52 protein-coding genes (2 of these 52 cut by a window edge) are annotated in these 57,671 nt (G+C 45.6%); 21 read left to right on the top strand and 31 right to left on the bottom strand.

Annotation, left to right across the window (positions count from 1 at the left end):
• From ileS to AC5WJX_RS07915, 5 genes are all read left to right on the top strand, one after another.
• On the top strand, positions 1 to 3,144 hold the 3' portion of the coding sequence (gene ileS, locus AC5WJX_RS07935) for an isoleucine--tRNA ligase (protein WP_494484087.1). The gene continues 255 nt to the left of window position 1, outside the view; the window shows 3,144 of its 3,399 coding nt (coding positions 256–3,399); its start codon lies beyond the left edge, outside the window; its stop codon occupies positions 3,142 to 3,144.
• Between the two features lie 4 nt (positions 3,145 to 3,148).
• Positions 3,149 to 3,532 (top strand): TraR/DksA family transcriptional regulator, encoded by a 384-nt coding sequence (locus AC5WJX_RS07930; protein WP_494484086.1) that lies wholly within the window; start codon positions 3,149 to 3,151, stop codon positions 3,530 to 3,532.
• Entirely contained in the window at positions 3,532 to 4,134 is a 603-nt protein-coding gene (locus AC5WJX_RS07925) for a lipoprotein signal peptidase (protein WP_440428237.1), read from the top strand. The genes AC5WJX_RS07930 and AC5WJX_RS07925 overlap by 1 nt, the downstream gene beginning before the upstream one ends.
• 60 nt (positions 4,135 to 4,194) lie before the next feature.
• Positions 4,195 to 4,890: an SIMPL domain-containing protein gene (locus AC5WJX_RS07920; RefSeq protein WP_494484085.1), complete on the top strand. Its 696-nt coding sequence runs from the start codon at positions 4,195 to 4,197 to the stop codon at positions 4,888 to 4,890.
• 204 nt (positions 4,891 to 5,094) lie between these two features.
• Positions 5,095 to 5,403 (top strand): hypothetical protein, encoded by a 309-nt coding sequence (locus AC5WJX_RS07915; RefSeq protein ID WP_440428239.1) that lies wholly within the window; start codon positions 5,095 to 5,097, stop codon positions 5,401 to 5,403.
• Positions 5,404 to 5,468: 65 nt separating this feature from the next.
• Here AC5WJX_RS07915 and serS read toward each other — a convergent pair whose 3' ends face one another.
• Positions 5,469 to 6,740, bottom strand: a complete 1,272-nt coding sequence (serS, locus tag AC5WJX_RS07910; RefSeq protein WP_494484084.1) for a serine--tRNA ligase — start codon at positions 6,738 to 6,740, stop codon at positions 5,469 to 5,471.
• 36 nt (positions 6,741 to 6,776) lie between these two features.
• On the opposite strand from serS, the gene rsmI reads away from it, so the two are divergent.
• Genes rsmI through lnt form a run of 3 tightly spaced genes read left to right on the top strand, consistent with a single transcriptional unit; the run spans position 6,777 to position 9,900 of the window.
• The gene (rsmI, locus tag AC5WJX_RS07905) at positions 6,777 to 7,502 is read left to right on the top strand and encodes a 16S rRNA (cytidine(1402)-2'-O)-methyltransferase (RefSeq protein ID WP_440428241.1); all 726 of its coding nucleotides are present in this window, start codon (positions 6,777 to 6,779) and stop codon (positions 7,500 to 7,502) included.
• Positions 7,503 to 7,516: 14 nt separating this feature from the next.
• Positions 7,517 to 8,254, top strand: coding sequence for a PH domain-containing protein (locus tag AC5WJX_RS07900; RefSeq protein WP_494484083.1), 738 nt, complete (start codon positions 7,517 to 7,519; stop codon positions 8,252 to 8,254).
• 5 nt (positions 8,255 to 8,259) lie between these two features.
• Positions 8,260 to 9,900 carry an apolipoprotein N-acyltransferase gene (gene lnt / locus AC5WJX_RS07895; protein ID WP_494484082.1) on the top strand — a complete coding sequence of 547 codons (1,641 nt, stop codon included), beginning with the start codon at positions 8,260 to 8,262 and terminating at the stop codon, positions 9,898 to 9,900.
• A 71-nt stretch (positions 9,901 to 9,971) separates the two neighbouring features.
• On the opposite strand, the gene AC5WJX_RS07890 is transcribed toward lnt, so the two are convergent.
• Entirely contained in the window at positions 9,972 to 11,612 is a 1,641-nt protein-coding gene (locus AC5WJX_RS07890) for an NAD+ synthase (protein ID WP_494484081.1), read from the bottom strand.
• 62 nt (positions 11,613 to 11,674) lie between these two features.
• Complete coding sequence (locus AC5WJX_RS07885; protein ID WP_494484080.1) at positions 11,675 to 12,349, bottom strand: porin family protein; 675 nt, start codon at positions 12,347 to 12,349, stop codon at positions 11,675 to 11,677.
• A 98-nt stretch (positions 12,350 to 12,447) separates the two neighbouring features.
• Here AC5WJX_RS07885 and gldB point away from each other — a divergent pair, with 98 nt between their 5' ends.
• Together gldB and AC5WJX_RS07875 are read left to right on the top strand one after the other, a co-directional pair.
• A complete protein-coding gene (gene gldB / locus AC5WJX_RS07880) occupies positions 12,448 to 13,482 on the top strand; it encodes a gliding motility lipoprotein GldB (protein ID WP_494484079.1) in 1,035 nt (344 codons plus the stop codon).
• A complete protein-coding gene (locus tag AC5WJX_RS07875) occupies positions 13,479 to 14,249 on the top strand; it encodes a patatin-like phospholipase family protein (protein WP_440428247.1) in 771 nt (256 codons plus the stop codon). Before gldB ends, AC5WJX_RS07875 begins: the two co-directional genes overlap by 4 nt.
• A gap of 217 nt (positions 14,250 to 14,466) precedes the next feature.
• Here the strand turns inward: AC5WJX_RS07875 and AC5WJX_RS07870 are convergent, their stop codons facing one another.
• The 7 genes from AC5WJX_RS07870 to AC5WJX_RS07840 form a co-directional block, all read right to left on the bottom strand.
• Complete coding sequence (locus tag AC5WJX_RS07870) at positions 14,467 to 15,186, bottom strand: 2-phosphosulfolactate phosphatase (protein WP_440428248.1); 720 nt, start codon at positions 15,184 to 15,186, stop codon at positions 14,467 to 14,469.
• Positions 15,187 to 15,204: 18 nt separating this feature from the next.
• Entirely contained in the window at positions 15,205 to 16,284 is a 1,080-nt protein-coding gene (gene gcvT / locus AC5WJX_RS07865) for a glycine cleavage system aminomethyltransferase GcvT (protein WP_494484078.1), read from the bottom strand.
• Positions 16,285 to 16,376: 92 nt separating this feature from the next.
• The gene (locus AC5WJX_RS07860) at positions 16,377 to 17,579 is read right to left on the bottom strand and encodes a glycosyltransferase family 4 protein (RefSeq protein WP_494484077.1); all 1,203 of its coding nucleotides are present in this window, start codon (positions 17,577 to 17,579) and stop codon (positions 16,377 to 16,379) included.
• 18 nt (positions 17,580 to 17,597) lie between these two features.
• Positions 17,598 to 18,209 carry a ribonuclease HII gene (gene rnhB, locus AC5WJX_RS07855; protein ID WP_494484076.1) on the bottom strand — a complete coding sequence of 204 codons (612 nt, stop codon included), beginning with the start codon at positions 18,207 to 18,209 and terminating at the stop codon, positions 17,598 to 17,600.
• A gap of 52 nt (positions 18,210 to 18,261) precedes the next feature.
• Positions 18,262 to 19,407 carry an ABC transporter permease gene (locus AC5WJX_RS07850; protein WP_494484075.1) on the bottom strand — a complete coding sequence of 382 codons (1,146 nt, stop codon included), beginning with the start codon at positions 19,405 to 19,407 and terminating at the stop codon, positions 18,262 to 18,264.
• Complete coding sequence (locus tag AC5WJX_RS07845) at positions 19,407 to 20,564, bottom strand: glycosyltransferase family 2 protein (protein ID WP_494484074.1); 1,158 nt, start codon at positions 20,562 to 20,564, stop codon at positions 19,407 to 19,409. Before AC5WJX_RS07845 ends, AC5WJX_RS07850 begins: the two co-directional genes overlap by 1 nt.
• On the bottom strand, positions 20,542 to 21,519 hold the full coding sequence (locus tag AC5WJX_RS07840; protein ID WP_494484102.1) for a hypothetical protein: 978 nt from the start codon (positions 21,517 to 21,519) through the stop codon (positions 20,542 to 20,544). The genes AC5WJX_RS07845 and AC5WJX_RS07840 overlap by 23 nt, the downstream gene beginning before the upstream one ends.
• Before the next feature lie 43 nt (positions 21,520 to 21,562).
• On the opposite strand from AC5WJX_RS07840, the gene ruvC reads away from it, so the two are divergent.
• Complete coding sequence (gene ruvC / locus AC5WJX_RS07835; protein ID WP_440428254.1) at positions 21,563 to 22,126, top strand: crossover junction endodeoxyribonuclease RuvC; 564 nt, start codon at positions 21,563 to 21,565, stop codon at positions 22,124 to 22,126.
• Positions 22,127 to 22,207: 81 nt separating this feature from the next.
• Here ruvC and AC5WJX_RS07830 read toward each other — a convergent pair whose 3' ends face one another.
• The 10 genes from AC5WJX_RS07830 to AC5WJX_RS07785 all read right to left on the bottom strand — a co-directional run bounded on the left by AC5WJX_RS07830 (position 22,208) and on the right by AC5WJX_RS07785 (position 29,171).
• Positions 22,208 to 22,423 carry a hypothetical protein gene (locus tag AC5WJX_RS07830; protein WP_440428255.1) on the bottom strand — a complete coding sequence of 72 codons (216 nt, stop codon included), beginning with the start codon at positions 22,421 to 22,423 and terminating at the stop codon, positions 22,208 to 22,210.
• Positions 22,424 to 22,485: 62 nt separating this feature from the next.
• On the bottom strand, positions 22,486 to 23,295 hold the full coding sequence (locus AC5WJX_RS07825) for a 5'-nucleotidase, lipoprotein e(P4) family (RefSeq protein ID WP_494484073.1): 810 nt from the start codon (positions 23,293 to 23,295) through the stop codon (positions 22,486 to 22,488).
• A 67-nt stretch (positions 23,296 to 23,362) separates the two neighbouring features.
• Positions 23,363 to 24,250 (bottom strand): ATP synthase F1 subunit gamma, encoded by an 888-nt coding sequence (gene atpG, locus AC5WJX_RS07820; protein WP_494484072.1) that lies wholly within the window; start codon positions 24,248 to 24,250, stop codon positions 23,363 to 23,365.
• 26 nt (positions 24,251 to 24,276) lie between these two features.
• Positions 24,277 to 25,851: a F0F1 ATP synthase subunit alpha gene (atpA, locus tag AC5WJX_RS07815; RefSeq protein ID WP_494484071.1), complete on the bottom strand. Its 1,575-nt coding sequence runs from the start codon at positions 25,849 to 25,851 to the stop codon at positions 24,277 to 24,279.
• A gap of 47 nt (positions 25,852 to 25,898) precedes the next feature.
• Positions 25,899 to 26,447, bottom strand: coding sequence for an ATP synthase F1 subunit delta (gene atpH, locus AC5WJX_RS07810; RefSeq protein ID WP_440428259.1), 549 nt, complete (start codon positions 26,445 to 26,447; stop codon positions 25,899 to 25,901).
• A gap of 23 nt (positions 26,448 to 26,470) precedes the next feature.
• Positions 26,471 to 26,965 carry a F0F1 ATP synthase subunit B gene (gene atpF, locus AC5WJX_RS07805; RefSeq protein WP_440428260.1) on the bottom strand — a complete coding sequence of 165 codons (495 nt, stop codon included), beginning with the start codon at positions 26,963 to 26,965 and terminating at the stop codon, positions 26,471 to 26,473.
• Positions 26,966 to 27,067: 102 nt separating this feature from the next.
• Entirely contained in the window at positions 27,068 to 27,283 is a 216-nt protein-coding gene (atpE, locus tag AC5WJX_RS07800) for an ATP synthase F0 subunit C (protein ID WP_188627586.1), read from the bottom strand.
• Positions 27,284 to 27,322: 39 nt separating this feature from the next.
• Complete coding sequence (atpB, locus tag AC5WJX_RS07795) at positions 27,323 to 28,483, bottom strand: F0F1 ATP synthase subunit A (protein WP_494484070.1); 1,161 nt, start codon at positions 28,481 to 28,483, stop codon at positions 27,323 to 27,325.
• Between the two features lie 17 nt (positions 28,484 to 28,500).
• On the bottom strand, positions 28,501 to 28,887 hold the full coding sequence (locus tag AC5WJX_RS07790; protein ID WP_440428263.1) for a hypothetical protein: 387 nt from the start codon (positions 28,885 to 28,887) through the stop codon (positions 28,501 to 28,503).
• A 44-nt stretch (positions 28,888 to 28,931) separates the two neighbouring features.
• Positions 28,932 to 29,171, bottom strand: coding sequence for an AtpZ/AtpI family protein (locus tag AC5WJX_RS07785; protein WP_440428264.1), 240 nt, complete (start codon positions 29,169 to 29,171; stop codon positions 28,932 to 28,934).
• Positions 29,172 to 29,271: 100 nt separating this feature from the next.
• On the opposite strand from AC5WJX_RS07785, the gene porW reads away from it, so the two are divergent.
• From porW to uvrC, 3 genes are read left to right on the top strand one after another with little or no spacing between them, the layout of a single operon-like run.
• Positions 29,272 to 32,103, top strand: a complete 2,832-nt coding sequence (porW, locus tag AC5WJX_RS07780) for a type IX secretion system periplasmic lipoprotein PorW/SprE (RefSeq protein ID WP_494484069.1) — start codon at positions 29,272 to 29,274, stop codon at positions 32,101 to 32,103.
• Between the two features lies 1 nt (position 32,104).
• Complete coding sequence (locus AC5WJX_RS07775) at positions 32,105 to 34,336, top strand: penicillin-binding protein 1A (RefSeq protein ID WP_494484068.1); 2,232 nt, start codon at positions 32,105 to 32,107, stop codon at positions 34,334 to 34,336.
• 3 nt (positions 34,337 to 34,339) lie between these two features.
• Positions 34,340 to 36,142 carry an excinuclease ABC subunit UvrC gene (gene uvrC / locus AC5WJX_RS07770; protein WP_494484067.1) on the top strand — a complete coding sequence of 601 codons (1,803 nt, stop codon included), beginning with the start codon at positions 34,340 to 34,342 and terminating at the stop codon, positions 36,140 to 36,142.
• Positions 36,143 to 36,194: 52 nt separating this feature from the next.
• On the opposite strand, the gene porN is transcribed toward uvrC, so the two are convergent.
• From porN to AC5WJX_RS07735, 7 genes are all read right to left on the bottom strand, one after another.
• Positions 36,195 to 37,067 carry a type IX secretion system ring subunit PorN/GldN gene (porN, locus tag AC5WJX_RS07765; protein WP_440428268.1) on the bottom strand — a complete coding sequence of 291 codons (873 nt, stop codon included), beginning with the start codon at positions 37,065 to 37,067 and terminating at the stop codon, positions 36,195 to 36,197.
• Positions 37,068 to 37,072: 5 nt separating this feature from the next.
• On the bottom strand, positions 37,073 to 38,611 hold the full coding sequence (gene porM, locus AC5WJX_RS07760; protein ID WP_494484066.1) for a type IX secretion system motor protein PorM/GldM: 1,539 nt from the start codon (positions 38,609 to 38,611) through the stop codon (positions 37,073 to 37,075).
• 43 nt (positions 38,612 to 38,654) lie between these two features.
• Entirely contained in the window at positions 38,655 to 39,464 is an 810-nt protein-coding gene (porL, locus tag AC5WJX_RS07755) for a type IX secretion system motor protein PorL/GldL (protein ID WP_440428270.1), read from the bottom strand.
• 44 nt (positions 39,465 to 39,508) lie between these two features.
• On the bottom strand, positions 39,509 to 40,861 hold the full coding sequence (gene porK / locus AC5WJX_RS07750; RefSeq protein WP_494484065.1) for a T9SS ring complex lipoprotein PorK/GldK: 1,353 nt from the start codon (positions 40,859 to 40,861) through the stop codon (positions 39,509 to 39,511).
• Between the two features lie 114 nt (positions 40,862 to 40,975).
• Positions 40,976 to 41,746 (bottom strand): uroporphyrinogen-III synthase, encoded by a 771-nt coding sequence (locus AC5WJX_RS07745; protein WP_440428272.1) that lies wholly within the window; start codon positions 41,744 to 41,746, stop codon positions 40,976 to 40,978.
• A 15-nt stretch (positions 41,747 to 41,761) separates the two neighbouring features.
• Entirely contained in the window at positions 41,762 to 42,775 is a 1,014-nt protein-coding gene (locus AC5WJX_RS07740) for a DUF4271 domain-containing protein (RefSeq protein ID WP_494484064.1), read from the bottom strand.
• 27 nt (positions 42,776 to 42,802) lie between these two features.
• Positions 42,803 to 45,709 (bottom strand): DEAD/DEAH box helicase, encoded by a 2,907-nt coding sequence (locus tag AC5WJX_RS07735; protein WP_494484063.1) that lies wholly within the window; start codon positions 45,707 to 45,709, stop codon positions 42,803 to 42,805.
• 164 nt (positions 45,710 to 45,873) lie between these two features.
• On the opposite strand from AC5WJX_RS07735, the gene AC5WJX_RS07730 reads away from it, so the two are divergent.
• Positions 45,874 to 47,751 (top strand): acyltransferase family protein, encoded by a 1,878-nt coding sequence (locus AC5WJX_RS07730; protein WP_494484062.1) that lies wholly within the window; start codon positions 45,874 to 45,876, stop codon positions 47,749 to 47,751.
• A gap of 30 nt (positions 47,752 to 47,781) precedes the next feature.
• Here the strand turns inward: AC5WJX_RS07730 and AC5WJX_RS07725 are convergent, their stop codons facing one another.
• On the bottom strand, positions 47,782 to 48,684 hold the full coding sequence (locus AC5WJX_RS07725; RefSeq protein ID WP_494484061.1) for an EamA family transporter: 903 nt from the start codon (positions 48,682 to 48,684) through the stop codon (positions 47,782 to 47,784).
• Between the two features lies 1 nt (position 48,685).
• The gene (locus AC5WJX_RS07720) at positions 48,686 to 49,798 is read right to left on the bottom strand and encodes a Fic family protein (protein WP_494484060.1); all 1,113 of its coding nucleotides are present in this window, start codon (positions 49,796 to 49,798) and stop codon (positions 48,686 to 48,688) included.
• A 205-nt stretch (positions 49,799 to 50,003) separates the two neighbouring features.
• Here AC5WJX_RS07720 and hemW point away from each other — a divergent pair, with 205 nt between their 5' ends.
• Positions 50,004 to 51,146, top strand: a complete 1,143-nt coding sequence (gene hemW, locus AC5WJX_RS07715) for a radical SAM family heme chaperone HemW (protein WP_494484059.1) — start codon at positions 50,004 to 50,006, stop codon at positions 51,144 to 51,146.
• Between the two features lie 18 nt (positions 51,147 to 51,164).
• The gene (locus tag AC5WJX_RS07710) at positions 51,165 to 51,950 is read left to right on the top strand and encodes an SDR family oxidoreductase (protein ID WP_494484058.1); all 786 of its coding nucleotides are present in this window, start codon (positions 51,165 to 51,167) and stop codon (positions 51,948 to 51,950) included.
• On the opposite strand, the gene AC5WJX_RS07705 is transcribed toward AC5WJX_RS07710, so the two are convergent.
• Positions 51,947 to 52,339, bottom strand: coding sequence for a DUF5655 domain-containing protein (locus tag AC5WJX_RS07705; protein ID WP_494484057.1), 393 nt, complete (start codon positions 52,337 to 52,339; stop codon positions 51,947 to 51,949). The genes AC5WJX_RS07710 and AC5WJX_RS07705 overlap by 4 nt on opposite strands.
• Before the next feature lie 245 nt (positions 52,340 to 52,584).
• Between AC5WJX_RS07705 and AC5WJX_RS07700 the strand changes: the two genes are divergently transcribed.
• Positions 52,585 to 53,466: a cupin-like domain-containing protein gene (locus AC5WJX_RS07700; RefSeq protein ID WP_440428281.1), complete on the top strand. Its 882-nt coding sequence runs from the start codon at positions 52,585 to 52,587 to the stop codon at positions 53,464 to 53,466.
• Here AC5WJX_RS07700 and AC5WJX_RS07695 read toward each other — a convergent pair.
• A complete protein-coding gene (locus AC5WJX_RS07695; RefSeq protein WP_494484056.1) occupies positions 53,463 to 53,900 on the bottom strand; it encodes a YybH family protein in 438 nt (145 codons plus the stop codon). The two genes, AC5WJX_RS07700 and AC5WJX_RS07695, sit on opposite strands and share 4 nt — an antisense overlap.
• Before the next feature lie 145 nt (positions 53,901 to 54,045).
• On the opposite strand from AC5WJX_RS07695, the gene AC5WJX_RS07690 reads away from it, so the two are divergent.
• The 3 genes in view from AC5WJX_RS07690 to AC5WJX_RS07680 are tightly spaced (at most 12 nt apart) and all read left to right on the top strand, a layout consistent with a single transcriptional unit that may run on beyond the window.
• A complete protein-coding gene (locus AC5WJX_RS07690; RefSeq protein WP_494484055.1) occupies positions 54,046 to 55,143 on the top strand; it encodes a vWA domain-containing protein in 1,098 nt (365 codons plus the stop codon).
• A gap of 12 nt (positions 55,144 to 55,155) precedes the next feature.
• The gene (locus tag AC5WJX_RS07685) at positions 55,156 to 56,646 is read left to right on the top strand and encodes a sigma 54-interacting transcriptional regulator (RefSeq protein WP_494484054.1); all 1,491 of its coding nucleotides are present in this window, start codon (positions 55,156 to 55,158) and stop codon (positions 56,644 to 56,646) included.
• A gap of 1 nt (position 56,647) precedes the next feature.
• A protein-coding gene (locus AC5WJX_RS07680) for a metallophosphoesterase (protein ID WP_494484053.1) crosses the window boundary here: on the top strand, positions 56,648 to 57,671 show its 5' portion. It continues 221 nt past the right edge of the window; only the first 1,024 of its 1,245 coding nucleotides appear in the window; its start codon is at positions 56,648 to 56,650; its stop codon lies off the right edge, out of view.

Below are 57,671 nucleotides of genomic sequence, written 5' to 3'. Positions count from 1 at the left end.
ACCCATGGCTTGCCTATTGAGCTTGCTGTGGAGAAAAAACTCGGCATCACCAAGGAAGATATCGGTAAGAAAATTACCGTAGAGGAATACAATGCTGCCTGTAAGGAAGAGGTTATGAAGTACACCGATGTATGGAATGACCTGACCGAAAAAATGGGCTATTGGGTAGACCTTGAAAATCCGTATATCACTTACCAAAACGAATACATTGAAACCCTTTGGTGGATCTTAAAATCTTTCTACGAGAAAGGTTTGATCTATAAGGGCTACACCATACAACCTTATTCACCTGCTGCTGGTACCGGCCTGAGCTCGCATGAGCTGAATCAGCCTGGCACTTACAAGATGCTTAAGGATACTTCCATCACCGCACAGTTCTTCCTGAAAAAAGATCAGGAACATCCACTGATGCCAGTGCTGTTTGAAGATGATGCGGAAGAAACGGCAATCGTTGCCTGGACAACCACACCTTGGACCTTACCGTCTAACGGTGCTTTAGCGGTTGGCGAAAAGATCAGCTACGTGAAAGTGAAAACGTTCAATCCTTACACCTACCTGCCGGTAAGTGTGGTGGTTGCGAAAGATCTTGTTGGCAAACACTTCAAAAAAGATGCGCAAGGCCTATCCTTCGAAAACTATAAAGGTGGTGATAAGCTAATTCCTTGGCAAATTGCAGCGGAGTTTACCGGCAAGGAGCTTGTTGGTCTGCGTTACCACCAGCTGATGGATTACGTGACTTCGGATGAGCTGAAAGAGAAAGCTTTCCGCGTGATCCCTGCGGATTATGTAACCACGGAAGATGGTACGGGTATCGTACATATCGCTTCTGCCTTTGGTGCAGACGATTTCAGGGTTGCCCGTGAAAGTGGTGTACCTGCAGTGATGGTTAAGGATGCTTACGGCAATGAACTGCCTTTGGTGAATAAACAGGGTAAGTTTGTTGATGAAGTAACGGACTTCGCTGGCCGTTTTGTGAAAGAAGAGTTCTACAGCGATGAAGAACGTCATGCTGCAGATTTCAAATCAACTGATGTACTGATCGCGATCAAGCTTAAAGAGGACAACAAAGCATTTGATGTAAAAAAATATGAACACAGTTATCCGCACTGCTGGAGAACTGATAAACCGGTATTGTATTATCCTTTGGATAGCTGGTTTATCAAAACTACAGCCGTTAAGGAGAAACTTGTTGAACTGAATAAAGGCATAAACTGGAAGCCAGAAGCTACAGGCACCGGTCGTTTCGGTAACTGGCTGGAGAACCTGGTAGACTGGAACCTTTCACGCTCGAGATACTGGGGTACCCCACTTCCGATCTGGCGCACAGAGGACGGTCAGGAAGAGTTATGCATTGGCTCTATTGCTGAACTAAACAGCGAAATCCAGAAATCTGTTGAAGCGGGTTTCATGGACGCGAGTTTTGAGCTTAAGGATATGCACCGCCCGTATGTGGATGATGTGATCCTGGTATCACCTACTGGCCGCAAGATGAGACGGGAAGCCGATCTGATCGACGTATGGTTCGACAGCGGCGCCATGCCTTACGCGCAATGGCATTTCCCATTTGAAAATAAAGAAGCGTTTGAGAACGCCTACCCTGCTGACTTTATCGCAGAAGGTGTGGATCAAACTCGTGGCTGGTTCTTTACCTTACACGCCATCGCGGTGATGTTAAGTGAAACCAGTGAGGAGATTAAAGCCATCAACGAACGTGTTGGCAACCCAGGTGTCGCTTTCAAAAACGTAGTTTCTAACGGACTGGTACTGGATAAAAACGGTAACAAGATGTCGAAACGTCTTGGTAACGGTATCGATCCTTTCAGCACGATTTCTACTTACAGCGCTGATGCCACCCGCTGGTACATGATCAGCAATGCATCCCCATGGGATAACCTGAAGTTCAACATAGACGGCCTGGATGAGGTGCGCCGTAAGTTCTTCGGAACCTTATACAACACGTACTCGTTCTTTGCGTTATATGCAAACATCGACAAGTTTGTGCTGGATAAAGATAACCAGACTCCAGTGGCTGAACGCAGCGAGCTGGACCGCTGGATCCTTTCCTTGTTACAGACCTTGGTTGCCGAGGTAGATGAAAGTTTTAATACTTACGAGCCGACCAGAGCAGCACGGGCAATCCAGACCTTCGTGGATGAGCATTTGAGCAACTGGTACATCCGTTTATCGCGCCGCCGCTTCTGGAAAGGTGAGATGACCGCAGATAAAAAGGCCGCTTACGAGACCTTGTACACCTGCTTGACCAGCATCGCGCAAATGATGTCGCCTATTGCGCCATTCTTCGCCGACTGGTTGTACCAGAACCTGACCGTTTCAGAAGATCAACCTGCGAAATCCGTACACCTGACCTTCTGGAAGGCTGCAGATGAATCGCTGATCGACCTGGAACTGAATGCCCGCATGGAGCTGGCACAGAACATCTCTTCTATGGTCCTTGGACTAAGAAAGAAATCGGCCATCAATGTTCGTCAGCCTTTAGCGAAGATCTTAATCCCGGTATTGGATCAGCAGCTTGCTGCACGTATTGACCTGGTTAAAGATTTGATCCTTTCTGAAACCAATATCAAGGATATCGAGTACATCACCGATACCGTTGGGTTCATCACCAAGAAGATCAAGCCGAACTTCAAGGCTTTAGGTCCTAAAGTTGGAAAGAGCATGAAGCAAGTTGCTGAAGCCATCACCAGCCTGGATCAGGAAAGCATTAACACGCTTGAAGCAAATGGTGAGATCGAAATCAAGGTTCAGGAGCAGAGTTTTATGATCTCTACTGCTGATCTGGAGATCATTGCCGAGGATATTCCGGGATGGCAGGTATCCAACATGGGTAAGCTAACCGTGGCATTGGATGTGACCATCACGCCAGCGCTTAAGCAGGAAGGTTTATCCAGGGAGCTGATCAACAGAATTCAGAACCTGCGCAAGGAACTTGGATTTGAGGTTACCGACAGGATTCGTGTGGAAGTACAAAAACACGATTTGATAGCAACAGCGCTGACGCAAAATAAGGAATACATTTGTTCGGAAATTCTGGCAGATGATCTTATATTAGCAGATAACCTGGTTGATGGAAACAAAACAGTGATAGATGACGTTGAACTACAAATTTTGTTAATTAAAAAATAAAATAATGGAAAAGACTACGAAGACAAGGTATTCAGACAGCGAACTTCAGGAATTCAAAACATTGATCCAGGAGAAGTTACGCATGGCCAGAGAGGAATTCTTGTCATTAAGCAACTCGCTAAGCAGCCCGAACTCAAACGGAACTGAAGATACATCAGGTACTTACAAAACGCTGGAAGATGGTTCAGCAACGCTGGAGAAAGAACAATTAAACCAATTGGCAGCACGCCAGAAGAAATTTATCGATAACCTGGAGAATGCATTGGTGCGTATCGAGAACAAAACTTACGGCATTTGCCGGGAGACGGGTAAATTGATTCAGAAAGAGCGCTTAATGGCTGTGCCACATGCAACACTTAGCATGGAAGCAAAACTGAAGCAGGTGTAATGAAAGGCTATACTAAACCTTTATTAATAATATTTTTAGTATTACTTATTGACCAGGCTTCCAAGATTTGGATCAAGACCAATATGTCTATGGGTCAGGAGTTCAACATCCTTGGAGAATGGTTTATCATTCATTACACTGAAAATAATGGAATGGCCTTTGGGTTGGAATTTGGCGGGGAGTTCGGTAAGCTGGCTTTATCCTTATTCAGAATTGCAGCTGTAGGCGGTATCGGCTATGGGCTGCACTATTTAATCCGACACAAGTACCACAGAGGGCTCATCCTTAATGTAGCCCTCATCTTTGCCGGCGCACTGGGTAATATCATTGATTCGGTATTTTACGGTGTGATCTGGAACTATGCGGGCCTTTTTCATGGCCGTGTAGTCGATATGTTATACTTCCCAATACTGGAAGGTGTATTCCCTGAATGGGTGCCCATTTGGGGCGGAGAAGATTACATCTTTTTCAGGCCAGTATTCAACATTGCAGATGCAGCGATATCTGTCGGTGTTGTGCTGATCATGATCTTTCAAAGCCATTACTTCAAAGAAGAAGTTGTTGAAGAAATCGGCATCAATAACGAGATCGTCGAGGACTAATAAAGCCGGGCATGTAGCATTTTCATATCTTGCTGCGTTTAACAGATAAACACACAACATATGAAAAAGCTATTTGCCCTGGCCTTTGTTGCCCTTTTTTCCCTGAGCGCTGTTGCACAACAAGTAGACCTTCGTAAGAAGATCACCGTGAGCGGCGTTGCCGAATCTGAAGTCACCCCCGACATCATCTACGTAGGTATCTCGCTTAAAGAATACTTCAAGGATAATAACAGTAAGAACAGAATAGAAATAACCACGCTGGAAAATCAACTGTTCCGTGCGGTACAACAAGCTGGTCTTCCTAAAGAAAGCCTTACGGTAAACAGCCTTTCTGCTTACGCCACCCGTGATAAGAAGAAGAACCCGGAATTCTTAGCCAGTAAGCAATACCGCCTGAAGGTGAACGACCTAAACAGGTACAACGACATCATTGCTGCTATTGACCCTAAAGGCATCGCCTACACGAACATTGAGAGCTATGACTACTCTAAGATCGAGAGACTGAAGCTGGAGCTTAAAGTAAAGGCCCTGCAGAATGCGAAGCAGAAAGCAACCTTCCTGGTAGAGTCTTTAGGTGATAAGCTGGGCAGTGCCCTGGATATTCAGGAGATCAATAATGAAGTGTTCCCACAAGCTTATCGGGCAAATACCATGATGATGAAATCTGCCGCAGCAGATATGGAATCCGCTGCAGAGATCGACTTCAAGCAAATTAAACTCAGCTATACCATCAACGCAGTATTTGAGATTAAATAATTGTTTAGTAGACTAGACAATTTAAGCCTGTGGATCAGCTAAACTATTAATCTTTAGGCAATCAAATTATAAAAGGCAGGTCACACTGCCTTTTGCATTTACGACCTTCCGGGCGGTAAAGCGACCACTTCAGCCAGCTATTTTGAGTACATTAATTTTTTGGTAGGTTTTTTGTTCTTAGCGAGTTAATTAAAACGAAATCATATGAAAAAATTAGTTTACGCTTTAGCGCTTGTATTTATCTTAGGATTTAGTGCAAACCCAACCATGGCTGCAGACCGTAAGGACAAAGTTGAGCTTACCGCTGAACAACAGGTGCAGTTGAAAAGAATTACCGACCGTGTGGAAGAGATTAAAAACATGGACAAATCGGACCTTTCTAAATCAGAAAGAAAAGCATTACGTAAAGAACTTAAAGAAATGAAAAACCAAGCCCGTGCAATGGGTGGAGGTGTTTACCTTTCTGTAGGAGCAATTATCATCATCGTTCTGGTACTTATCCTGATCTTATAATCATCTACCTCATAAAAAAGCCCCTGCTGGAACATCCAACAGGGGCTTTTTTTGTTGCAGGACACTTAGTCGATATACTCGAAGCCTGTGTATTTCACTAATGCTTCCGGGATCTTGATCCCTTTATCTGTCTGATTATTTTCAAGAATAGAAGCCACAATCCGAGGCAATGCCAAGGCACTACCATTCAGCGTATGTGCAAGCTGTGTTTTTCCGCTCTGGCCCTTAAAACGCAGCTTCAGACGATTTGCCTGGTAGGTTTCGAAGTTAGACACAGAGGACACCTCCAACCAACGCTGTTGCGCTGCACTCCAAACCTCCATGTCGTAGGTCATTGCAGAAGTAAAGCCCATATCACCTCCACACAGACGTAATACGCGGTAATGCAGACCAAGTTCCTGAAGCAGACTTTGAACATAGCTGCTCATTTCTTCAAGCACTTCGTATGATTTAGATGGGTGAACGATCTGTACCACCTCTACCTTGTCAAACTGGTGCAGTCGGTTCAGGCCACGCACATGTGCACCATAAGAACCCGCTTCGCGGCGGAAACATGGTGTATATGCCGTATGCTTAACAGGTAATTCTTCTTCTTTAAGGATCACATCACGGTAAAGGTTGGTCACCGGAACCTCCGCGGTCGGGATCAGGTACAGGTTGTCCATACCCGCATGGTACATCTGGCCTTCTTTATCCGGCAGCTGCCCGGTTCCGAAGCCTGAAGCCTCGTTCACCATGTGCGGCACCTGTACTTCGCGGTAACCCGCAGCGGTAGCATGGTCCAGGAAGAAGTTGATCAACGCGCGTTGTAAGCGCGCACCTTTACCCTTGTAAACCGGGAAACCAGCACCTGTGATCTTTACCCCCAGTTCGAAGTCGATGATGTCATACTTTGCAGCAAGCTCCCAGTGCGGCAAAGCACCTTCAGGCAATGCAGCAGGCTCACCGTGCAGCGAAACCACTTCATTGTCATCCGCGGTCGTACCAGCTTTCACCAGATCATTCGGCAGGTTCGGCACTTGTACCAGCAGGTTGAATAATCGTGCTTCAATGTCGGCCAGTTGCTCAGACAGACCTTTGATCTGCTCTTTGTTGCTGCCGGTCTGTGCTTTCAAGGCTTCCGCCTCCTCTTTCTTACCGGTACGCATTAGCTCACCGATCTGGCGTGCGCTGGAGTTTGCTATAGCCGATATCTGATCCAGGGAAGTTTGGGTTTGCTTACGCTCCTCATCCAGCTGAATGATCTGATCTACCACCTCATTCTGTTTGAAATTACGTACACTTAAGCGTTCTAAAACTTTCTCTCTATTATCACGGATATAGTTAACTTGCAGCATTATTAATTATTTTTTTTTACCAAAGATAACAAGAGTTTGGAGAATAATACGTTTGGTAAGCTATTTCTGGTGCCTACACCCATCGGCAACCTGGAAGATATGACCTTCAGGGCCATCCGCATTTTGAAGGAAGCTGATGTCATTTTAGCCGAAGATACCCGCACCAGTGCACCACTATTAAAACACTTCGGCATAGACAAAAAGGCCTACTCCCACCACCAGCATAACGAGCATAAAGCGACCTCAGAGATCATCCGTTTCTTAAAAGAAGGCAAGCTGGTGGCGCTGATCTCCGATGCCGGTACACCTGCGATATCAGATCCTGGTTTCTTCCTATCCAGGGAGGTCCTCAAAGAAGGCATTGCCATAGAATGTTTACCGGGTGCCACAGCCTTCGTGCCGGCGCTCGTGAACTCTGGATTACCCACAGATGCCTTTGTATTCGAAGGCTTCCTGCCGGTGAAGAAGGGCCGGCAGACGCGCCTTAAAAAGCTCGCCGAAGAAGAACGCACCATGGTGCTTTACGAAAGTCCCCACCGCCTGCTGAAAACGCTTGAAGAATTCGAAGAATACTTCGGTGAAGACCGCCAGGCATCTGTAAGCCGCGAGCTTACCAAGATGTATGAAGAAACCGTCCGGGGCAGCATCGCTGAAATAAAATCACACTTCACAAACAATATCCTGAAAGGAGAATTCGTAATTTGTGTAGCAGGAAAACCTGAAGAAAAAAAGAGCAAATCAAAGGATAAAGACTACAAATAAACACACAGACCACCATGATGATACCTGATAAGTTTCTGCTTGATGAACAAGACCCGAAAGCTATAGATAAAGTCCTTGGAAAACTTACCGACATGCTGAGCAGCAACGAAGAACTGCTTTACATTGCCGTACAGAAGAAACCTGCTGTGAACTTGCTGCCCGACTGCATCGCCGTAACCAGCAAACGCATTTTCTACTGCGAACCAGGCAACCTGGGCATCACCATGAACTTCAAAGACATTTCCTGGAAGAGCATTCATGAGGTGTCCTTCAAAGAAGAGTTGTTTGGCGCTAAATTCACCTGCACCCCGGTTCAGGGCGTACCGTTGGTCACCGACTTCATCCCGAAAGTGCAGGCCAGAAAGTTATATCAGGTTACTTCTGAGCAACTGGAGCTCTACAAAGAACAGGCATTACTGTTGGCCCGCGAAACTCAAGGCATCAAGGAAGCAGCAAAAGGACCTTTATTCCAGGACACTGAGCAGTTTGAAGAAGCTGTAATTGTTGAAAATGCGGAGCTGCCTGCTGCTGGTAATACCACAAACGGTTTTCCTACCGAGGCGCAGCCGGAGCAAACGATACCATCGGTACCAGGTACCTCTCAGACCCCTGCCCTTGCCGCAGCGTCTGTTGAAGAGCCTGAAGACGAAACCACGCTGAAACTGCGAAAACTAAAATCCCTGTACGATAAACAGCTGATTACCCTCGAAGAATACGAAGCTAAAAAAGCAAGTATTCTGGATAGCTTTTAAGATAAATGACGCAAAAACAAACGTACCTGCTGGCAGTGCTCAGCGCTTTCCTCATGTGGCTCGCATGGCCGCCCATCCCGTTTACCGCTCCGCTATTACTTATTGGCCTGGTGCCCCTGTTTATCGCCTTACAGGCGATATGTAAAGATGGGCAGCCTGAAACCAGTAAACGCATCTTCAGAACCGCAGGATTAACCTTCCTGCTCTGGAATACCGCCAGCATCTACTGGGTGTACAACGCCATCGTTGCTTACAATGATCCAATCACAGCATTTCTGGTTAGCCTGATTCCTTTTGGATTGGGCGCATTGCTCATGACCACCGCCTTCTGGCTGTATTTCCGCTTGGCACAGGTCAGCAGCACCAGGATTGCTTACCTTGGACTGATCTGTTTCTACATCGGCATGGAGTATCTGCACCAGAGCTGGGACCTTGCCTTCCCATGGATGACCTTGGGTAACGGCTTCGCCAGCATGCACCAACTGGTGCAATGGTATGAATATACCGGGGTTTACGGCGGTTCCCTCTGGATATTATTGAGCAACATCATGGCTTTTGAAGCCTTTAAAGCATACAAAGCCTATAAAGGTTACCCCGGTTACAGGCTCGGGATCTTCTGGCTGATCCTGATTATCATACCCATGGCCATATCGCTGAGCCGCTACTTCAGCTATGAAGAGAAAAGCATGCCGGTAAACGTGGTAACGGTGCAACCCAACATAGATCCCTACAAGAAACTGGGCGATCTTCCGGTGGCAGAGCAGATGCGTATTCTGACCCATCTGTCTGACTCCGTTGCACAACCCAACACCGAATACTTCCTATGGCCGGAAACCGCCCTGGCACAGTACAGCGAAGAAGAAACGATCCGCGACAGCCGCGAATACGCCACCATGCGCGCATTCATATCGAAATACAAGAACGGAAACCTGATCACAGGTATTGAAACTTTAAACAAATACAACGACCAGCGCACGATAAGCGCCAAAAAGGATTATGAAAGTGGTATTTATTACGACAACTACAATGCAGCCATCCAGGTTGAAAATTCATCCAACGTACAGTTTTACCATAAATCCAAACTGGTACCAGGTGTAGAACAGATGCCTTTCCCAACGGCACTGGCCTTTCTGGCACCGATATTCTCCGAACTTGGCGGTAGCGTCGGTGGCTATGGCTGGCAGGAAGAACCTGGCGTATTCTTTTCCCAGAACGGTGTGGGTGTAGATCCCGTGATCTGCTATGAATCCATCTGGGGTGACTGGGTGCGCCGCTCCGTAAAAGATGGTGCGCAGTTCATCGGTGTCATCACCAACGATGCCTGGTGGGGTAATACTTCCGGTAAAGAACAGCATCTGCTGTACGCAAAATTAAGAGCCATTGAAAACCGAAGATGGGTGGTGCGTTCCGCAAACACCGGTATTTCCGCTTTCATCGACCAACGCGGCGACATCACCAAACGCAGTAAATGGTGGGTAGCAACCGCGCTTAAAGCAGACATCAACCTGAACAGCGACATCACCTTCTACACCAAAAATGGAGATATTATAGCAGTCCTGGGTAGCTTCATCGGCATTGTCATGATCTTCATCATTCCTGTACAGGATTACAGACGTAAAAGGGCGCTGAAGCCAAAACAAGCTTAATCAAATACACCCCAAAAGAAAAAGGATAAGCAAACGCTTATCCTTTTTCTTTTAAAAGCATCAGGGATGCTCTAAGAAAGGTATTTACCGGTAAGTGGCATCCTTCTGCCCATACCAAAAGCTTTTGGCGACACCCGCAAAATTGGCGGGGTCTGGTAGCGCTTAAACTCCGCGTTGTTCACCATCTTGATCACCTTGCGCACCAGCGCTTCATCGAAACCTTGTGCAATGATCGCTCTCGACGATTGCCGCTGCTCAATGTACAACTGCAGGATCCTGTCCAGCTGATCATAATCCGGCAAAGAATCCGAGTCTTTCTGGTCTGGTCTAAGCTCTGCCGAAGGTGGTTTCACAATCGTATTTTCCGGGATAATTTCACGGTCTTTGTTGATATATCTTGCCAGTTGGAAGATCTGCGTTTTATATACATCCCCAATCACACCAATAGCACCGCACATATCGCCATACAAGGTGCCATAGCCCACCGCACACTCACTCTTATTCGAGGTGTTCAATACGATATAGCCGAACTTGTTAGACATCGCCATCACGATAATACCGCGGCAGCGGGCCTGAATGTTCTCTTCCGTTACGTTAAACGGCAGATCCTTAAACACAGGTGCCATCATTTGATCAAAGGCATCCGCAGCATCCTTGATCGGAATCACCTCATGCATACAGCCAATGTTGTTCACCAGGTCCATCGCATCATCTATGGAATGATCCGTAGAATATTTCGAAGGCATCAATACCGCCATCACGTTCTCCGGCCCTAAAGCACGACAAGCCAGTGCACAAACAATAGCCGAATCGATACCGCCAGACAGGCCCAATACAGCCTTGCTAAAACCGGATTTCTTAAAGTAGTCCTGAATACCCAGAATCAGCGCATCATGGATCTGTGCCACGTCAGGCAGCGCCTGGTGTTCAATTTGCTGCAGCCCTCCAAGACCCTTACCGTCAAACTCGTAAACTTTAAAATCTTCCTTGAAGTATGCCATTTCATCCAGCAGGTTGCCCGCCTGATCAAAGGCTAATGAACCGCCATCAAAGATGATCTCCGTTTGTGCACCAACCTGGTTCACATACAGCAAGGGCAGCTGGTACTGTTTTGCGTTACCCGCCAGGATCTCTACCCGTTCATCATCGTGCAGGTAAGAGAATGGCGAAGCCGCGATGTTGATCATCAGCGAAGGCTGCTGTCTGATCAGTTCATCCATCGGATTAGACACGTAAAGCGGATTATCATTAATGTTCCACAGGTCCTCACAGATGGTCACCGCAATTTTGTGCCCCATAAATTCGACACAATCGAACGTAAGCGCAGGTTCAAAATAGCGGTATTCATCAAAAATATCATAGTTTGGAAGCAAAGCCTTTTTAATTACAGCCTTTACCTCCCCTTTTTCTATAAAATACGCAGCGTTAAAAAGATCTTTTCCTGCGATCTGCGGATTATTTACCGGTAAACCGATGATACAAGCAATATCCTGGGTATGTGCAGCAATCTCTTGTGCAGATTGCTCACAAAGCTCTATAAACTCATCAAACTCCAGGAAATCGCGGGGCGGATAACCGCAAAGGGCCAGTTCCGCAAACACCACCAGGTCGGCACCTGCTGCCTTTCCTTTTTCCAGGCTTTCAATGATCTTCTTCGTATTCAATTCAAAATTACCGATCTGGTAATTCAGCTGAGCAAGGGCTATCTTCATTATTCAAGAATATGATTCAGTAATATTGGGCAGCCTAAGCAAGCTGCCCCACAAATAAGGTCTTAGAAGAATACGGCAAGGTTTAATCCCACATAGTGGTTACGTACGTTGCGGTTCTTGTCATCGCTGATATCCGTGAACCCATTGTTAAAGGTTAAACCCACCGAAACGCTGGTATGCGTATCCAGGTCGAACTCCCCACCAGCACCAAGAATCAATCCCGCTCGGTAGAAGTTCGTTAAATCCTTGATGTTCCTGTCCTCAACAATCTTTCTGCCAGATAAAGAGACATCCTGTTTAGCGCCGATGTTGAAATCGTTAGATAAACCGAATTGTCCGTACCATACCAACTCGCCTACCTTGGAAGTCCGAAGCTTAATGGTCAATGGAATTTCAATGTACTGCAACTTGTATTTCAGGCCATAAGCAAGCTTTGCCGGGTCATTAACATCATGGTAAGGCGCTGGGTTGATCTCTGTACTTTTACCATTGATGGTGGTGATGGTCAACCCTGTAGAGAAGCTATAGTTTTCCGCGAAGTTGAAATCACCGAGCAAACCATAAGAAAAGCCAATACTGGTACCATCCGCTTTGCCACCTTCCGGTTTTAACCAGCCGAAGGTTGGATGTGCGGTTAAGCCGAGTTTGAAATCATTTCCTAGTGGACCATTCTGCCATTGCGCGAATGCGCTTCCTGTTAAACAAAAGAAGAGTAGAGTAAATAAGATTTTTTTCATACAATTTAATAATAGGCCTCAGCAGCCAGGATTACACATTTCAATTGACACCGCCATTGTTGCAGGATTAAGCCCTGATCTGTCTATATTTGTTCAACATGAACAATACGGTTAAGTTTTCCCAAATCTATCTTTTTTTTGCCGCTCTGCTTATACTATTTTCCTGCAAGCAGAACAAGCGCCCTGATGTAGAAGACATTAAATTGGATATTTCCATAGCACGTTTTGACCGGGATATCGTAGCTGGCATGGCTAAAGGCCCAACGCAAACCGATGCAGACCTTGCCAAAAAATACGGCAACTTTTACCAGGATTACATTAACCGCATTGTTGGAAATGGTGCCTATTCCGGTCCGGAGATTCTCGATGTCTTATATCAGGATCAGGCCTTTAAAGACCTGAATCATGATGCCGACAGCGTGTTCAAAAACATGGCGCCCATTGAAAAGGATCTCACAACGACCTTCAAATACATCAAACACTATTACCCGGAGGTGAATGTCCCTAAGTTTATCGCTTTCGTATCCGGATTTGAAGTGCAGGCACCTGTTGGCGACGGATACATGGGCATAGGACTGGACATGTTCCTGGGTAAAGACAGCCGTTTTTATCCCGCCATTGTACGCAGTGTGCCGATGTATCTTTCCCGGCGTTTTAGCCCGGAGTATGTTGTTCCACGATTAGCAGAAACTTTTGCCCGCGAGGAGCTTTTTCCGGAGCGTGATGAAGACCGTACCTTGCTTTCAAAGATGATCCATAACGGAAAGATCCTGTATTTCATGGATCAGGTGCTTGATGAAAAGGTGCCGGATTCCGTAAAGATCGGCTATACAGACCAGCAACTGGGCTGGTGTACTAACTACGAAGGCAACATCTGGGGCTATTTTATGGAGCATGAACTACTGTTTAAAACCGACTACCAAAAGATCCAGGTGTACCTGAGCGAAGGCCCTTTTACGCCAGGATTGGGCGAAAAGAACCAATCGGCACCAAAATTGGGTGTATGGATGGGCTGGCAGATCGTAAGGAAATACATGAAGGAAAATCCGGAGGTAACCTTGCAAGCGCTGATGGCGGAGCGGGATGCAGAAAAAATCCTGCATGCGTCCAAATATAAACCAAGGCAGAAATGACAAAAGTAGGGATTGTACTATCCGGTGGCGGCATCAGAGGCATAGCGCATTTAGGCGTGCTTAAGGCATTTTCAAATGCCGGTGTACAATTCAGTCATATCAGTGGCACCAGCGCAGGTTCTATTGCCGGAGCTTTTTATGCCTCTGGTGTAGACCCCGAAGAAGGACTCAAGATATTCCTCAAAACCAAACTGCTGCGCTTCATCCGTCCTGCACTGCAGGGATTAGGCCTGATCAATATTGAGCGCACCACGGCGCTGTTCCAGACCTACTTCCCGGATGATCGCTTTGAAAGCTTAAAGATCCCCCTGACCATCGCCGCGACCAACTTCAGCGAGGGCAGGATTGAATACTTCAATCAGGGACCGCTCATCCGTACGGTTCAGGCTTCCAGCTGCATTCCCGGTATCTTCAGTCCGGTGATGATCAACAACCAGATGTATGTAGATGGTGGCATCCTGAACAACTTCCCCATCGAGCCGCTGGTGGGCAACTGTGATTTCATTATCGGTTCTTCCTGTAACCACCTCAATCCGGTGGAGAAGATCACCAAGATCCGGGCACTGATGGGCAGGGCCTTCCTGATGTCCATCAACAAGGATATGGAAGAGAAATCACCTTTATGCGACGTGCTGATTGAGCCGAAAGGCATGGGTGAGATAAAAACCTTCGATACCGCAAAAGCGGAAACCATTTACTGGTTGGCCTATGAGGAAACACTCCGCGCCATCCACACCAACGAGAAGCTGAAGCAACTGCTCGGCTAAAGCAACGTTCCCCATTTAAATCCATTTTGCTATGCATTTGCAAGGTACTTTAACCGTGCTTGCTACGGCTCCGTACGTACAAAGCACGTAGCAACCACGGTTCAAGTACGCCGCAAGCACCTTGCAACACCAGGCTTTTTTGCCACCCTGTTACAAGCAAAAGGCCCCATGCAGCAAATGCATAGGGCCTCTTTATTTGAAAAGTAAAATGTACTTATTAAGCTTTGTTCAGCGCAACCAGGGCATCTCCCACCAGTACGGGAATGGCCTGGCAAATGTTCAACTGCAGGCAGAACTTAACATCTTCGCCGATGTTCAGAGCCGCAAGTCGGTGACTGTGCGAGGATTTGGTCATGTAGGCACCTAGATCATGTTCTGCAAGCCCGTAAAGATCCTCGGCCATCACCGAGGAATCGTCGAACACGGTGAATTCAGAACGAAGTTCTTTCACCACTGCGCCGGCAAACAGCGTATCTTCAAGGTTTGCAGAATCCTTCCAGCCTGCGCATAACAACAAAACATCCTGAGGTTGTTTTCTTAACCAGTCGCAGAGCGACTGCAGGTTCAGGAAGGAACCGATAACCACCTGGTGTGCTGTAGCACGCGCCATGTGCAGGGCTTTCGTGCCGTTTGTAGTTGTTAAAACAACGGTTTTACCGGCAACATGCTCCGCAGTATAAGAAAAGGGAGAGTTTCCGAAATTGTAACCTGTAACCACTTCGCCGTTGCGCTCTGCAGCAAGCAGGTAACCATGATCTGCATACTTTAAACAATCTTCAACCTGGGCAACCGGGATAATGGAGCTTGCACCATTATCAATGCCATAAACCATGGAAGAGGTTGCTCTTAAGATGTCGATTACAACAACAATACTATCTTTTATATCATAAAGCCCCAATAAAGCGGGCGTTAAACAAACTTCAATCTTTCTCGACATGTAATATATGGGTACGGCTTATTTATAAAAAGGGAACTTCACTAGCTTAGCTTTCACTTTGTTGTTGCGGATACTGATGTAAATCTCGCTGCCTTCTTTCGCGAATTCTTTAGCTACATAACCCATTCCGATGGCTTTTTGAAGTGATGGCGACTGCGTTCCAGAAGTTACCCTTCCAATTTTGTTACCTTCTGCATCTACAATTTCATAATCATGACGCGGAATACCACGGTCGATCATTTCAAAACCTACCAGTTTGCTTTTTACACCAGCTTCCTTTTGTGCTTTAAGCGCTTCGCTGTTGGTAAAGTTCTTGGTGAATTTGGTGATCCAACCTAAACCTGCTTCAATTGGCGAAGTGGTATCGTCGATATCATTTCCATACAAGCAGAAGCCCATTTCCAGTCTCAGGGTATCACGGGCACCTAGTCCGATCGGCTTAATGCCCAATTCCGCACCCGCTTCGAAAATAGCATCCCAGATTTTATCAGCGTGTTCGTTGTCGAAATAGATCTCGAAACCACCTGCACCAGTATAACCGGTTGCAGAAATCAACACATTATCCACGCCTGCAAACTGGCCTTTAACAAAGGTATAGTACTCCATAGAGGCTAGGTCTACCTCGGTAAGGCTTTGCAGTGCTTCGGCAGCTTTAGGGCCTTGTACGGCAAGTAAAGAGGTCTTATCAGAGATGTTGTGCATCTCCACCTCTTGTGTATTGTATTTCTGGATCCAGTTCCAGTCTTTTTCAATGTTGGAAGCATTAACAACAAGCATATAGGTTTTCTCATCAATGCGATAAACCAGCAGATCATCTACAATACCGCCATCTTCATTGGGCAGGCAGGAGTATTGGATCTTGCCATCATACAATTTAGAAGCATCATTGCTGGTAACACGTTGAATAAGATCTAAAGCATTTTCGCCTTTCAAGATAAACTCACCCATGTGCGATACATCAAATACGCCGACGCCTTGTCTTACTGTTGCGTGTTCGGCATTGATGCCTTCATATTGCACCGGCATGTTGTAGCCAGCAAAGGGAACCATCTTAGCACCTAAGGATATGTGTTTGTTTGTTAAAGCGATCTCTTTCATCTGTTTAGATTCGTGTTTGCTGCTGAATCCATCAGGATGTTGATGAATTCATGCTTTGTTGTTAAAAATTGCGAGCAAAAGTACACAAATTTTTAAGCATTAAGTAGTTGCAGATATACCTGAAACATCCTTTGCGATACGCCGGAGATGTCGTATTCGCGTTCTGCAGTTTTTCTGGCCTGTTGGCCGATTTCCTTCCATTTTCTGGATTGGGTGAGGCACTGGAGGATGTAGCGGTAGAACTCGTCGGGGGTGTCGGCGAGCAGAATGTCTTTGCCGTGTTCGCAGGCAATGCCTTCTGCGGCAATGGTAGTAGCAATGATACATTTGCCCATGGCCATGCCTTCCAGGATCTTTACCCGCATACCGCTGCCGGAGAGCATCGGCACGATCATGATGGCTTTGGAGTTCATGAATTCCACGGCATCGAAGATCTCCCCTTCTACCAGTACATTATCAGAGTCGTATTCGAAGAACTTCTTGGGCATGTTGCGACCGGCAATATAGAAGCGCAGCTCGCTGTTCAGCTCTTCAATGTCTGGCCATACTTCATCCAGGAACCACTCGATGCCTTCCCGGTTGGGCAGCCAATCCATGGAACCCAGGTGGAACAGCGTTGGGAAGTTGGGGCTGGCAGGATCTACTTTATACTGCTCAATATCCAGGGATACTGGGAAGACATCAACACTGGCTTCACAGCCCAGCTTGATGATGTGGTGCCGGTCCGGTTCGGATATGGCGAAGACCCGGTGAAAGCGGTTGATCTGTTCACTTTCATAGGCTTTCAGGCGATGGGCCAGGAACTCCAGGTATTTACGCTTGGGTCTGAACTTTTCTCCTTGGGAAAGTCGCTCCCAGACATCAAACAGCATGTTATGTGCGCGGTAAATCAGCCTTGCTTTACTGTTGGCTTTTACCACATCAAGGTAAGGCACCACGAAAAGACTTTCGAACTGGATGATGTCGAACTCCGTTTCCCGGAGTATGTCTTCCAGCATTCTGGCGGCTTCATCATCATAGAACCTGGAAATGTTATAAGATTCGTTCGAAAAGATGTTGAACAAGGCGCCAATCAGGTTGGCATCTGTGTTTACGCTGTAATGGTGGAACTTGATCGCATCGAACACGGGATCATAGATGTCCTCAACATCGACCTGGTGCTCATTGGGATTAATGCTGAACAAGGTGATATCTACGCCCATACGAAGCAGGCCCTTAATTGTGTTATAAACAACTATAGGATATCCGCTCTTCGGCGGAAAAGGGACCCGGTTTGTAATGAAAAGCGTTTTCAATTTACTGAAAGTACAAATTTATACGACAAGATCAGGCATACCGTCAAATTGCGGGTGACTGATCGTAAAGGTTCTTCTATGATATGGTGTTAATCCTCTTTCAATAGATACCAGGCGGTGTGCAGCTGTTGCATAGCCTTTATTTTGATGCCACTCATATTCCGGATGCTCCAAAGCGATATTGGCCATATAATCATCACGGTATGTTTTCGCGAGAATCGAAGCCGCTGCGATGTTCAGATACTTGCCGTCGCCTTTAACGATGCAGGCATGTGGGATATCTGAATAGGGTTTAAAGCGGTTCCCATCGATCACCAGGTATTGCGGAATAACCATAAGCTGGTCAATGGCGCGGTGCATGGCCAGGAAGGAGGCATTTAAAATATTAATCTCATCAATCTCGTTGTTGTCCACTACACCTACTGCCCAGCAGATGGCTTGTTTCTGGATTACCTCACGCATCTCCAGACGTTGTTCCAGGCTAAGTTTCTTGGAGTCGTTCAGGATCTTGGATTTGAATTTCCGTGGAAGAATGACAGCAGCAGCATATACCGGACCTGCAAGGCATCCTCTGCCCGCCTCATCACAGCCTGCTTCGATCAGTTCTTTTTGGAAACAATTGATTAACATACCGCAAAGTTAAGGATAATGCAGCTGAAGAATTCAAGGGAAAAAGTAATTTTTAAATCGTTACGTTCTGTGATTTGACATCAAAGGCATCTCTTAAGCCGATGGCAAGTACGTTGAAGGCGTAGACGGTGAGCATGATGGCCAGTCCAGGTAGTACGGCGAGGTATGCGGCATCCATGATGATGTAGCCATAATGCTCCTTGATCATGGTGCCCCAGCTTGGCATTGGTGGCTGTGCACCGAAACCCAGGAAGCTTAGCCCGGTTTCGAGCAGGATGGCCGAGGCAAAGTTTGCGGAAGCGACCACCAGGATGGGGCCGGCAATGTTCGGCAGGATGTGTTTGATGATGATGCGGCTGGTGGGAAAGCCCAGCGCCTTGGAAGCTTCTACGAACTCCACTTCTTTGAGTGCCATGACTTGTCCGCGGACAAGCCTTGCGACATCTACCCAGGTTGATAAGCCGACAGCGATGAAGATCTGCCAGAAGCCTTTACCCAGGGCAAAAGAGATGGCAATGACCAGCAGTAAGGAGGGCAATGACCAGATCACGTTCATGAACCAGCTGATTGCGGCGTCTACTTTGCCGCCAAAATACCCGGCAAGTGCACCTAAGCTGATGCCGATCAATAAGGAGATGATCACCGCCATAAGGCCTACGGAAAGTGAAACCCTGATGCCGAGGATGAGCCTGCTGAGTAGGTCGCGGCCATAGATGTCGGTACCCAACAGGAAGCGCTGCTCGTAAATGTTGCTCTGGATAAATTGCGCTTTCAGCTGTTCTGGCGTTGCGTTCAGATCGCAGCTGCTGCAGATGTCTTTGATGTTGTACACTTTGCTTTCGCCGGGTTCATCATCGCCGATGTAAGCTGCTGCTTCGACCTTCGTGCCTGTAATCTTGTAGCTGTTTATGGGTATGCTTTTGAAGTTGGCTTCCTGTCCATACAGCATTTTTTCAAAGATGTTGACCTGCTGGATGGATGGATTTCGGTTGATGACCAGAAAGCTGAAACTGCGGCCAGGCTTTTTATTGCTGAGCTGCAGGTGCATGGTGTTGGCCATAGGCGTTTGATCCGGAGTTACGAGGTAACCCAAAATCCCGATGATCATGGTGGCCAGGATGAACAGCAGGCCGCCGACAGCGAATTTGTTCTTTTTGAACTTCTTCCAGATCTTTTTTGAAGGGCTGTGATCATTCATTAGCGAACCATCCTTCCTTTCCAACTGTACTTACCGGAGTTGCCGGCAATACCGATATAGATGATGTAAATGATGTGCAGGATGTTTAACAAAGGCAAAAGTTGCATGAGTTCCGGTCTGCGGGCAAATTGAATAACTTTTTTCAAAAACAGGAATTCTATCAGCAATTTTATACAGAACTGAAGAAATGCGAGGGATAACAGCTGCGCCCCCCCGGCGATGTTGAACAGCAACATCGCTGTGCCAGCTAGCAGGTTTAGCAGGATGCTCAGGTTAAATAACCAGACCAGCACACCGAGCACAATGATCGACTTGTTCTTGTACCTGGTGCTTTTTGAAGCCCAACGTTTACGTTGCTGTATAAACTCCCGCAGGGTTGGCTTGGCCTGGGTATACACGACGGCTTCGTGGTTCTTGAGGAAACCGATCTTGTTGCCGTATTTGTCGGCCATTTTGTGCAGCAGCAACTCGTCATCGCCAGAGGCAAGGTCATCGATACCTTTAAAGCCACCAACTTCATGGAAAGCCTGACGCTCATAGGCCAGGTTGGCGCCGTTGCAGGTTGATGGTTTGTTGTTACCAATGGTAGAGGCGCCCATGCCGATCAGGAACAGGAACTCCAGGGATTGTGCCCTTTCAAAGCGGCTCTGCTCTTCGAAGTATACCACCGGAGAGGAGATCATTTTGTAACCACCCTCCTGGTAATAGCTCACGATGGTTTTAAGCCAGTTCGGACCCATGCGGCAGTCTGCATCCGTCGTGATGATGAGATCGCCTTTGGCACCGCCTATGGCCGTTTCAATGGCTTTCTTTTTATAGGAATTGATGGTATTGCTTTCGTTCAGGCTGATCAGGCTGATGCCTTGTGCAGCATAGGAGCTGATGATGGCGCCGGTATTGTCTGTAGAATGGTCGTCGATAAAGATGATCTCCAGGTATTCCTTCTCGTAATCCTGCGCCAGCAAATCTTCTATGGTTTTGCTGATGTTTTCGGCTTCGTCCCGGGCAGCAATGATTATAGAGACTTTTATGGGCTGGTGTTTGCGGTAGGTAAAGGTTTTCAGCGCTTTCCAACCTTTTATGAACCAGAGGATTACACCCAGGTAAAGTAACGTCAGCAAAAGGGATAATACACTAGTTACGTTTAAGACTTCCAAAGAAATTAAGTTTAAAGACGAAATAGGATCCTAATATAGCAGGAATAATAATATTAATAAGCCAGATGCTGGCGGTGCAGGCCACTACAGGTGCACTTTGGTCGGTGATGAATTCGAAGAAGAATAAGGCTGTCACACTTCGGATACCAATGTCGAACAGGTCTAGTGATGGCAGATTGGATTGTATGAAAAACAGGATGCAGACCATCATCAGCACATCAGTGAAATGCAGGCTTGGTATCAGCCAGAAAAACATGATGAAATATTGGGTGCTGAATACGGCATATCTCGCCAGGCAGTAAAGCAGTATTCTCAGGAGCTCGGCCTTTCGGTACCGGGCCAGGATCGTGTAGAACTTCTTGTATTTTCTGGTAAAGCGCATGGAGAGCAGCAGCCCATTTAGCCATTTGATGTTGAAGTAGAATATGGCCAGAAAGGAGCAGAAGATAAAAGCGATGGTGCAGAGGAACAGGAAAAACAGGTCGTCCATCGGTTTGAAACGGTAAATGAAAATGCACAGGGCGATGGAACCGAAGATGTTGGTGAGCACCATTTGTCCGATGTTACCCACAGCCATCGCTACTGCCCCGATGATCCGCCGTTTAGGCGAAAGAAAAAAGACACGCCCGCCATACTCCCCTATCCGGTTCGGTGTGAATACCGCCCAGGTAAGTCCACAGAATACCGATTCTACCGCTTTCCAAAGACTAATGCGCTCAATTGGTGCTATAAGTCTTTTCCATTTTACTGCTTCCAGGCCCCAGTTTACAAGCATCAGCAGGAACACGAGCGAGATAACGGCAATGATCTGTACGGAAGGAATGCGGTGGATGAGGTCAAGAAATCCTTTGAGGTCCTGGTTGGCGCTAAGCTTGACGTAGATGAAGTAAAAGGCAAATACGACAACGCCAATTTTGATCAGATTAGATATGATGGTCTTGTATCGGGGTGTTATACTTTTTGCGCTCACTCTCTGCAAATATGCTTATTATTGTTCTATGTTGGTGGAAAAAAAGGAAAGGGTGATCATGGGAATCGATCCGGGAACAGCGGTTATGGGCTACGGATTGATCCTGGAACAGGGGAGTAAAATTAAGCTGATCAGCATGGGGGTGGTAAAGATGGATCACCTTGACGATCATTTTCTAAAGCTTCAAAGGATATTTGACAAGACGGTAGGTTTGATTGAGCAGTACAAACCAGATGTGATGGCGCTTGAAGCGCCGTTCTACGGTAAGAACGTTCAGGTGATGCTGAAACTGGGCCGCGCACAGGGTGTGGCGATGGCAGCAGCGCTATCGAAGAGCATCCCGGTGACGGAATATGCGCCACGGAAGATTAAACAGTCGATTACAGGCAATGGTAGTGCGGGCAAGGAACAGGTGGCGGCGATGTTGCAGCGGCTGCTGCTGTTTAAAGAAACACCCGAGTTCCTGGATGCTACAGACGGACTTGCCGTGGCGGTTTGCCATGCTTTTCAAAGGGTGCCTTCTGGTGGTGGCGGGAAGTCCTACTCCGGCTGGGAAGCTTTTGCGAAAGACAATCAGAAGCGCGTGAAATAAACTCACAAACAACAAACTTATTATAAAACAAAAAAGCCAGTTCTTATCGAACTGGCTTTTTTAATGTTGGTATCTGGAAGGTTATGCACCTAGAATCTTGAAAACGCCTTTGAAGCAAAAAGCTGCTCCTACAAACAGGATAGCCCATGAAATTAGGGACAGCATATCAGAATCACCTGCAAAACGCAAAAACACGCCGATTACACCTAATATAATTCCAACTAGTAATAATTTGTAGATCCCTTCATCGTTTGCAGTTTTCATGCTGGGAGTACTGTAGATTGGTTTCTTATCCATGTTAATTTTTTAGTTTTACCGCACAAAAATAATATTAATTAGCCTATATAAAAGGATTAATACTAATAAGTTTTCAATCCTTTTAACCGTTCTGCAGCCTTGATGGCCTCCGACGGTTTGCCCGCTTTATAGAACTGTTTTTCCCAGTCGCCATACATTGGGTTTGGTAGTACAATAAAATGCGTACCAAATTCGGCTTGTGCCGCATTTACCTGCTCAATGGTGTTCTTGCCTGAGCGATAGAAGATGTTAGAGAAGTCGCTGAGGTTATCACCGCATAAAAGCAGGATATGATAGTTCTCCAGTATCTGCTGTCTTCTAGGTTCTTTATCTGAGGTACTGCTTTTTAGCAGGATGTGTGCTTTATCTGCATTGGGGAAGCCAAGGGTTTTAAGGTTGTACAAAGTACCTTGCATTTCTGAAGTGTCTCTGTTGGTCACGTAAAAGGTCTCCACCTGATGTTCAGCGGCAAACTTGAGGAAGCTCAGTGCACCTGGAACGGTGTCGGCTATGCCTTTGCCGGTCCAATCGCTCCAGTCCTTAGGATCAAAGGTCCTGCCCTGCGTGATCTCATAACCTTGCAATGGTGAATTGTCCAGCACAGTCTCATCCACATCGACCACTACGCAGTACTTCTTGTCCTTGCCCGCTTGTTTTAAACGATCCAGCAGGGATATTTTGGCAAAGTTGTAGGCCTGAAAGGCAAGGGCGCGGTATTCTCCGGCATGTTGCTGCCAGAGTACTGCAGCGGTATAATCGCGGTAACCGCTTTGGTTGTTTGATGTGGTATCTATCTGGTTGGTGCTATTGTCCTGAGCCAGTAGGCCTAATGGCATGAGGAAGGCGATGAGGATCGCTAAACGTGTTTTCATTTGACTGATTTGTTTAAACAAAAAAGCCTCTGTCGTGCGACAGAGGCTTTGATAATATATTCTTTGATTATCCATTCAGGGCAGCAGCACCACTTACAATCTCGGTTAACTCGGTTGTAATAGCAGCCTGACGGGCCTGGTTGTAGGATAGTTTCAATGCTTTCAAAAGATCTCCGGCATTTTCAGTTGCTTTGTCCATAGAGGTCATACGTGCACCGTGTTCTGAAGCATGTGAATCTAATACCGCTTTGTAAAGCTGTATCTTGATCGACTTCGGAATCAACTGTTCTACGATCTCTGCTTGAGATGGCTCCAGGATGTAGTCTACATTTGAGGCTTTTACCGTCTCTACTTGTGTTTCAGCAGCTCGTTTTAATGGAAGCAGTTGCTCTGTTGTAACGATTTGAACAGCGGCATTTTTGAAGCGGTTATAAACCACCTGAACTTCATCATAATCGCCCTTCACAAAGCCATCCATGATCGCTTCTGTAATTTGGGTTACATTCTCGAAGGTCAATGCTGAATATAGCTCGTTGTTGTTACCGATGGTGTTGTAATTACGCTTTTCGTAGAAGTCCTGAGCCTTCTTACCAATTGCAACAACACTAACATTACCGTTCTTCAACTGCTCGCTATAGCGCTCCGCAATCAGATTATTGGTTGCTTTGATAACATTCATGTTGAACGCACCTGCAAGACCACGGTTTGATGACACGACCACAACTAAAACTTTGTTCGGTTCACGCTCCTGAATAAAAGGTGATGATGAACCTTCTAAACTTGCCGACAGATTACCTAAAATCTCCTTTAGTTTAGTAGCATATGGACGTAATTGTGTAATCGCATTGGTAGCACGCTTTAGCTTAGCAGCCGAAACCATTTTCATGGCCTTGGTAATCTGCTGTGTAGATTGCACCGATGCTATACGTATTCTTACTTCTTTTAAATTAGCCATGTTATTTTAGTGTGCGCCGTTAGAGATTAATATTTACTTGAAACCTCTTTAGCTACTGTTTCTAATACGCTTGTACTTGCATCTTCAAGTTTACCTGCTTTTAGGGCAGCTAGAACCTCTGGGTGACGCAATTCAATTTGCTCAAGGAATTCTTGTTCGAATTCTTTAACACGCGCTACTGGAACCTGACGCATCAGGTTTTTAGTACCGATGTAGATGATCGCAACTTGCTTTTCAACTGGCATTGGTGAGAACTGGCCTTGTTTTAACAACTCCACGTTACGGGCACCTTTGTCCAATACAGATTTAGTAGCAGCATCTAAGTCAGATCCGAACTTAGAGAAAGCCTCTAACTCGCGGTATTGCGCCTGATCTAACTTTAAAGTACCAGCAACTTTCTTCATCGACTTGATCTGTGCGTTACCACCTACACGTGATACCGAGATACCTACGTTGATCGCCGGACGAACACCTGCGTTAAACAAGTTCGACTCCAGGAAGATCTGACCGTCAGTAATGGAAATTACGTTGGTCGGGATGTAAGCAGATACGTCACCAGCCTGAGTTTCAATGATTGGCAATGCCGTTAATGAACCACCACCTTTAACGATTCCTTTGATAGACTCCGGAAGATCGTTCATGGATTGTGCGATATCATCGTTAGAGTTGATTTTCGCAGCACGCTCTAATAAACGGCTGTGAAGGTAGAACACGTCACCTGGATAAGCCTCACGGCCCGGTGGACGACGTAGTAAAAGAGAAACCTCACGGTAAGCCACAGCTTGTTTAGACAAATCATCATAAACGATCAATGCCGGGCGACCAGTATCTCTGAAGTACTCACCGATTGCAGCACCAGAGAAAGGTGCGTAGAATTGAAGTGGAGCAGGATCAGCAGCAGCAGCAGAAACTACTACTGTGTATGCCATTGCACCATTCTCTTCTAGTGTACGAACAACGTTCGCTACGGTACTTGCTTTCTGACCGCAAGCTACATATATACATAAAACAGGGTTTCCTGCTTCATAGAATTCTTTTTGATTGATGATAGTATCGATACAAACGGCACTTTTACCAGTTTGACGATCACCAATAACCAACTCACGCTGACCACGGCCAATTGGAATCATCGCGTCAATCGCTTTGATACCAGTTTGTAATGGTTCAGTAACCGGCTGACGGTAAATTACACCAGGTGCTTTACGTTCAATCGGCATTTCGTAGGTTGGGCCTAAGATTGGACCTTTACCGTCGATAGGCTCGCCAAGTGTGTTTACAACACGACCTAACATACCTTCACCAACTTTGATAGAAGCAATTTTATTGGTACGCTTAATGGTATCACCTTCCTTGATGTCGCCATAAGGACCTAATAAAACCACACCAACGTTATCTTCCTCAAGGTTCAATACAATCCCTTGTAAGCCGTTGTCAAATTCAACTAACTCACCTGACTGTACTTTAGTTAAACCGTAAACACGGGCGATACCATCACCCACTTGTAATACGGTACCAACCTCTTCCAGTTCAGCTTCCGATTTGAAGCCCGCCAATTGTTGCCTGATAATTGCCGATACTTCGTCTGGTCTTACCTCTACCATAATGTTTTATATTATTTCTTTTGTAATCAGTAATCTGTTAATGTTTATTAAACCACACCGTGGCTAAATTCTTTCTTTAGTTTATTCAGGTTGCTGGCAATGCTGGCATCAAACTGCCTGTCACCAACTTTTAAAATAAACCCGCCAATCAGTTTCTCATCAACTTTCTCTTTGATCAGTACTTCGTTGGCGCCAACTTCTCTTTTAACTATAGTTATAATCTCAGTACGGTTTGCTTCTGTTAGCGGAATCGCTGAAGTTACCTCTGCAGTGATAATACCTTTCAGGGCATTATACTGTGATAAATAAGCTTTAGCAGTTTCAAACACGATTGAAGACCTTCCTTTGCTTACGATCAGCTTCAGGAACAGATCGGTAACTGCACTAACCCTTCCGGAGAAAGTGTCTTTTAAGATACCGGCTTTTTTATCAAGCGGAATAATCGGGTTGCTAAGAATTGCACCCAGTAAAGGGTTTGCAGTAATTACCGAAACGATGCTTGCCATGTCAGCCCGAACAGCTTCCATAGAGTTTTGCTCGATAGAAAGATCAATAAGTGACTTCGCGTATCTTGATGCTGCTTTACTATTTGACATTTGTACTTTACGTTTGGATAAAATTAGTTTAACTCTACATCCTTTAACAGGCCTGTAACCAATTCCTGCTGTTTCGCTTTATCCTGTAATTGTCCGCGCAAAACACGTTCCGCGATCTCGATAGATAAAGTAGATACCTGCGACTTCATTTCAGCCAGTGCAGCTTTCTTCTGGTTAGCAATTTCGATCTTAGCTTTTTCAAGCATTTTGCTACCTTCAGCCTGCGCCTGTGCTTTAGCCTCATTCAGGATGCTGTCTTTAAGCGTTTTTGCTTCTTTAAGGATAACATCCCTTTCAGCACGCGCTTGTAGCATCAACTCCTCATTTTGAGCAGTTAAACGAGCCATTTCTTTTTTTGCCAATTCAGCTTTATTTAAAGCCTCATCGATGTACTGCTCGCGCTCATAGATAGCACCCATGATTGGTTTCCAGGCTAGCTTTCTAAGAAGCAGCAATAGAAACAAAAACGCGATTAATGTCCAGAAAACAAGTCCAATACTTGGGGTAACTAACTCCATATGATATTTAAATTTCTAAGTCTTAATTTAATTAAGGCTGGAAGGCAACCAATCGTCGACTTCCAACCTTAGTTTTTTTTTCCTGTACTTACAGTCCTTTGATTATTGAGGATTGTTTCCAAGGAACGCAACTACCACACCGAATAACGCAACACCTTCAATAAGTGCAGCAGCGATGATCATTGCAGTTTGAATTTTAGAAGCAGCCTCTGGTTGACGGGCAATACCTTCCATTGCTTTACCACCTACTTGTCCGATACCTAATCCAGCACCGATAACTGCGATTCCGGCACCAATTGCCGCGATTGAACCTACCATAACTAATTTAATTTATATTAATGAATCTATAGTTTAATATTAATGATGCTCCTCAACAGCCATACCAATGAAAAGCGCGCTTAACAAGGTAAAGATGAAAGCTTGTAGAAAAGCAACTAGTAACTCCAGGACATCCATGAAGATCACGAACGCTACCGATACCGGCGCTATTGCAAGTGATTTGAAAATGAAGATCAGAGAGATTAAGCTTAACACGATAATGTGTCCAGCAGTAATGTTGGCGAACAACCTCACCATTAACGCGAATGGTCTTGAAAGCACACCGATAACCTCTACCGGGATCATGATCACATACATCCATTTCGGAACGTCAGGTGCAAAGATGTGACTCCAGTATGATTTGTTACCATTTACGTTTACGATGATCAAAGTGAATAACGCAAGAATAAAAGTGGTCGCAATGTTACCAGTCACGTTAGCACCACCCGGGAAGATTGGAACTAATCCCAAAAGGTTATTGATTAAGATAAAGAAGAACACCGTTAACAGAAAAGGCATAAAACGACCGTAATCATGACCGATGTTTGGTTTAGCAATATCGTCTCTTACAAACACAATGATCGGTTCTAAGAAAGACTGCAATCCTTTAGGCGATTTTCCGTGACGCTTCTTGTACGCAGAGGCTACCGCAGAAAAGACAAGCAACAAGATCACTACAGTCAGGAACATTGCAGCAACGTTCTTGGTGATGGAGAAGTCCATAATGCTAGCCGTTGCAGCTTCATCGATCTGACCATCCGGAGCAACAACTTTAATTTTCTTATTGAAGAAATTCTGACCCACACTCTGGTCTTTGGTGCTCTCCACCAAACGATAGGTATTATAGGTGCCTTTATGATCAGCCTCACCATGGTGAAAGTTACCAGAAGAAAACACTTCTAAACCTTGAGGAGTATACAAAATTACCGGAAGCGGGAAAGAAAAATGACCAGCCACATGCCAAACATGAGAATCAGCGATGTGCTCCATGATCACTTCCGTAGGATCAAAATTACCTTCTTCATGCCCAGCTTCAGCACCATGAGCAGCAGTAGTTGCAACAGCCTCATGAGTGGCGCCAGCTTCAACACTGTCAGTCTGCGCTAAAACAGATGGTACAACAGTGAAAAGCGCTAAAAAAAGCGTAAAAGCAGCAATTAACCTATTCACTTTAAAATCAAAAACGTGGCTACAATCCATTTATTCGCAGATTTTTACTATTTATTTTGGTGGCGCAAGTTACGCAACAACCAGTATATTTCAAAGCAGGTAAACAATAAATATAAAGAAAAAAAGTTGGCCAGGAATATTCCGCCTAACTGGGGCTGTTTCTGACTGTAAATCAGCACAAAAGCCATCGAAAAGATCATCTTCACCGCAATAGATGCCATAATCGCCATTACGCCTACTTCAGGGTCCTTTTTAATCCCAAGATCGGCGGTTACATAGGCGATGTAGGTAATGCCTGCAAGGAAGCAGAAAATCACCCAGAATTTGTTAACAAGAAGATCGGCGTCAGGAAAGATTTGCTGAAGGGCGGCTGCCAGGCCGGCAAGCACAATACAAAACCCCGTATATAAGATTGTAAAACGAACGATGCTCAATGGATCAGATTTGCTGCAAAAATAGCAAATTAATCTGGTGGGCTTTAACTTTTAGGATTGTTCAGCTGATTTACTTCTTTCAGCACCTGATAAATCGCGATCACGACCCCGATCAAGGCCAGCCCCGCAGTATAATATGGCTGTTTGGTCGCCTGGTAATCATCCAGCCAGGATCCCACAAAGGCAAAAACACCTATGATCACAAACATTTGAAAAAATAGACCAGTATACCGGGCATAACTGACAACCTGTTTGCGCTTGACTTCTCGCTGTGGATCTTCCATCTTTTTAGTAAATAAATAGTCTATTGTTTTCTAATGATAGGCTAATCAGATATTTTTGCATATATTTTGTACCATACCACGTAATTCATAACGTATATCATTGAGCAACTCCTCCCTTCATCAGGTAAAGCTACTTCTATTTTGCCTGTCCATCAGTATCCTATATGCCTGCAGCGTACAAAAGGACGGCTCTTCCGGTAGGGGGATGCAAAATCTGACGGCGCGGTATAATTATATATACAATGCGAATATAATCCTTGAGGACTATGTTTCCGAATTATACAATGCTTTCCCGAACAATTACAATGAAGTCCTGCCAGTACACCTGAGTCCACAGAAGTTCGACCCTACAAGTTTGCCGGCAAACCCCAACAACAAGGCGCTTGATGAAATCATTCGTAAGTCCAAAACGATTATTACAGACAAAAGTTTGAGTAACTACCTGGATGAGGCCTACCTGTTGATGGGCAAAAGTGAGTTCTATAAAGGCAATTACTTTCTGGCCGCTGAATATTTCGACTACGTCGCGAAAACTTACCCGGAAAACCAGGCAAGTTTAATCCAGGCGCTGGACTGGCAGGCAAGGTCATTGATGCAGGTGAACGAGTTAAAACCTGCTGCAATTGCACTCGACTCCCTGGAAAAGCATCTGGAGCAAAGCAAGAAGGACCGTGCAGAGCCCATTGCGACACTTGCTCAAATGGCGCTTCTGATGTCTCAGCAAAAACAAGCCATTCCATACCTTGAAACAGCAGTAAAGGAAAGTAAACACAAGCGCAATACCATCCGCTGGCACTTTATACTTGGACAGCTGTACCAGGAGCAACAAGACTATGCTCAGGCGATCAGCCATTATAAAAAAGTACAAAGCAGTAATACCGGGTTTGATCTGTATTTCAATGCAAGGCTAAACCTGGTTGAAGTAAACGCCTTACAAAATGGTGATCAGCTTCGAAAAGAGGAGCAGCTACTGGCCTTACTCAAAGATGAAAAGAATGAGGAGTTCAGCGATCAGATCTACTATCGCATTGCAGAACACTTTCGCGGGCAGCAGTCCTATACCAAAGCAGCAGACTATTACAACAAGGCTATTGAAGCCGTAACAACCAACGTCACGCTTAAAGGTATGGCCTTTCTGCAGGTTGCTGAGCTGAGTTTCACGCAGCAAAGAGACTATCTCCAGGCCAAAAAGCACTATGATGCTGCAATTCAAAATCTACCTAAGGAGTACCCTGGACTGGAACTTATCCAAAAGAAGAGTCAGAGCCTGGACTATCTTTCCAGTCGATACGAGACCATTGCAAGGGAAGACAGCCTGCAGGTCCTGGCTACCTTACCCGAAGTAGCACGTGAAAGCCGGGCCAGGGAAATGCTCTTCCCGACAGCCTCAGAGGCTGCAGCGACCGCAACAGGTACCAGTGTCATCACAGCAGACACAAGCTCTAGCGCAGCTGGCAATAGTACCAACCTGACAAATGCAAGCTCTGGAACTTCACAACAGAACGCGACCTTCTATTTCCAGAACCGAAATGCAATGGAGCGTGGCTACGCAGATTTCATCAAAAGTTGGGGCAATAGAAAACTGGAAGATAACTGGCGCCAAAGCATCCGGAATACTGCACCGAATACCCAGCAAACACTAAGTCTGGACCCGATCACACTACAGCCAAACGATGGCAATGCCGTACAATCTGGCACCGACAGCCTAAGGCTCACTAGTTTTCTGGCTGCTGTCCCGGTAAACAATCAGATGCTTCATGCCTCAAACGAAAGGATCGTAAATGCCTATCTTGAACTTGCATCATTCTATGAGCAGGAACTTAAAGCAAGCAAAGATGCTGCAGCGATCTATGAGCTGCTTTTACAGAAGTATCCGGAGAATAGCCAGCTGGCCGCCATCAACTACAGCCTGTACCGGATTTACAAGGGTCTGGATCAAAACAAGGCCGAAGGCTACAAGAACCAGGTCCTGAACAACCATGGCAGCAGCATCTATGCCCGGATTATCCTGGAACCGAACTTCCGGGCTGACCAGAATATCCTGGAGCTGGAGATCAGTAATACTTACAACATCCTTTTCGAAAGCTACCTGCAGAAAGATTTTCCTAAGGTGATCCGGATGGCAGATGAAACCCTGGCCAAAATGCCGGAGACAAACTTTGCACCACAGTTCGCCTATTTACGCGCGATCGCGGTTGGCCGCACACAACCTGTAGATAGCCTATTACAGCAGCTTGAACAGATCAGATCTGCATACCCGCAGGATCGTCTTATTGTACCCCTGGTCAGCGAGCACCTGAGTTACATCTATGCGCATCTGGCGGAATTTAAAAAGCGTAAGATCGCCTTGATTGATTTTGACCCGAACGAACCTAGATTTTATGCACAGGTTCCTGGAGCCCCTGGAATAAAGACTATGCCGAAGGTGAATGATAGCACTCCACCCACAAAAGCGCAAGCTGTAAGGGAGCTAAATACAAACAACCAAGCCGAGCAAGGGAAGGACCAAACATCAACCGTAACAGCACAAGCTGAACAAAAGCCGGAAACCGCGCAACCCCCTAACACTTCTCCTTTCCGTAATGCGCCTTCTAGCACCTGGTACTTCGTGATCAATGTCGAAGATGCCTCCATCCGCCTCAGCTCTTCACGATTTGGCATCGGACAATTCAGCCGTGGAAACTATCCTGAAAGTGATTTGAGGCACCAATTGGTTGAATTTGACAACGATCAGCTAATTTACGTTGGAAACTTTAGTAATTTTGAGGCTGCTAAGGCATTTCAGGACCGGATAACACCGCAACTGAACAGGATCATGAGGGTCAGTCCAACATTATATAAGACTTTCATCATCAGCAAGGAGAACTTTGACATAATCAAAAGCAAGTCGCTCCTGAACCAATACCTGGATTTTTATAAAAACACTTATTAAAATGAAGCAACAACTTACCCAATCAGATATCAAAAGATACAACTTCACGCTTTGGAAACTACTGATTGGCGGTATCATACTTTTCTCCTTATTCATCGCAGGTGTAGGCTTTGGTATCTTTGGTACACTGCCCTCCTTCCGTGATATTGAACACCCGAAAAGTAACCAGGCTACCGAGATCCTCAGCGAAGACAGTCGCCCATTGGGTAATTACTTTGTGCAGAACAGATCGAACATCACCTACCCGGAGATCTCTCAGAATGTAATTGACGCGCTAATCGCGACAGAAGACACGCGTTTCATGACACACTCCGGTATAGATTTCAAAAGAACATTTACCATCTTTTTCTACAACCTTGTGGGTAAACGTCAGGGTGGTAGTACCATCACCCAGCAGCTGGCCTTAAACCTTTTCTCTGAAGAGGCCCGTCAACGTAACTTCTTTAAGCGACTGATGCAGAAGTTTCAGGAATGGGTTATTGCGGTAAAACTGGAGCGCAACTATACCAAAGAAGAGATCATTACCATGTATTTGAACACCGTCGATTTCGGTAACCAGGCATACGGCATAAAATCTGCAGCGAGAATATACTTCAACACCACCCCAGATAAATTATCATACACGGAAGCGGCGACACTTGTAGGCCTACAAAAAGGTATCACAAGATACTCTCCTACACGTAATCCGGAGCGCTCCCGCGAACGAAGAAACACCGTACTTGCCATGATGGTGAAGGCCGGTAAACTTACCGATGAGCAGTTTCAGGTAGAGCAGGCAAAGCCATTGGGTCTAAAATTCAGAAGCGCTACCGTAAGTGATGGTATTGCACCATACTTCCGTGCGGTATTGAAATCCGACATTAAACGTATTTTCCAGGAACGTTCCATCCTGAAAGCAGATGGTACACCATACGATCTGGACCGTGATGGCCTGAAGATCGTGACCACCATCAACTATGATATGCAGGTGTATGCGGAAGAGGCACAACGTGAATACATGAAAACGCTTCAACAGCAGTTTAACAAAAGCTGGAGAGGTAAAAACCCTTTCAAGGGCAATCAAACACAGCTGCTTCAGGGTGTTAAGCGCTCGGAGCGCTACAAAGCACTTCAACTGGAGGGTAAATCCGAAGATGAGATTATGAAAGACTTCAACACCCCTACCCGCATGAACATCTTCACCTGGAAAGGCGACGTAGATACCTTGATGAAACCTATGGACTCCGTGAAGTACTACAAAATGCTGTTGCGTAATGCCATGATGGCCATGGATCCTAAAACCGGACACATCAAAGCATGGGTTGGCGGCATAAACTTCCAGCATTTCAAATATGATCAGGTAAAGATGGGTTCACGTCAGGTGGGTTCCACGGCTAAACCTTTCACCTATGCCGTGGCTATTGAGAACGGTTATTCACCTTGTTATACGGTGGCAAATGAACCTGTAACGATCGAAACGCCAGGCAGTGCACCATGGACACCACGCTCTTCCCCAAGTTCGACCATTCCGGGTATGGTTACCTTGCAAACCGCATTGGCCAACTCCCAGAACTATATCACCGCCTTTTTGATGAAGCAAGTTGGCCCTACTGCAGTGGCTACACTGGCAAAGAAGATGGGTATCAGCACCGATGTTCCAGCTTATCCTTCCATCAGTTTAGGGGTATTTGATGCTTCGATTTACGACATGGTAGGGGCTTACAGCGTATTTGCAAACAAAGGCGTGTGGACTGAACCAACCTATATTCTACGGATAGAAGACAAAAATGGCGTGGTATTGTACAACAAAACACCACAAGTGAAGGTTGTTATGAACGAAGAAGTTGCTTACGTGATGACAAGAATGCTCCAAGGTGTGGTGAATAAAGGTACAGGATCGAGATTAAGATATAAATACGGCATTAACGCGCCAACCGGCGGAAAAACGGGAACAACGCAGAATAATTCCGATGGATGGTTCATGTCCATAACACCAGACCTGGTAGCTGGGGTTTGGACCGGTTGTGAGGACCGTGCATTTCACTTCATCAGCACCCGTGAGGGTGAGGGTGCGAATACGGCATTGCCGATCTATGCCGGTTTCATGAAACGGGTATATGCCAATCCTTCCTTGAAGATCTCAAAAGGAGATTTTGAGGCACCGACTACCCCACGTACCATCGAGTATGATTGTAACCAGTATCAGCAACAAGAGCAAGGAAAAACAGAACTCGACGAGAAATTAGGCTTCTAGCGCATGGCTGCATTCGATTATAAAACGGCATTGAACGATGTTCCGCATCGCCCCGGTGTATACCAGTTTTGGGATGCCGAGGGGGTGCTGATCTATATTGGCAAGGCAAAGGACCTGCGCAACCGCGTAGGCTCTTACTTTAACTCCGACAATCAGCTTAATGGCAAGACCCGTGTGTTGGTGTCCAAGATCCGTAAGATCACCTTCACTATTGTCGATACGGAGATCGATGCCTGGCTGCTGGAAAACAGCCTTATTAAAAGGCACCAGCCAAGATATAACATCATGCTCAAGGATGATAAGACCTATCCATGGATCATCATCAAAAAAGAGCCATTTCCACGTGTTTTCTGGACCCGTAAAATGGTGAAAGATGGATCGACCTACTTTGGCCCTTATGCTTCTGTAGGCATGATGCACACCATCCTGGATCTGATCAAGGAGACCTATCCCCTTCGTACCTGCAACCTGCCCTTAACGATTCCAAACATTGAAGCAGACAAGTTTAAAGTCTGCCTGGAATACCAGATCGGCAACTGCAAAGGCCCCTGTCAGAAGTACCAGTCGCTGGAAGACTATGAAAAAAATATCGAAGAGATCAAAGAGATCCTCAATGGTAAGATCGGAAACGTCATCCGGGATGTTAAACAGATCATTAAAAATGCCGTTGCGGATTTAAACTTCGAAACGGCACACCAATATCAAAAGAAACTGCTGGTACTCGAAAAGTATCAGAGCAAATCCACCGTTGTCAACAGCTCCATCACCAATGTTGATGTGGTGAGCATTGCCTCCGATGAACGTTACGCCTTCGTAAACTACCTAAAGATCATGAACGGCAGTATCATTCAAACGCAAACCATCGAGATCAAGAAGCGACTGGATGAAACCGATGAAGAACTGCTCAGCATCGCCATCACCGAGTTCCGTACCAAGTTTAACAGTACTTCTAAAGAGATCATTGTTCCCTTTGAGCTATCCATCACCGATCCGGGATTAAAGTTTACGGTACCCAAACTTGGTGAAAAGAAAAGCCTGCTGGAGCTTTCTCAGAAGAACGTGCTGTTCTTCAAACGGGAGAAGCTGAACCAGTATGAGAAAGTCAATCCGGATCTAAGAACGGAACGCATCCTTACCCAGATGCAAAAGGACCTTCGCCTTACACAACTGCCTTCGCACATTGAGTGCTTTGATAACTCCAACTTCCAGGGCAAGTACCCCGTATCCGCGATTGTGGTGTTCAGAGATGCGAAACCATCAAAAAAGGACTACCGGCATTTCAACGTGAAAACCGTTGAGGGGCCAAATGACTTCGCCACCATGGAAGAAGCGGTTTACAGGCGATATAAGCGCATGCTGGAAGAAGAGCAGCCATTGCCTCAGCTCATCATCATTGATGGCGGCAAGGGTCAGCTCTCCTCTGCTATGACCAGCTTAAAGAAGCTTGGTATAGAGAACCGGGTTACGGTGATCGGTATTGCTAAAAGGCTCGAAGAACTTTACTACCCCGGCGACAGCTTCCCGCTGTACCTGGACAAGAAATCCGAGACCTTGAAAGTGATCCAGCAATTACGGGATGAGGCGCACCGCTTCGGCATTACCTTCCACCGTAAGAAGCGTGATCAAGGCACATTGAAAACGGAACTTGAGAACATCCCCGGCATTGGGAAAACTACAGCCGACAAGCTGTTGAGGCACTTTAAATCCGTTAAACGGATCAGGGAAGCCACAGAAGATGAACTGGCGACCATCGTTAACAGGACCCAGTTAAAAACCCTGATCGAATATTTCAATCAACACGCCTAAACGAAAAAAGCCCGGCATCTCGAAGATGCCGGGCTTTATATTTACCTGGGTGTTAGTACTCCCAAAGGCCTTGTTCGTAATCTGAAATGGACTTTTTAACCCTTTCAGACTCGTATAACTTTCTTGGATCTTTAGGATCTGTCTGGCCTACAATTTCAGCGAGGGTCTTATTTGCTGGGTTGGTCTCTTTAACGATATAGCTGGTGAACAACCTCCTTACAAAGAAATCATCGTAAGTTAAGGTTGAAGCATCATTAGCAGGATTGACCAGCTTCTTTTTGCTCAGGATCTCTCTTGCCTCATCAAAATACACCCAGAATACGGGCTGCCAGTTACCTTCTACCATCTTCATCGGTGCAATACCAACAATGCGAGGTTCGAAGATGGAACGTTTAACGTCCAGGATCCAGTCTTCCTTGATACGGTATTTCATGAACTCCTCCGGTCTGAAACGACGTAAAGTAGGTTCAGATAATTTACCGGTAAGCGGATCAGGCTCGCCTTCGGTAACACCTCTCGCTAAACGCAGGGCATCCTGTGCCGTTAAGGCGATTTGAAAGGAATCATTATCTTCCAGGATACGGCCTGCAGCGGTATCTTTTGGAGAATATGCCGTGAGTTCTTCCCGGCCAATGGCCTCGATCAAAACATCAATAAGCTTTGATTTCTCCGCAGCAAGCACCGAATTCAACGTATCTCTCAGATCGATCTCACGCCAGATCCGTTTCGAGTAGTAAACGTCCTCGTCACGTACTTCAGCAAAAGGCGCCATAAAGCCGCTATCAACGTCGTTCCTTACTGCAAAACCATCCTTTGGAGGCGTTTTAATCTTGGATCTGGAGCTGTCAGCCGCTGCTGAAGTGCTTTGTGCAAAAGCAGCAGCGCCAAAGAGCATAAACACAGCGGTATATAAGACCTTTTTCATCTTTATTATCTTGCTATAAATGTAATTCCATTAAGCACTTTCTGTCTTCCGTCTGGTCCTTCTGCAACGATATCTTTGAAGATCACCGTAGCGCCAGGTTTAATGGAATTTAAAGCACCTTTAATCTGTCCGGAGAAACTACCTCCGCTATTTTGAATGGTCACCGCATCAGATCTTGGATTGATAAACGTTGTAGAGAACCTCAATACGCGATATTTGATATCAAAGACGAAGTCTTCCAACTCAGTTTCAATCTGATTTGAAGCCACTAACCACTCCAGATCAACATTACCACCTGATTTACCTTTAATGAAGGCTTTAGGTGTCGGTAGGGCTTTAACACGGAACTTCTGTGCACCGAGGTTTATCGTCTTACCGCCTGCTGACGCAGATACGTTGATGTTTAATTCTTTACCAATCTGTGAACCGGGAACATTAACCATGTATTTACCACCGCTTCCACTGATTGAACCACCAGAGATCGTTGCACGTACGCTTTCCAAAGGAAAACCTGCTGCGGATACCGAAAATGGATTTGGGATACCTGCATAGATCACGTTCATTTTATCCGGGGAAACCGTAGCGGATGGTTTTGCCACCTGATAGGTTTGCTCTGGTGTACGGTATTCTTTGATCTGTCCGTCAGTTTGTTTAACGCGGATCGTTCCAACCCACTTAAACACACCCACACTATTCGTGCCGCCAGTATAAGTTGCCTTACCATTTCTCACGGTAAGTTTGCTTCCACCTACGGAAATGTCCGGGCTCGACTTCGAATCACTGGCTGTTAAAAATACCTCAGCAACATAAGGCTGACCTTGGATCACGTAGGATGATGGTGCTACAGCAACTGCAGCAAACTGATCCAGGTTCACCAAGGACTTATCCATGTTTCCGAAAAGCTTTTTAACTACTTCCGCTTCCGCATTCTTGGTATCAGTCTGTATTTTCGTTAAAATGGTGTTTGCTGCCGTTAATGGCGTGCCTTCACCAAAGTTAATGTCAGCCCATTTCTTCTTGCCATTCACATTCTTCTCTGCATCGTTGGCAACAAGCGTGAAGGTAACACCTGCACGATCTTCCGGGTTGAGTAAGCCAATCAGCTTTTCACGGGTATCGTTGATCATCTTCTGAAGTTTTTCACCTTCTTTTTGATTGATCATGATTCCCTGAGCGATATCCTGATTACCTCTTTCTACCAGGTCTCCGGTTTCTTCGTCGATACCGCTACCCTCCGCTACAAAGCGGGCTTTTAGTTTCTGAATGTATCCATCCAGTTCCCCTGCATAAGCTTTAGCCTGCTGGGCTTTCTCCCAGATCGGCTGTGCCCTTGCAGGCTCATCTTTTAATTTTGTATTCTGAAAAGCAGTGAATAATTGCTCTACACTTGTATTAACGTTGTTCTTTGAGGTTTCCAAACTGTCGTTGATGTTTTTGAAAGCATCCAGAATGGTATCTGACACGTTTAATGCAAGCATGGCAAGCAATACCAAATACATGATATTGATCATCCGCTGCCTTGTTGTTTCTTTTCCTCCGGCCATGTTTATTAAAGGTCTTTGTTATTAATTAATAATTAAGGACTAATTATACACGTGGCTGGTTCATAGCAGACAGCATATTGCCATAAATCGCATTTAATGAAGCTAGGTTTTTAGCAAGTTTCGCAACTTCGTCTTTAAACATTTTCGAATCTTCCATCGACTCGTTAAAGTTATGCATGGTGGTAGATAGGTTCTGGTAGAACGTATTCATCGATTTCAAATGTGCGCTTGAATCCTGAAGTTCCAACTCGTATACGGCGTTCAATGCAGACAGGTTCTTCGCTAGTTTGTTCACCTGCTCATGGTAGGCTCTTGCCTCACCAGTGCTTTGACCCATTTCAACCAACTGTGCAGTTGCTTTATCAAATGCAGTGTTCAGGTTATCAAAGCTGGCAGTTGCCGACTTGATTTTTGAAGTGTATTCTGTCGTTGCAGATGATGCGTCAGCAACGTTCGAAATTGCGGCAACTTTATCGCCGAAAGTACGTAAGCCATTTCCAAGGCTTTCGATAAGATCTGGTCCAACGTTTGCGTTTCTAAGCATATTGTCTAAAGCTGCAGTTGTAGGTGCACTCTGCGGCACGTTTACTGCTCTTGCAGATGCTTTTGGTAGCTCACCAGCATACTCTGGACTTAGTTCAGGATAAACCTTCTCCCATGCTGGCTCTGGTGTAGGTGGAAAGAAACCCGTTAAGAAGAATAAGAAAGCCTCTACGCCTAATCCTATCCCGATCATGTAATTTCCCCAGATTCCGCCAATGTGTAGGATTTTAAATAATGCGCCAATGATTACGATACTGGCTCCCCATGAAATTGCAGTATGTAACCAATCAAATTTTTTCTTTGCTGCCATGTTCTTGTTCTAGATGGTAATTTTAGTTGTGATGATTTGTGTTTTTACTTGTAGTTGATGTCAGTTCCTGCATAAGAAACCACACATCTGAAGCCAATGTAAGATGTTGCGTTGTCCTGGTATTCGTAGGTACCTACGGAGTTCTGAAGGAAGAAACCTATGTCCTTCCATGAACCACCTCTAACCACTTTACGCTTAAGGTATTTGTTATCCTCAGGTCTTGCCACGTAAGTGTAGTTCGGGTTGAAGTCCAGGAGCATGGTACCGGCCGACTTATTATAAGCGGTCAGTGTCCACTCCGACACGTTTCCGGCCATGTTATACAAGCCATAATCGTTCGGGAAATAAGAATGTACGTTCACGGTATATAAACCGCCGTCGTCAGAATAATTACCACGACCAACTTTGAAGTTCGCCTGCATACATCCTTTAGCATTACGGATGTAAGGGCCACCCCAAGGGTATTTAGTTTTTACATTACCACCTCTTGCAGCATATTCAAACTGCGCTTCTGTAGGTAAGCTATAGCTTAATCGGGAATTGTAAGGCATATTGCGTTGCGCGGCAACAGACTGAAATAAGCGTGTGCGCCATACGCAGAAAGCGTTTGCCTGTTCCCAGGTTACCCCCACAACCGGGTACTCATCATAGGATGGGTGGTTGAAGTAACCGATAACCATTGGGTCGTTTTGAGAATAGGAGTAATCCGTTTTCCAAACCAGGGTATCCGGATAAACACTTACCGAAGGGAACTCATTAGGTTTATTTGGATCTGGTGCGTCTACATAACTCTCAATAAAGTCACTACGCTTAGCATTAGGGTTGTTTTTAGACTTCGCAGCAAGATCCATGTTCACCACTTTGTAGGAGTAGCGGAATTTCCTTACATCGAGTTCTGCCCTACCGAATAGCGCATCATCCCCGCTGTAATACATGTCGCTAAGTTTGCTCGCATAACCGCCGTTTTTGTTGCTCCACAAGCGTGAACCATCGCCAACTTTCTTCCAGTTGATGTTGCGCTGACCATTGTTAGCGCCCTCACCTGCTGGTGCGGGCATATAAAGATCAGGTGCACCTGAAGGACCTAAGCTGGTTATTGCGACAGAGTCACGTACATAATTCACAAACTGACGGTATTCGGCATTGGTGATCTCGGTTTCGTCCATGTAGAAGGCGCTGAACGATACCATGCGGCTTGCAGGAGCCTGGCTGCCGGTGATGTCTTCATCCGAGCCGCCGATTAGTGTGCGGCCCGGTGGAACATAGACCATTCCAAGTGGCACGCGGTTGTTTTTGAAATTCTTATTGTAAACCCCTACTAATTCGCCCTGCCCGCCTTTTCCGCAGCTGGTCATTAGCATGGTTAAAATAATAAAACCAAAGTAAAGTTTTCTCATATGTTACTGAAAGAGTAGATCGGGTTGATGATTTGGTAGTCGGTATATCTTATCAAACTTAACAAATCTTTTTATCAAAAAACAATAACACAAACAACCTGCCAAAAAGAAACCTTACTTATTAGACTTCTTGATGTAGTTTTCGATCGCCATGATCATAGATGGCGCTTCCGGTGTTGGTGCAGCGATATCCACAATTAGACCTGCCTCAGTTACAGCGCGATGCGTGTTGACGCCAAAAGCAGCTATTCGTGTATTGTTTTGTTTAAAATCTGGGAAATTTGTGAACAGGGATTGTATACTTGATGGACTGAAAAAGCCAATGATATCGTAAAATACTTCAGCAAGATCAGACAGGTCACTCACGACAGTTTTGAATAATACTGCAGGGGTGAAATCATATCCATTTTTCTGAAGAAAGTTCATGGTATCCTCCGTTGCAACGTCTGAACAAGGATAAAGGAACTTTTCAGATGCATGTTTCTTTAAAACTTCGGCTAAATCTGAAGCTGTTTGTTTACCAAAAAAGATTTTACGCTTGCGGTATTGGATGTATTTCTGCAGATATAATGCTGTAGATTCTGATATACAGAAGTACTTCAAATCTGCTGGCACATCATATCTCATTTCTTCACAAATACGGAAGAAGTGATCAACAGCATTTCTACTGGTAAACACGACCGCAGTGAAATCTGCAAGGTTAATTTTGTCTTTTCTAAAGTCTTTGGCTGGTACACCCTCAACATGAATAAATGATCTGAAATCAATTTTCACGTTGTACTTCTTCGCTAAATCAAAATAAGGAGATTTATCTGTTTCAGGTTTAGGCAAAGTGATCAAAATGCTCTTTACTTTACGTAACCGATCTTCTCTGTTTTCTTGCATGTGTATCTGGTTTCCTTATAGTCCAATTGCCTTGATTACTATTAATATAGGGCAAATTTCAAGGGCACAAAAGTACAAAAATAAATAGACTTTTGAAAAACGATTGTTTGATAATATGTTATATCCCGCACGGACAAACTGGAAAATAAAAGCAACCGTTACCAACATTGCCGCAGCAGAGATAAAGTACATACCATAACGTAGCGGTGCCAAAGCAAAGGCAACCACCAATGGAATAAAGACCAGTGAGATGTTAAAGTAACTGAGATATAGCACTGTAATGTACTCGTGAATCAGTTTTTGAATGAAAAACAGATGTCCGAGTCCACGTAAAATAAAGATCTTAAGGGCGAATAAAACAACGATCAGCACAGAGATCGTTACAAAAAATTGCAGTCCCCCGGCACCATATGAAATTTGGTAATACTGTGAAATCAGGTATAAAAACATTCCCAGTGTGAAGCCAAACTGTATAAATAAGAACAGAAATGGCCATGATGTAAACAGGTTATCTTCCTTATACAGGTTGTTCAAAACCCGGTTGCTATAGAAAGCCTGAATCATATCCCCCAGTTGTTTATGAAAGGAGATCCGGAGTATGCCGAAAAGCAGGAGCAAGAACAGCATGAAAGAAAGCACCCAGGGTTCGCCTTTGGGAACTGGCCGCCCAAGCTTATAAAAGCTCTCGGCCTTCCCTTTTCCCGTTAAGTCATACCAGGCTTCGCCTTTTTTGAGGGGACGGACATTTGCCTTCAGAATACTGTCAATGATCATATGCCGGTCAAGCAGTGAATCTGGAAGAAGCCAGGTATGCCGCATGATGGAATCGGTAACAAAGCGCTGCCGCGCCAGCATCGCAGAGTCCCGTTGACGCTTCGGTATTACCTGCAGCAAACTTACACTACTGTCGGGCCTGGATTGCTGCAGCCGCTGCGGAACATTTTGTTGAACCGGCGTTTCAACCTGTCCCATGGCTACAATGGAAGCGAATGCAAAAAACAAGAAAATAGCCAGCAGCGGTTTAAACATCGTACAAATCTAATTCTAAATCTACTATTAACTGAACAATTCTAATAATTCGGCTTTGCCGAGCGTTTGCAGCAAATTACCCTCGGTTTTAATGATATCTTCCACCAGGCGCTGTTTACGCTGCTGCAACTGCATGATTTTATCCTCAATGCTATCCGGACAGATCAACCGAACGGCAACCACATGTTTCTGCTGCCCGATCCGGTAAACACGATCGATCGCCTGCTGCTCCGCAGCAGGGTTCCACCAAGGGTCGATTAGGTACACGTAATCTGCTTCAGTAAGGTTCAGCCCGGTACCGCCTGCCTTAAGACTGATCAGGAACACCCTTACCTCCGGACTTTCACTAAAGCGTTTCACTTCAGCCTCCCGCTTTGTGGTTTGTCCCGTTAGGTAGCTGTAGCCGATCTTCCGCTGCTGCAGCTCAGTTCTGACCAGGTCCAGCATCCCCACAAAAGAAGAAAACACCAGGATCTTGTGTTCCCCCGACCTGCCTTCGATTTCTTCCAGGAGCGTATCGATCTTTGCAGAGGCATTACCGTAAAAAACATCATTACTGATCAAGGCCGGGGAGTTACAGATCTGCCGCAAGAGCGTCATCCCTTTAAGAATGTGCATGGTTTGTCCGGCAAGCTCGTCCGACTTCTGCGACATCAGGTAGTTCCGGTATTCGAGCTTATAAGAATCATAAACCTTGCGTTGCTCCTCGCCCATCTCGCAGTAGATCACCATTTCTGTCTTCTCGGGCAGCTCTGTCGCCACCTGTTTTTTGGTGCGCCTCAGCAGAAATGGCCTGACCATCCGCTGCAGTTCATTCGCTTTACGGGTATCATTGAATTTATCGATCGGTATCACGTACTGATCTTTGAAATGCTTTCGCGTGCCCAGCAAGCCGGGGCAGGCTAAAGAAAACTGTGCATATAAATCGAAGGTATTGTTCTCCAATGGGGTACCCGTCAACATCACTTTGCTCCGAGACTTCAGCAAGGCAATTGCTTTATACCGCTGGGAATTTGGATTCTTGATGGTTTGGGATTCATCCAGAAAGATATAGTTGAAGCGGAAATGTTTCAGGTAGCGCACATCCTGAAGTATGGTGCCATAGGAGCTAAGTACCACATCATAGCTGTCGAACGCGTCGACATGTTTGTCCCGGTCTGCACCATAAATGGTGTGTACCCTCAGTGAGGGTGCAAATTTCCTTATTTCCGCTTGCCAGTTAAAGATCAGCGTTGCCGGTACTATGATCATACTCGGTACCGAGACACCCTTTTCCTTTTGCAGCAGCAGAAAAGCGATGATCTGGATGGTTTTCCCCAGTCCCATATCATCTGCCAGACAACCACCGAATCCAAACTCATCGAGGAAATTTAACCAGTTCAAGCCCTCTTGTTGATAGTGCCTCAACCTGCCATGAAATTTTTCCGGAACCTCTACCTGGCCGATCACGTTGAACTGCGCTAACTTGGTACGGAAGTTCTGAATTTCCATACGCAGAGGTGCCCTGAGCATTTCATCTTCATAGAGCGAATCAATACTCACGATGTTTACTTTCGGTGTACGAACCACCTCCTCCACAACTTCACCCGCTTCAAGATAGGCGGATAGTCGGGCTACCCATTCCTCCGGCAATACACCCATGGTGCCGTCACCAAGCTCTACGAACTTGCTCTTGTTGCGAAGTGCTTTTGCCAGGTGTTTAAGGCTGACCTGCTGCTTACCATAACTGATCTTTATCCCTGTTTCAAACCAATCCAGACCGGAAATGACTTCTATAGAGATCTTTGCACTGTTGGGGTTCAGCTTATTGTCTTTGAGATCATTAAAGCCCAGAACCTTAATTTCCTGCTGCTGCCAATAGGCAAAAGCATTCAAAAACCAGCCTTCATCAAGAAAGCGTTTTTTATGCAGGTAATAACATTCCTGGGCCTCCTGCTCCAGGAAGAGTGGATGTTGGTGCCGCAGCATCCTGAGGAAAGCGTCTTCCATAGCTTCATCCCGCTGTACGGTGAATGGTATACCGGTACTATCCAGGGCATATATCTGCTGTTGAGAAAGTACAGGCACTTCCACGTTGCCATAGCGGATCACGGGGGTGATCAGTACATAATCTCCTGAATCGGAAAGGTAGATCAGCCTTTCATTCCTGGTGTCGAAATTATTTTCCTGTAGCTGCTTCTTCGTAGCGGGTTTCAGGTAGGCATAGTTAACCTTCACCTTGCCTTCCAGCTTCGACAATATCGTTCGCTGAAACTCATCATAGGCTTCCTCGGGGAAGTAGAGCCGGTTGTTGTTCCGCTTAAAAACTTCAATCACCTGCAGGTAGTCGAGATTGTCAATCAGCTGCATCACCCCATTGTACAGGAAGAAATATTGAAATTTGATGTTCAGCAGATCCAGGTTATAGGCTTTTTCGCCGATATAAAGTCGTGCTGTAATCTCATAGAAGGCTTTTCTAAGCACTACTTCCAAGCGCAGATCGAGCTTATACATCCCCAGCTTAACCTTTACGATTGAGCGGATATTAACATTTGCCGATTGCTCTGGATCATGGTAGTAAACATCTAATCCCAGTGGATTTTTCACCAATGCTCTAAGCCCTTCCATGTCGGCTTCGGTATGCTCGGCATCATAGCTGCTCCGCAGTCTTGCAATCGCCGCATAAAACTTCAATTCGTCAGGATCATTGACCTTCCAAATGAAATCAAGTGGATCGATAAGTACCAGCGGATTTTTGAGTTTTCCATTACTGCCCAGCGTCGCTTCATAGATCTCTGCCACGAAGTGGGTGTAGTACTTGTGTTTGCGCAGCAGCAGGATACGCTGTTTACCCTCCGGCTGTTTATCCGTAAGCGGGGGTTGCCAGGCCGTTCGGGCCAGCAAGCGGGTTTTAAGGTTACTGAGTTCAGGGAGCAGTGGATCTTGTTCTGGCATAAGGTGTTGAGCAAAAGTAAGGATTCTCCAGATTATTGATCGCTTAAGCCTGAGCTGAATCGTCACAGTTTTTCTCTAAATCAGACACAAAGTATTAACCCTATATTAACAGAAGGTTAATTCTCGTTTTAATTATTGAATTTGTAATGAATTAATCGCTTTTAATGGTTCAAAAACAAGGTTTCAGGCATGACATCAACGCCCTGCGGGCGCTTGCAGTAGTTTCGGTGTTATTCTATCACTTCAATGTTCCATTTTTCAATGGAGGCTTCTCCGGAGTGGATGTCTTCTATGTCATTTCAGGCTATCTGATGACTAAAATCATCCTGGAAGGTTTTGACCGGAATCAATTTTCATTATTAACTTTCTACAAGAAAAGAGTGCAGCGGATTGTCCCGGCGCTGACCTTTCTGGTTGTTGTGGTACTTGCCTGCTGCTTTTTTACCTATATGCCTGATGACTATCAGGAAGTTGCCAGGAATGGCTCGTTCAGCCTGTTATTCATCTCCAACATTGCCTATAGTTTTGTAGGCAGTTACTTTGGAAACTCTGCCGATAACAACATATTCTTACACACCTGGTCGCTGTCTGTGGAGTGGCAGTTCTACCTGCTCCTTCCCCTGGTGCTCCTGTACTGCAACAGGTATCTTAAGAACGACCGGAAAAAGTACTTTAACCTCTGCCTCATTGCTATCATAGTGATTTTTGCAGGCACGCTGGTCGTAACCAGGTACCGCCCGAACATGTCGTTCTACATGTTACCGACCAGATCATGGGAGATGCTGGCCGGTGGATTAGCATTTTTAACCCAGGTAAACCTGAGCAGTAGAGCCAGGAAAATGCTGTCGCTTTCAGGTTTTGTCGTGCTCCTGACCGGAATGATCTTCCTGCACAAGAGTATGAAATGGCCAGGTCTTTATACCCTGATTCCGGTTTTTGCCACCTATTTGATCATTATATGTAAAGTCAGCGACTTCAAGTTGATCAGAACACCAGTGGTTCAGTTTTTTGGCAAGATCTCCTATTCGCTGTACCTATGGCACTGCCCGGTCTTTGTGATTGGGAACTACCTGGGTGCTACATCAACGCCAGCCAATGCCATTTACGGGATACTCCTGTCCATTCTGCTGGGTTACCTATCCTATCGTTACATCGAAACGATTAGCATTAGCAAAAACAGGTATATTCTGGCAACAACAGGCTCCTTTGCAGCAATCGCTTTTATAGCATCCCTGAATTATTTAAACCCAGTCGTTTTCAAGAAAGACACTGTGATTATTGCAGACTATGAAGCCATCAACAAATCAAAACACCAGAAGCAGTTTGAAGTTGATTCCTGTTTTATCAGATCTGTATCCACGGGTCTGAATACCTACAGTAAACAGAAATGTCTACCATTTCAGAAAGGAATAAAAAACGTGCTGCTGTTGGGTGATAGTCACGCGGCCCAGTTTCATCAAGCGCTGAAAACACACTTCGCAGCTAAAGGTATTAACCTCGGCCATGCCTCCGCTGCAAGCTGTTTACCTTTAAAAACAAAGGAAGGACCGGGGCCGGGAAATTGCGAAGAGCTACTGAACTTCATCTATGACGAAATGTTACCTAACCATGCAGGCGATATTGAAAGTGTAATCTTAAGCGCTAACTGGGTGGACAATCCCCATGGAAAAGAACAGCTATTGCAGGATCTGAAAGGTACCATTGCATACCTGGACAAGCTCGGAATAAAATCCATTGTACTTGGACAAACGGAAACCTATAAAATTGACTACTCCACCATTGCTGCGCGAGAGCATGAATACGGGATTCAGACCAGTGAAAATTATCTGGATACGGAGACCCAGGAGATTAACAGCTACCTGAAAGCAGGTTTAAAACACAAATATATTGACCTGTTTCGCCTGAACTACTTCAAGAAAGTATCTCCAGAACGCATCCCCTACATGTTTGATCAGAACCACCTCACCACTTATGGGGTTCAGCAGTTGCTTAATGGCACGGTGTACAGGAATAAAACTTTCATACAGGAAATTGATCATTGATCATCGAAACCTTTGTGGCGATCAGAAATGCTAAGCTGCGGCTTTATTTCTAAAAATCTGATTCGTATTAAATACGATAACGGCCAGGAAAATAAGTCCGTAGGCAGACAGTTGAAGAAGGCCCAATGGTTCATGATAAACCAGGCCTGATAATACAAATGCAATAATCGGATTGATGTTTAAAAGCATTCCGACCGTCGATGAACTCAGGCCGGTTAGCGCGTATAGATTTAGCAGCAACGGTACAATGGTGTACAACACCGCAATAATCTCCACATAAAAATAGAAATCAAACGCGGAAGGTATAGCGCCGGAGAACGATGAAAAGAATGGAAGCAGGATCAATGCCGAGAGCAGGATATGAAAATTCAGGATCAGAAACTTATCAAACCCCTCATTCCTTTTCTGGCTTACCAGGTAGCAGGCATAACTTAAACCGATGATGATACTGTAAAACATCGTTAGCAGACTGTTATAAGACAGCACTAAGCATCCGATGCAACTCAGTGCAACAGAGAGCCACTGTACGCGTGTTAATTTCTCCCGTAAGATGAAAAATGCAAGTAGCGTGGTTAGGATTGGACACACCAAATAGGCCAATGAAGTAGCCCGCACACTAACATGATTCATCACATAGATGAAGGAAAACCAGTTAATTGCCAGGAAGACGCTGCAGGCAACATTCAGCCCAAGCATTTGCCTTTTTAGCTTTAGTGGTAATGCCCTAAACAGGGCAAGGTTATCCTTGATCTTTTGCCTTTTAAAAAGCAGGGAGATCAACGACATGATCGCTGCACAACTGAATACCCTGTAAAAGAGAATATCTAATGAAGCATATGCATGCAAGGGTTTTAATACCAGCGCGAAAAAGCCCCAGATGGAGAATGCAAGTATAGCGGCTAAATAATGTTTGAGATTGATATTCGGCTTCATGTTATCCTCTCAATATTTCGATCAGGTCATTGTTGATATAGTACACATCTCTGCCGTCTTTCGAGTATCCAAGTATTTCGGCTTCTACAAGTTCTCCGAAGTATTTTGTTAAAGTGGTTCTGGATGTTACCCTCAAAAGATCCCCAATGAGTTTTGGCCTGATATAAGGTTGGCTGAAAATCATTTCATTCACTTCTTTGTTGTACCATTTCATTTTAGACCTTCCATGGACTAATGTGGCTTCCATTTGACTAGTGATGCTTATTACCAGTTGGTTGGTGAGTTCTGCTGTCTTCTCCACAGCTTCCAGCATATAAAGAATCCATGGTTTCCAGGCCCCCCGTTGTGTCACACCGCTTAAGTGATGGTAATAATCATCCTTATGGGTCATGATATACTTAGACAGATAAAGGACAGGCATCTCTAGCAATCCTTTGTCAACCAGGTATAATAGGTTAAGTACCCGGCCTGTCCTGCCATTACCGTCGGAAAAAGGATGTATGGCTTCAAACTGGTAATGTGCAATACACATTTTTAAAAGCGGGTCAGTTGAATATTTCGTATCGTCATTAAGGTACTCGATCATATTGTCCAGTTTTGCCTCTATCAATCCGGCACCTCTTGGTGGAGTATATATCACTTCACCAGACCTGAATTCACTTTGGCCCCTTCTTATTACCGTTAGCGTCTGCGCCGGCCTGATGCCCGATATTGAACCCTTGATCTGCCTGAAGGTACGAAGTATACAGTCCTTATCAATCCTTCTTTTTTCTTTAACGATTTTATAGCCCTCCCACAATGCTTCCCGATATCGAAGAACTTCTTTTGTTGCTGGCTTAATATGCTCCTCTCTTAGCGTCTCAGATACAGCTTTATATAGCTCGTCTTCCGTGGTAAAGATATTTTCTATTGCCGTAGACGTCTGCGCCTCCTGTAAAGCAATGGTGTTGACTAGCATGGTCGGATTAGGCAAACGGTGAATATTAGCGTTTGTGGTTGCAAGTGCACGAGTGGAGGTAACTAATTTTTTTAACACATCTATATCGTCTGCTATCTCTTTTTGAGGAGGTAAAAGCGGCAGGTCATTAAAGGGCTCTAGTCTATCGTATGCCATTTGTTCAAATTAAGGGTAGATGCTGGACATATCACTAAGGTATATCTTTTTACTGGACATAAATGCGTTAAATGTTCATTTTTTGCGAAAAATTGAACACATTACCAATAGTTGACTAAATTTTACTAATCTATTAGATTGCTGTCCTAACAGCCATAACCTTTCCCCAGCCAATAGTCTTATCTTTGCAGCAACTCCAAAATACATGGCCGGAATCTACATCCACATCCCTTTCTGTAAAAAAGCTTGCACCTATTGCGACTTCCACTTCTCCACTTCCATGAAATACATGGATGAGATGGTCGACGCCATCTGTGCGGAGCTGCTCCTGAAAAAAGAACGCCTGGCCGGTGCACAAATCGGTAGCATTTATTTCGGCGGTGGAACACCTTCCGTGCTTACCGCTGTTGCCTTACATAAGATCTTCAACACCATTACCCAGCACTTTACTGTCGCCCATGATGCAGAGATCACGTTAGAAGCGAACCCTGATGATCTGGATGCTAAAAAGATCGCTGAGCTGCGCCAATTGCCGGTGAACCGCTTCAGTATTGGCATACAATCCTTCTTCAATGAAGACCTGATCTGGATGAACCGGGCACACAATGCCACTGAAGCAGAGACTTGCGTGAAACGCAGTCAGGATGCCGGATTTGAAAACCTAAGCATCGACCTGATCTACGGCTATCCGCTACTCACGAATGAAAAGTGGCAAAGCAACATCCAAAAAGCGCTTGAGCTGGAAAGCCCGCATATCTCTGCCTACTCGCTCACCGTTGAACCCAGAACTGCCCTGGCAAGTGCCATCAAACGCGGCAAGCAAGTTCCTTTAAACGATGAACAAAGTGCAGATCAGTTTGAAATGCTGATCAACAAAACCGCTGCAGGTGGTTTTGAACACTATGAAATATCGAACTTTGCCAAACCAGGCAAGTATGCCGTACACAATACCAATTACTGGCGCGGCGTGCCATACCTGGGTATCGGTCCTTCGGCACATGGTTTTGACGGTACCAACCGCTACCTGAACATTGCCAATAACGCACAATACCTAACGGCGCTGAGCGACGGTAAGCTTGCCGAAACGGTAGAAGAACTGGATCAGTACGACCGATTTAACGAGTACATGATGACTTCGCTGCGCACCATGTGGGGCGTGGACCTGAACAAGATCAAAAACCAATATGGTCCTGCCTATTTGCAGGACACCATGAAGAACATTCAGCCTTTTATGGAGCGTAACTGGCTGCAACTTGAGGCAGACACCCTAAAGCTTACCCATGATGGTAAGTATTTTGCGGATTACATTGCTTCCGAGCTATTTTTGATTCCCGAAGACCATTTATAATCTCTATAAACCAAGACCATGAAGAATACTGTTGTTTGGATCACCGGCGCATCCTCCGGCATCGGAGAAGCACTCGCCTATAATTATAGCGCAAAAGGCGCCAAGCTAATCATCTCTGCCCGTAACCGCGATGAACTCTTCCGGGTGAAGATGGCTTGTAAGAACCCTGCGCTGGTGCATGTATTATCCTTCGACCTGGAAAACACGGAAATGCTGCCTCAAAAAGCAGCGGACGCGATCAGGATCTTTGGCCGTATAGACTTGTTGATCAATAGCGGTGGCATCAGTCAACGCAGCCTGGCTATCGACACAACCCTTGCTACAGAAGAAAGACTCATGCGTATTAACTTTTGGGGAACGGTTGCATTAAGTAAAGCTGTACTTCCAACGATGATCGCACAAGGGGGCGGACATATTGTATGCATCAGTAGCTTAGTCGGCAAGTTTGGTACCCGCCTCCGCTCTGCCTACTCCGCCTCTAAACATGCGCTACATGGCTATTTTGACTCCCTACGTTCTGAGGTATATGATAAAAATGTCCACATTACCATCGCTTGCCCTGGCTACATCAAAACGAATGTCACCATCAACGCCTTAACTGCTGATGGCACACCACAAGGCAGCATGGATGAAGCACAGGCAAATGGCATGTCGCCGGAAGCATGTGCCGCAGAGATCGTGAAAGCCATAGATCAGAAGAAAGAAGAGGTCTATATCGGTGGCAAAGAAGTAAAAGGTGTTTTGTTCAAAAGATTGCTCCCAGCACGCTTTTCAAAATACATCCGCAAAGCAAATGTTACCTAGCCTGCCAGATCAAAGGCCTTCTTCATGTAAAAGCGGACTTCTTCATTGATGTCCGCTACCTCCATGATTCGCACATGATGATTATAGGTGCTTTCTCCAGGTAAAGCGCTGATCTTCCGGAAACACAGGTTATCCTCATAGGGTTCCTTAAAAGGGAGCACCAGGTCAATAAAGCCTTTCCCAAACTGAATGATATAAGAGAAGTTCCGCTTCCGCCTGAAGCCAACCATCGTTTTCGTGGCATAAGCCTCTACCATACCGATCTCATCAAAGGCTTCAAGCAAATGAAAGAACAGCATACGACTATGTGGCGACTTCCTGCTGAGGAATTCCGACAGTTGAGGGTCCTGAATGCTGATGTTTGCCATACCTGGTGATAAACTTTCCAACGAAGTTAAAGTTATTCCAGTTTTGTACAAGACCAAACGTTGAGCAGGCACAAACAAGGGCTTGGCACGGGGTTGACCTGTCGCTAGCCTTGTCAAGGCCTTGTCAACCCCCTGTCAACCCCTTGTCAACGCCGCGATAAAGCTGGATCATTTTCGAGCGCATTTTAATGATGTTTCATCAACATTTCCGCTGTTTACAGAAAAGATATTTAAGTTAACTTTGCCTTTACACACAGTTTTAAAATATGAGCTTTAAACTTAAGCCTGTTGATACGGTTGAACAGATCAGTCCGGCCGACTTCAAGAAAAACTATCTGGAAGCAGGCAAACCACTGATCATAAAGGGACTTACAAAATCCTGGCCTGCACGGGAAAAGTGGACGACAGCATACCTGAAGTCTATTGCAGGTGATGTTACGGTGAACCTGATGGACAATTCTAAAGCAGATCCAAGCAAGCCCATCAATGCCTCAGTAGCAAGCATGAAGTTCGGCGATTACCTCGATCTGATTAAATCTAAACCTACCGAACTTCGAATATTCTTGTTTAACCTTTTTAAACATGCGCCGAGCATGGTCGATGATATTGTGATCCCAAAAGATCTGACCGGCGGATTTATTGAAAGCATGCCGACCATGTTCTTTGGTGGTTCCAAATCTGTGACTTTCCTGCACTACGATATTGATCTGGCGCACATCTTCCACACGCATTTTGGTGGCAGAAAGCACATCATCCTGTTTGATAACAAATGGAAAAGGCGTTTGTATTGCATCCCTAATGCAACCTATGCCTTGGAAGATTACGATGTAAGCAATCCGGATACGAAGAAATTTCCAGCCTTGGAAGGTGTTGAGGGCTACGAATTGTTTTTGGAGCATGGCGATACCTTGTTCATGCCTAGTGGCATGTGGCACTGGATGCGCTATGTGGATGGCTCTTTCTCCTTGAGCCTGCGTGCATGGGACAGATCCCTGAAACGAAAAGCACAGAGTGTCGGCAACCTGGTGGTTAAAGGTGGTATAGACAGTGTGATTAAGATGATCTTTAAAGCACCATATGCAAGATGGCGCGAAAAGCTGGCCATTAAACGTGCGGAACGTGCTTTGGCCAAAAACCTGCCCCGCTAGTTCATTGAACCTGAACTGCTGTGATCGGAAACGATCTTCCAGCCATCTTTGAACTTTTTGAAGATCAGGGTGAAATGTCCATTGGGCTCATCCTGATCTCTTTTCAAGTGAAAAGCGCCCATTACAAACGCGGTATCGCTACAGATCAGTTCCACCTTTTTGATGGTAAAAGTTAGCTTACCCATGCCGCTTTTACCCGGATAGTTTTTCTTGTAATTGGCTTTTACGGTCTCGTAGCCATAGGTGGGACCATTACCGCCCACAAACATCAGCGAGTCGCTTTTTAAATAGCCTTCCATAAAGCGGTCGATATCCCCTTCATTCCAGGCCTGTTCCTGGGTATGCAGCACCTTCAGGATCGCCTCTTTGTCCTGACTTTTTACCTTACCAGCAAATAAGCACAACAGCGCCGTAAACAGTAATAATTTTTTCATGGTGTTTGGTTATAAATCAGGCTCAATGTACGGAATATCAATACTTTTTACCAGTATTCGAATTTATCAGGCAACATAAATATGACAGGGCTCTTATTATTTCCGCCTTACAAACTTTTACCTTAGAAACTTCGTTTGTTTTACCATGAGAGGATATCATTTTTCCGATTTCGTTCCCGGTGATTCACCTCAGAAAGGTGGATTCGAGGAACTATTAAAATTGTTCACCCAATTGCTCAACTATACTGCCGGTGATGCGGGTGAAACCCTGGCCTGGATGAATGAGTTGGATAAGAAATATAAGATGACCAACAATGAATACGGCATGGGTGATTTTATTGATGAACTTAAAGAGAAAGGTTACATCAAGGAAGATCCTTCCGGCTCCATTAGCATTACCGCGAAAACGGAACAGACCATCCGCAAGTCAGCCCTGGAAGAAATCTTTGGCAAGCTGAAAAAGGCAGGCAAGGGTAATCACAACAGCAACATTTCGGGGCTTGGTGAAGAAAAGAATGCCGATCGGCGCGAGTTTGCCTTCGGCGATAGCCTGGACCAGATCGACATGACTGCATCCATACAGAATGCCCAGATCAATCATGGTATCGGCAACTTTACGCTGACAGAAAGGGATCTGGAAGTGGAGGAAAAGGACTATAAGACGCTAACCTCTACGGTGCTGATGATTGATATTTCGCACTCCATGATCCTGTACGGCGAAGACCGCATTACGCCAGCTAAAAAAGTGGCTATGGCGCTGGCCGAGCTGATCCGGACACGTTACCCGAAAGATACCCTGGACATCGTGGTATTTGGTAATGATGCCTGGCCAATTGAAGTGAAAGACCTGCCCTACCTGCAGGTAGGCCCCTATCACACCAATACTTATGCAGGATTGGAGCTTGCAACCGACATCCTTCGTAGAAGAAAAACGCACAACAAGCAGATCTTCATGATTACCGATGGCAAGCCGACCTGCCTGAAGGAGAATGGCAGATATTACAAGAACAGTATGGGGCTGGACAGAAAGGTGATCAACAAAACCCTGAACATGGCGGCGCAATGTAAGCGGCTGCAGATTCCAATTACCACTTTTATGATCGCAAAAGATCCATACCTGCAGCAGTTTGTACGTGAATTTACGCAAACCAACGGCGGAAAAGCCTTTTACAGCTCCTTGAATGGACTTGGAGAATATATATTTGAAGACTACATTAAAAATCGAAGAAAAACATTCCGATAAAGACCTGACCACATGAATCACGAATCTATAACAACGCTCGGCCAGTTGAAGGCCACAGACTACCAATCACGTTCGGTCAAAGATGAACTACGCAAAAACCTGATCACCCAGCTTCAGAATAAAGAAGCTGGCTTTGAAGGCGTACTGGGCTATGACGAAACCGTAATTCCAGAGCTGCAAACTGCAATTCTTTCCCGACACAACATCCTGCTGCTGGGTTTACGCGGACAGGCAAAAACACGTATTGCCCGTTTAATGGTTAACCTGTTGGATGAGTACATCCCTTATGTAAGCGGCAGTGAGATCTTTGACGATCCTTTGAATCCTATTTCACTATATGCACGCGATCTGATCGCGGAAAAGGGTGATGATACCCCGATCCAGTGGCAACATCGCTCGGAACGTTATACCGAGAAGCTGGCGACGCCAGATGTAACGGTAGCGGATTTGATCGGTGATGTGGATCCGATCAAGGCGGCTACCATGAAGCTGACCTATAACGATGAACGGGTAATCCACTTTGGATTGATCCCACGTGCACACCGCAGTATCTTTGTGATCAATGAGCTTCCAGATTTACAGGCACGTATACAGGTGGCATTGTTTAACATGCTGCAGGAAAAAGATATCCAGATCAGAGGTTTTAAATTGCGTTTGCCCCTGGATGTGCAGTTCGTATTTACCGCCAACCCGGAAGATTATACCAACAGGGGTTCTATTGTAACGCCGTTAAAAGACAGGATTGAGAGTCAGATCCTCACCCACTATCCAAAGAACATCGCCATTTCCCGTAAGATCACCTTCCAGGAAGCGAAGTTAACGCAAGAGCAACGCATGATCGAAGTAGATGGTCTGCTGAAAGATCTTGTGGAGCAGGTGGCTTTTGAAGCACGCCGCAGTGAGTTTATTGACCAGAAGTCTGGTGTATCTGCCAGGTTAACGATCTCTGCTTATGAAAACCTGGTGAGCACTGCAGAACGCAGGATGCTGATCAATCGCGAAAAAAGCACCTTTGTGCGTTTATCTGACTTCACGGGCATTATTCCGGCAGTTACCGGAAAAATTGAGCTGGTTTATGAAGGTGAGCTGGAAGGGCCGGCCAATGTGGCGAATAGCCTGATTGGAAAAGCCATCAGAACGTTATTTATCCGTTACTTCCCGGATCCGGAGAAAGCTAAAAAGAGCAAGAAAGTTAATCCTTATGCCCCGATCGTGGAATGGTTTACTGAAGGTGGCACCTGCGACTTGTCGGATTCGTTGAATGCGGCGCAGTATAAAAAGGAGCTGAGCAAGGTGAATGGCTTGCAGGATCTGGTAAAAACCATGCATCCAAAGCTAAGTGCCAACCAGAGTCTGTTGATGATGGAGTTTGTGTTGCACGGTTTGGCAGCCTTCTCGCAATTGAACAAGGAGTTCCTGGATAACGGCTTCGGCTTTTCCGATATGTTCGAAAGCTTGTTCAACGTAGATATGGATGATGAGGATGATCTAGACTTTAGATAATATGGGGAGAATTGCTGTACTGATTCCCCTGTGTTTACTTCTGATTGCATTTGACTTCTACTTCTACAAGGCGGTTTTAGCTGTCTTTAAGAACTGGAAGCCCCGTACCCGTAAGATCTTCGGCATTGCATGGTGGACCTACAGTCTGCTGCTGATCGTAGGGGTATTTGCAGGGATATTTTTAAACTTGTTTTTAACGCTTCGTGCAATAATCCTGGTCGCTTTCTTTCTAACCTGCGGAAGTAAGTTTGTGATGCTTCCTTTCCTGCTGATCGATGATCTGCGCAGGCTGGTCATCAAAACTTTCAGGCGCAAGAAAGAAGTCGCGGTGAAGGAACCCTTGCCTGGAAACCCGATCCCACGTTCGGAATTTTTGGTGAAAGCTGGGCTTGTGGCTGCTGCAGTGCCACTAACGTCCTTAAGCTGGGGCATTATTTCGGGGGCATATGACTATCAGGTACGTCGCCGTAACCTGTACCTGCCGAATCTGCCGAAGGCATTTGACGGCTTGACCCTTGGCCAGATCACCGACATCCACTCCGGTAGTTTCTACAATAAAAAAGCGGTGAATGGCGGTATCGATATGTTGCTTGCTGAAAAGCCCGACATGATCTTTTTTACCGGCGATCTGGTGAACGATATGGCGACGGAGATGCGCGACTATCAGGATAGTTTTACGCGGGTAAAGGCGCCGCTAGGGGTTTATTCTTCGCTGGGTAACCATGATTATGGCGACTATCACTTTGGCAAGGGACCATCGGCCGCTAAGGCCAAAAACCTGCAGGATGTGATAAAAACACATGAGCTGATGGGTTGGGACCTGCTGATGAATGAACACCGCAGAATTAAAGTTGACGGTGAAGAGATCGGTGTTCTGGGTATTGAAAACTGGGGCATGGGGCGTTTTCCGAAATACGGGCGCATGGATCTGGCGGTAAAGGATACGGATGATCTGCCGGTGAAGCTGTTGCTTTCGCATGATCCTTCGCACTGGCGTAACCAGGTTTTAACGGAATATCCGCAGA

The organism is Pedobacter sp. NEAU-ZC8 (assembly GCF_059278965.1).
The sequence above is the reverse complement of the archived record's forward strand: the minus strand, read 5'-3'. Positions and strand labels throughout refer to the sequence as shown.

Coding starts and splice junctions, on each gene's coding strand:
- AC5WJX_RS07875 (WP_440428247.1), top strand. CDS start 13,479: ATGACAAAAGTAGGGATTGTACTATCCGGTGGCGGCATCAGAGGCATA.
- atpB (WP_494484070.1), bottom strand. CDS start 28,483: ATGGATTGTAGCCACGTTTTTGATTTTAAAGTGAATAGGTTAATTGCT.
- porK (WP_494484065.1), bottom strand. CDS start 40,861: ATGAGAAAACTTTACTTTGGTTTTATTATTTTAACCATGCTAATGACC.
- AC5WJX_RS07735 (WP_494484063.1), bottom strand. CDS start 45,709: ATGCCAGAACAAGATCCACTGCTCCCTGAACTCAGTAACCTTAAAACC.
- AC5WJX_RS07690 (WP_494484055.1), top strand. CDS start 54,046: ATGAGAGGATATCATTTTTCCGATTTCGTTCCCGGTGATTCACCTCAG.
- AC5WJX_RS07720 (WP_494484060.1), bottom strand. CDS start 49,798: ATGGCATACGATAGACTAGAGCCCTTTAATGACCTGCCGCTTTTACCT.
- atpA (WP_494484071.1), bottom strand. CDS start 25,851: ATGGTAGAGGTAAGACCAGACGAAGTATCGGCAATTATCAGGCAACAA.
- AC5WJX_RS07695 (WP_494484056.1), bottom strand. CDS start 53,900: ATGAAAAAATTATTACTGTTTACGGCGCTGTTGTGCTTATTTGCTGGT.
- ruvC (WP_440428254.1), top strand. CDS start 21,563: ATGTTGGTGGAAAAAAAGGAAAGGGTGATCATGGGAATCGATCCGGGA.
- porN (WP_440428268.1), bottom strand. CDS start 37,067: ATGAAAAAGGTCTTATATACCGCTGTGTTTATGCTCTTTGGCGCTGCT.
- AC5WJX_RS07830 (WP_440428255.1), bottom strand. CDS start 22,423: ATGGATAAGAAACCAATCTACAGTACTCCCAGCATGAAAACTGCAAAC.
- AC5WJX_RS07710 (WP_494484058.1), top strand. CDS start 51,165: ATGAAGAATACTGTTGTTTGGATCACCGGCGCATCCTCCGGCATCGGA.
- AC5WJX_RS07685 (WP_494484054.1), top strand. CDS start 55,156: ATGAATCACGAATCTATAACAACGCTCGGCCAGTTGAAGGCCACAGAC.
- AC5WJX_RS07725 (WP_494484061.1), bottom strand. CDS start 48,684: ATGAAGCCGAATATCAATCTCAAACATTATTTAGCCGCTATACTTGCA.
- lnt (WP_494484082.1), top strand. CDS start 8,260: ATGACGCAAAAACAAACGTACCTGCTGGCAGTGCTCAGCGCTTTCCTC.
- AC5WJX_RS07785 (WP_440428264.1), bottom strand. CDS start 29,171: ATGGAAGATCCACAGCGAGAAGTCAAGCGCAAACAGGTTGTCAGTTAT.
- serS (WP_494484084.1), bottom strand. CDS start 6,740: ATGCTGCAAGTTAACTATATCCGTGATAATAGAGAGAAAGTTTTAGAA.
- AC5WJX_RS07890 (WP_494484081.1), bottom strand. CDS start 11,612: ATGAAGATAGCCCTTGCTCAGCTGAATTACCAGATCGGTAATTTTGAA.
- AC5WJX_RS07870 (WP_440428248.1), bottom strand. CDS start 15,186: ATGTCGAGAAAGATTGAAGTTTGTTTAACGCCCGCTTTATTGGGGCTT.
- AC5WJX_RS07745 (WP_440428272.1), bottom strand. CDS start 41,746: ATGCAAGAAAACAGAGAAGATCGGTTACGTAAAGTAAAGAGCATTTTG.
- atpE (WP_188627586.1), bottom strand. CDS start 27,283: ATGGTAGGTTCAATCGCGGCAATTGGTGCCGGAATCGCAGTTATCGGT.
- AC5WJX_RS07775 (WP_494484068.1), top strand. CDS start 32,105: ATGAAGCAACAACTTACCCAATCAGATATCAAAAGATACAACTTCACG.
- AC5WJX_RS07850 (WP_494484075.1), bottom strand. CDS start 19,407: ATGAATGATCACAGCCCTTCAAAAAAGATCTGGAAGAAGTTCAAAAAG.
- AC5WJX_RS07885 (WP_494484080.1), bottom strand. CDS start 12,349: ATGAAAAAAATCTTATTTACTCTACTCTTCTTTTGTTTAACAGGAAGC.
- AC5WJX_RS07825 (WP_494484073.1), bottom strand. CDS start 23,295: ATGAAAACACGTTTAGCGATCCTCATCGCCTTCCTCATGCCATTAGGC.
- AC5WJX_RS07925 (WP_440428237.1), top strand. CDS start 3,532: ATGAAAGGCTATACTAAACCTTTATTAATAATATTTTTAGTATTACTT.
- atpH (WP_440428259.1), bottom strand. CDS start 26,447: ATGTCAAATAGTAAAGCAGCATCAAGATACGCGAAGTCACTTATTGAT.
- uvrC (WP_494484067.1), top strand. CDS start 34,340: ATGGCTGCATTCGATTATAAAACGGCATTGAACGATGTTCCGCATCGC.
- AC5WJX_RS07730 (WP_494484062.1), top strand. CDS start 45,874: ATGGTTCAAAAACAAGGTTTCAGGCATGACATCAACGCCCTGCGGGCG.
- AC5WJX_RS07930 (WP_494484086.1), top strand. CDS start 3,149: ATGGAAAAGACTACGAAGACAAGGTATTCAGACAGCGAACTTCAGGAA.
- porL (WP_440428270.1), bottom strand. CDS start 39,464: ATGGCAGCAAAGAAAAAATTTGATTGGTTACATACTGCAATTTCATGG.
- gldB (WP_494484079.1), top strand. CDS start 12,448: ATGAACAATACGGTTAAGTTTTCCCAAATCTATCTTTTTTTTGCCGCT.
- AC5WJX_RS07915 (WP_440428239.1), top strand. CDS start 5,095: ATGAAAAAATTAGTTTACGCTTTAGCGCTTGTATTTATCTTAGGATTT.
- atpF (WP_440428260.1), bottom strand. CDS start 26,965: ATGGAGTTAGTTACCCCAAGTATTGGACTTGTTTTCTGGACATTAATC.
- AC5WJX_RS07700 (WP_440428281.1), top strand. CDS start 52,585: ATGAGCTTTAAACTTAAGCCTGTTGATACGGTTGAACAGATCAGTCCG.
- AC5WJX_RS07920 (WP_494484085.1), top strand. CDS start 4,195: ATGAAAAAGCTATTTGCCCTGGCCTTTGTTGCCCTTTTTTCCCTGAGC.
- hemW (WP_494484059.1), top strand. CDS start 50,004: ATGGCCGGAATCTACATCCACATCCCTTTCTGTAAAAAAGCTTGCACC.
- AC5WJX_RS07740 (WP_494484064.1), bottom strand. CDS start 42,775: ATGTTTAAACCGCTGCTGGCTATTTTCTTGTTTTTTGCATTCGCTTCC.
- porM (WP_494484066.1), bottom strand. CDS start 38,611: ATGGCCGGAGGAAAAGAAACAACAAGGCAGCGGATGATCAATATCATG.
- AC5WJX_RS07900 (WP_494484083.1), top strand. CDS start 7,517: ATGATGATACCTGATAAGTTTCTGCTTGATGAACAAGACCCGAAAGCT.
- atpG (WP_494484072.1), bottom strand. CDS start 24,250: ATGGCTAATTTAAAAGAAGTAAGAATACGTATAGCATCGGTGCAATCT.
- rnhB (WP_494484076.1), bottom strand. CDS start 18,209: ATGTTAATCAATTGTTTCCAAAAAGAACTGATCGAAGCAGGCTGTGAT.
- gcvT (WP_494484078.1), bottom strand. CDS start 16,284: ATGAAAGAGATCGCTTTAACAAACAAACACATATCCTTAGGTGCTAAG.